Origin of the sequence: Weissella hellenica, assembly GCF_005405545.1 — a bacterium.
Classification (GTDB): domain Bacteria; phylum Bacillota; class Bacilli; order Lactobacillales; family Lactobacillaceae; genus Weissella; species Weissella hellenica.
Window position 1 is genome coordinate 1 of record NZ_BJEG01000002.1, and the last position, 57,671, is coordinate 57,671.

The following is a 57,671-nucleotide window of genomic DNA, read 5'->3' on the forward strand; positions in this document are numbered from 1 at the left end:
TTTGTCAGATTCGCAAGCTATATTTCACAAACTCTTTAAGTCAATTTCACGATTTTCACGCTGTTTGACATAGAGCCGTTTATTTTATCTTAATTCATTAACAAAATATACAGAAAAGGCTATCACCATAAAGTGATAGCCTTTTTATGCAAATTAGTCTTCTGCAACGAATGGCAAAAGTCCCATGATACGAGCACGCTTGATAGCAGTCGTAACTTTGCGTTGGTTCTTTGATGAAGTACCAGTCACACGACGAGGCAAAATCTTACCACGTTCTGAGATGAAACGCTCCAACAATTCAGTATCTTTGTAGTCCACATATTCAATGTGGTTGGCTGCGATGAAGTCAACCTTACGACGGCGACGAGGTCCGCCACCACGACGTTGTTGTGCCATGATTAAATTCCTCCTGATAGAATGTCTAAGACAATGTTGTCTTTAATAAATTAGAATGGTAATTGGTCATCTGATATTTCAATCTCTTGACCACCACCGAAAGGATCATTAGCTGATTGCGAACTAGCCGAGTTGTTACCATTGAACACATTACCATTTGAAGCCGGTGCTCCAAATGGGTTTTGTGATGCCGAAGCACTATAGTTCCCTTGACTAGCTTGTTGGCCGCCACCAAAATTATTCGTATTACTTGAACCATTCTGGCTACGCCGCGCTTCACTTTCAGCACGACTTTCCAATAATGAAAAGTTTTCTACAACGACTTCCGTGACATAGACACGTTGTCCTTGTTGATTTTCATAATTACGTGTTTGAATCCGGCCTTCAATACCAACTAATGAGCCTTTTGAAGTAAAGTTAGCAAAATTTTCTGCTGCTTTACGCCAAATAACCGCATTAATAAAATCAGTATCGCGTTCACCATTGGCATTTGTAAACTGCCGATTAACAGCAAGCGAAAACGAAGCAACGGCAGAACCGTTAGTCGTATAGCGCAACTCAACATCACGCGTTAGACGACCAATCAAAACAACACGATTTATCATATGGAAAGCCTCCTTCCAAGGTTTTTACACCTAAACACCAAACTTATTAAATTAATAGGTAATTTTAAAAATTACTTAGCTGATGCTACTTCGCGCTTAACAATCATGTGACGCAAGATATCTTCTGAAATCTTTGCCAAACGATCGAATTCGTTAATAGCTGCGTCATCTTCTGCAGTGAAGTTAACGATGTGGTATAGACCCTCACGGTAACCCGCAATTTCATATGCAAAGCGACGTGATGACCAGTCTTTTGACTCAGCCACCGTAGCACCATTATCTGACAAAATTTTGTCAAAACGCTCAACCAATGCCTTCTTATCGTCAGCATTCATGTCAGGGCGAATAATGTAAGTTAATTCGTATGCCATTATATATATTCCTCCTTTTGGTCTGTGGCCGACTACCTGCCGGCAAGGAGAGTTATCATTTATTTGATAACTCACAAACATTCATGATACACGACAATACAGCATTTTGCAAGTAATAGCGCCTTCTTATTAACCCAAAATAGCTAACGTATAGTTCATAAAGCGTTCTAAATAGAACGGTTCATCAACCGCAACTGCTGCAAAATTATTTTTGTGTGCATCGCGCAAGCGAGTTGGATCACCGATTGTGCGACCATCATTAGCATCAACCATCATGTTTAATGGTAACAATGTCACTAATTTAGGATCAACCGCAACACCAACAGCTAGTGGATCATGCAAAGCTGCACCAGCTTTATTAATGTTCAAACTATCATAAGCGTCAATATAAAAATCAAAAATATCCGCAAACACGCGCCCTTTTTCAGTCCCTAAATCACGCCATTGTTGGGTTTCTTTTTTAGTCAATAAAGTTTGCAACGTGACATCTAAGCCAACCATCACCAGATGCTTAGCATGCTTAAAGACATAGTCAGCCGCCTCTGGATCTTGATTAATATTCGCTTCTGTGTATGGGGTAACATTACCAGGAACTGTTAATGCCCCACCCATTAATGTGACATTACCAATTAAGTCAGCAACCTTTGTATCTTTTTGATAGGCTGCTGCTAGATTAGTTAATGGCCCCGTGGGTACAACAATCAAATCAGCTGCATATTTATGTGCTGATTGAATTAAGAAATCTACAGCTGTTTGCGCTGCCACGTTTTGCTTTGGTTCAGGCAAAACCACATCCCCAATTGCGTTATCTCCATGAATATCCTTTGACACTTGCATCGTCTCAAAATCCGTTGTCGTCGACGAATGACTAGCCCCCAAGTATACTGGCACGTTATCTTCACCTAATAATTCTAACAATTTCAATGTGTTTTGAGCAGCAGTTTCCATTTGTGTATTTCCAAACGATGAAACAACACCAATCAAATCAGCATCCGGCGTTGCCAATGCATAAGCCAGTGCTAATGCATCATCAACACCTGTATCTAGATCCAAAATCATCTTCTTTTTTGCCATAATACTCCCCTTATGATAAAAAATCGTTGCTCTAAATTATTAGAACAACGATATGCTTTTTCTTAATCCGTCGTACGGTGGAAACGACTCTTAAATAATGGTGATACAGGCTTATTTTCATTAATACGCTTAATTGTTTCACCGATTAATTCAGCCGTTGACACTTGTACTAACTTACCAAAGTGCTTTTCTTCAGGCAAGTTGATTGAGTCCGTTACAATAACTTTCTCAAAGACGGAATTTTGCAAATTCTCAACAGCTTTACCTGAAAATACTGCGTGTGTTGCCACAACGTATACTTCTGAAGCCCCTTCGTCTTTCAACTTTTGGGCACCTTGTGTAATAGTACCACCAGTATCAATCATGTCATCAATCATGATGGCACGCTTGCCCTTAACATCACCAATAACATTCATAATGCGGGCGACATTAGCCTTAGGACGACGCTTATCAATAATAGCAATTGGTTCATGCGAACCCAATAGTTCTGCTAAAGCACGTGCACGCGTAACGCCACCATGATCTGGTGAGACAACAACAGTATTATCATCCGCAATACCTGTTGTAATCAAGTAATCGGCTAACAAAGGTGCCCCCATCATATGATCAACAGGAATGTCAAAGAATCCTTGAATTTGTGATGCGTGTAAGTCAAGCGCCAACACACGCGTTGCACCGACCATTTGTAGCATATTAGCAACTAATTTTGCTGAAATTGGTTCGCGAGAACGTGCCTTACGATCTTGACGTGCATAACCGTAGTAAGGCATAACAACATTAATTGAACGCGCACTTGCACGGCGCAATGCATCAATCATAATAAGTAGTTCCATCAAACTATCATTAACTGGTGCTGAAGTCGGTTGGATAACATATACATTATCACCACGGACAGATTCTTCAATGTTAATTTGAATTTCTCCGTCACTAAACCGAGAGATATTTATTTCCGATAGTTCCACACCAATAGAAGAGGCAATTTTTTCCGCCAATGGGCGATTGCTACTCAATGAAAAAATTTTCAAATGTGGATCCGAATAAGTTGACATGCTTTCCTCCATAGACACATTCAAATATGTGCTCAAGTCTTTAATAATTTTATTGTACAGTTTTTTACCTTAATCTTCAATCCATTATTATCGACCAAAGTAGCTAATAAGCCCCCGAAGTACTTATGATTAGTTAAACTTTTTAAACAAAGGTGTGCGTTGCCAAAAATCTTTTTTTATGGTTTGGCGTGCGCGACCGATGCCCATTGCATGCATTGGGATATCATCCGTAATAATTGATCCGGCTGCCACAAACGCTTCAGCTGCAATTTCAACTGGACTAATAACTTTTGAACCAGAGCCAATAAATGAACGATCGCCAACATTTGAATGCCACTTATTTTTACCGTCATAATTAACAAAAACCGTGCCAGCACCAATGTTAACATCTTCACCTACTATCGCATCCCCAAGATATGACAAGTGTCCCATCTTTGAGCGCTCACCCAAAACAGCCTTCTTCACTTCAACGAAGTTACCAGCATGTGCTTGCCGAGCCAAATAGGCAGCTGGACGCAAATGTGCATACGGACCGACCGTTGCGTCTTCACGAACTTCAGCCCCTTCCAAATGACTGCTATCAATCTGAGCACCATCAGCAACAATCGAATCAATAATTTTAGTACCCGATGTCAATACAACGCCCTGACCAATTCTTGTTGTCCCTTTTAAATAAACATTTGGTTCAATTAACGTATCACTACCAATTTCCACATCAACGTCAATATATGTATTCATTGGATCAATTAGTGTAACACCTGCACGCATATGCGCCTCATTAATCCGCTGACGCATAATTTCATTTGCCTTTGCCAACGCAACACGGTCATTAACACCCATTGACTCACCAAAATCACTAATTTGGAAAGCACCAACAGTATGACCTGATTCACGCAAAATCTCTAACGTATCTGGTAGATAATACTCACCTTGCACATTATCATTATTGACATGTTGTAAACTTTCAAAAAGTAGTTGATTATCAAATACGTAAACACCTGTATTAACTTCATCAACTCGCTTTTCATCATCATCGGCATCTTTTTGCTCAACAATTCGTAAAACATTGCCTTGTTCATCACGAATAATGCGGCCATACCCTGTTGGGTCGGGTGCCTTAGCAGTCAAAACAGTCACAGCATTATTAGACTGTTCATGATAACGATACAATTCTTCATAAGTATTCGTTGTAAACATTGGTGCATCACCAGATGCAATCAATGTCATCCCTTTTTTATCGGCCAATAATGGGGCTGCCATTCTAATGGCATGTCCTGTTCCGAGTTGTTCTGCTTGCACCGCAAATTCAGATGTTTCATTTAGAACCTCTTCTACTTGTTGTGCACCATTACCAACCACTGTGACAATTTTGCCAACATTAGCACGTTTTACTGTATCAACTACCAGCTGTACCATCGGTTTACCACCGACTTCATGTAAAACTTTTGGTAAGGTCGACTTCATGCGCGTACCTTTTCCAGCTGCCAAAACAATGACAAATCTTTCCATGATTTCCACCCTTTTATTTAACTTTATTTTCTAAATTCTCTTCAAAGTTAGCATAAATTTCATCTGCATAATTACCTGCAGCGACATGAATAATGCCATCATCTTTATTTGTATCAACGTGAATTAATGATGTGTAGTCATCAATCACACGATGAGCCACACGACCCTCTGCAACAACAGCGGCACCAACAACTTGGCCTTCAAATTCCTTGACCAATGAAGTCATACCACGGATAGTACCCCCGGCCTTCATAAAATCATCCACAATTAAAACACGTGAGCCCATCGGTAATGAGCGCCGTGATAATTCTAACTTTTCTAAGCGTTGTGATTGACCAGTCACATAGTTAACAGACATGGTTGGCCCTTCAGTGACTTTTGTGTCATTACGGACAATAACGAAGGGAACATTTAGCTGTGCTGCCACTGCTTGTGCAACAGGTACACCCTTTGTAGCAGCAGTCATAACTGCATCAATAGGTTCACGTAAGTATTGCGTGGCAATTAAGCGACCAATTCGCTGCAAAAACCATGGTTGACCTAAAATGTCTGATAGATAGACATAGCCACCTGGTAACACGCGGGTTTCATCGTCAATCGCATTCACTAATGAAGCCACAAACTCTTTAGCATCGTCTTGTGTCATATAAGGTGTAAAACGTGCCCCACCAGCTGCTCCCGGAATTGTTTCTAATAGACCAATGCCGCGCTCTTGGAAGGTGCACTTTAAAATTGTCAGGTCTTCTGAAATAGAAGACTTGGCACTTTCATATTCTTCTGAAAAATGTGTTAGTGATACTAATGTACGTGGTCGCTCTAATAAATAACGTGTCATATCTACTAGACGATCGCTTCGGCGTGTTTTCATAATTTTATAACCTCGAACGTTCGGTAATTTTTGATTTAATACTGGCATTATAACACATTTGTTCATATTAAGTTTTAAAAACACTCGGAAAACCGAATTCAGCCCCTCGATCCTAATGCCAACAAACTATTTATCGGACGTTCGCTTTTTTGTTGTTATTGCCAATTAATGTGGTATTCAACCCCATCAACCATAGCATGAAGTGCCAATTCATTAATATTAGCATCGTCAAATACTGGTAACATTTCTGCAAACGTATTTGGCAACTGATACTGACCACTTAATAATTTTTCACGGGTTGTCCAAAAGATTTCGCCTTCACGGCTAGTATGAATTTTTCCAGTATACGCTGTCGTTTTATATAAAAACACAATATAACGCGCACCATCTGCTAATGGCCACTCTTTAATGCCCATTAATTTAGGTGCAGCAATCGTTAGTCCTGTTTCTTCAAAGGCTTCGCGATAAACAGATTGTGTCACAGTTTCGCCTGTTTCAACATGTCCACCTGGAAATGTAACGCCCGCCCAATTGGGGTTTTGGCGATTTTCAACCAATATTTCATGCGTATCTGGATTTTCAATCATGATCATATTTGTTAATTCAATTGCTGTATATCTAGCCATATAACTCTCCTTTAACACAAATAAACCTTCGCAACTGACCAGCAAGCTGGCAATTTATGCGAAGGTTTATGTTATTTATTCATTTTATCGAACAAAATATTAACCTTTAAAGATCCATTCATTATCATCTTTAGCTAATAATTCATCAGATGCTGCTGGTCCCATTGACCCTGAAACATAATTAGGGAATTGTTCTTTTGTTGCATCCCAAGCCGTTTGGATAGCATCAACGAAACGCCATGCAGTACCAACACCATTCCAGTCAGCAAAGTTTGACCCATCACCGTTCATAGCATCATGAATCATACGTTCATATGGTTCTGGCGTAACAGCTTTGTCTTCATCAGATACTTGCCAAGCCAAATCGATAGTTCGTGTATCAAAGGCTGATTTAATATCCTTAGCATTAATCTTAAACTCAATACCACCCTTAGGATCAATCAAAATTGATAGGACCGGGTTAGCCAATGAAACATCGCCACCAAAGATATTCAAGCCCTTCTTAAAGACAACATCAACTCGAGTTGACTTGGCAGCTAGACGCTTTCCTGAACGAATGTAGAATGGCACGCCTTCCCAACGTGGCATATCGAATTGCAATTTTCCTGCCACAAACGTATTATTTTGTGAATCAGCAGGAACATCCATTTCATCCAAGTACTTCTTTTGTGAACCATCAGCTGATTCACCGTATTGTCCACGAACAAAGTTTTCAGCGACTTCTTCAGCTGAATTATAAATCTTCAAAGAGTTGAACGCTGCGTTCTTGGCAGCACGGATTTCCTTGTCATTAAATGATGCTGGCTTTTCCATGGCCAACCAACCAATAACTTGCATCGTGTGATTTTGAATCATATCGCGCAAAGCACCGGCTGTATCATAATATCCAGCACGTTCTTCTACACCCAATACTTCTGACAACGTCACTTGAATATTTTCAATGTAGTCTTTATTCCAAGCTGCATCAAATAATGGATTACCAAAACGAACAGCCGCAATATTTTGAACCATTTCCTTACCTAAGTAATGGTCAATACGATAAATTTGATTTTCATCAAAAGCTTCTGATAATTCATTCTGCAATTTTTCAGCAGTTTCGTATGATGAACCAAATGGCTTTTCGATCATCAAGCGGTTGAATTCACCATTTTTAGTAATTAAACCTTCTGAATTCAAACACTGAGCTACGGTACCAAAGAAACGGGGGGCAACAGACATATAAAAAATACGGTTACCCTTCAAGTCGTATTGTGCGTCTAACTTATTATTCAAAGCAAGCATATCAGCATAACCAGCTTGGTCAGTGATATCTTGTTGAATGTAGTAAAAGTGTTCAATAAATGCTTCGGCGTTTGCCTTATCTTCCGTAAAATCAGCAATAGATGTGCGAACAACTTCACGGAATTCATCATTCGTCATATCTTGACGAGCAGTTCCAACAATTGCAAAATGCTCTTGCAAAAATCCCTTTTTAAAAAGGTTGTAAGTAGATGGGTATAGCTTACGCTTAGCTAAATCTCCAGTTCCACCAAAAAACGTTAACAATGTTGTAATTTCTTCAGGCACGATGGATGCTCCTTTGCTAGTTAGTTCATTAAAATGGTTGTTTAATAACTTCGTTACTATATTCACTACTTAATTATAAACTTTTTATCATCTTTTTTCTATCATAATGTGAAACGCTTACTTATTTAAATTTCCCCAAAATATTGCGTGGCTTTAATCGCTGATTGCCAGCCGCTATGTAAACGTTGGCGTTGTTCTTTTGGCAATTGCGGCTCAAAATGACGTCCTGCTTGTACATACTGTTCCAAATCTAATAAATCACGCCAATAACCAACTGCTAATCCTGCTAGAAAGGCTGCACCCATCGGCGTTGCATCTTCGTCTAATGAACGTTCAATTGCCACATGCGCAATATCTGCTTGAAACTGCATTAAGTAGGGATTACGTGATACAGACCCATCAGCCTTCATTGTTGCTAACTTATAACCTGAATCTTTTTTCATAACCTCTAAGATATCTGCTGTTTGGTAAGCAATTGATTGCAATGTTGCTTTAACAAAATCAGCCTTATTAGTCCCTCTAGTCATACCAAAGACTGTTCCTTGTACGTGTGGATCCCAATATGGTGCGCCCAAACCATTAAAGGCCGGTACAACATAAACTTCATTATGATTTTTTGAATCTTCTGCTAACATCCAAGCATCTAATTGGGTATCAATCATGTCTAATCGCTCATGTAACCACTGAATAGCAGTTCCTGCTGAAAAAATAGACCCTTCTAATGCATAAACCGGTTGGTCTTCAACTTGATAAGCAATGGTTGTTACCAGGCGATTATTTGAAACAACTGGTTGCTTACCAGTGTTCATAATCATAAATGCCCCTGCACCATAAGTATTTTTAACCATGCCTTTTTCTAAGGCCAGCTGACCCACCATTGAGGCATTTTGATCACCAATCACACTCGCAATCGGCACACGACCGCCAAAAAATGTCATTGGGCTAGTATGGCCAATAACTTCACTACTTTTATGTACTTGTGGCAACATCGTGGCTGGAATATTAAACAATGCTAACAATTCTTCATCCCATTCTTGGGTATGAATATTGTACAACATTGTGCGAGCTGCATTAGTTGCATCTGTCGCATGCACTGCACCATCTGTTAATTGCCATGTTAACCAAGTATCGACTGTACCAAATAACAAATCGCCACGTTGCGCTGCAGTTTGTGCATCAGGTACATTATCTAGAATCCAACGAATTTTAGTAGCTGAAAAATAGGCACTAATTGGTAAGCCTGTTTTTTGGCGGATTAATTCCGTTTTTTGTTCATCGTCTGCAATTTTTTGTGCAATCTCTTGCGATTGTGTTGACGACCAACTAATGGCATTATAAATTGGTTGACCAGTATGACGGTTCCATACAATTGCCGTTTCACGCTGATTTGCAATCCCTAATGCTTTAATTTCATCACCTCGAATACCTGCATTAATCAACGCATCCGCTATCGCAGTTTGTGTTGCATGCCAAATATCCAGTGGCTGTTGTTCTAGCCAACCTGGTTGTGGTGCTATTAACGCCATTGGAATTGATGCTGATGTCACACGACGAGCATTGTGATTAAAAACGATGGCTCGCGTGCCTGTCGTCCCTTGATCAATCGCTAAAATGTATTCTGGTTTCTTAATCGCCATCTTCTATTCCCCAATAATTTTATATAAATTTGAAACTTATCTTTTTTAAGTATACCAACTCCTTTGATTTATGCTAAACTTTTCTCGTTAATAAAAACGGACAAACACATAAAATGTGTTCGATGACATATTTCATTATTAATTTTATCTGTCATCAAATTTTAGTTTAAATAAAACTACACCATCCTGGAGGATTTATGATAAGTCAGTCGTCACAAGACGGCGGCGTACGCAAATTACAGCACGTCGAAATCAACGCAATTGTTCTTTACATCACAACTTTTTTCCAATCAACCGGCGCATCTTTGATTTGGCCAATCACAACTTTATACATGCATAATGTCTTACATAAAAGTATGACAATATCAGGAATTGTTGTCATGGGGCTTTCGGCTGCAATGATGATTGGTAATTGGTTTGGTGGCAAACTTTTTGATCATTGGAATCCTTTTAGGGTTCTCGCTATTTCAGTTGGTTTAGCTTTAATCACACTATTATGCTTAACTTTTTGGAACAGCTGGCCAGTATTTGCGATTTTTTTGTTACTATTAGGTTTTGCGGATGGGTTAATTTATACATTACTAAATTCTTACGCCACGACAATTCAAAAAATTGATACACGTAAAGTTTTTAATTTACAGTATTTATTTATGAATGTTGGTGTTGTTGCTGGTACTGCTATTGTTGGTTTTCTCTTCGATCATGGTGTTCAATGGGTCTTTGGTAGTGCTTCACTCATGTATGGTATCTTTTTCATTCTTGTTTGCTATTATTTCAATGTCAAAGGCCTTGCTAAACAAAGTGCTCGTGCTGCGGCTAGGGCTTCAAAAAGCAATTTTAAAACACCCGTTGTTATTTACGCCATCTTAGGACTAGCCTTTTCATTTTATATGGCGTATATCCTTTGGGAAACTGTGATTGCGACCCACATGACCGATTTAGGCATGACAACCAAAGACTATTCATTCTTGTGGACTTTAAACGGTGTCGTTATTATATTTGGTCAAGGCTTATTGGATCGTTTTATCGAACGGTTACCTGTCCGTTGGACCGTATTAGTTGGCTCAACCTTATTTGCCGGTTCATTTTTAGTCTTGATTCAAGCAACAACTTACCCGATGTTTATTGTAAGTTTCTTAATTCTGACAATTGGTGAAATTTTAGCTAGTCCACAAATTCCTGCTTGGGTAGACGATGTTAGTGATCCCAATGCTAAAGGTCACGCCCAAGGATTATTGACCATGTTTGTATCCTTAGGACGTGCAATCGGACCTTTGTATGGTGGCTTGTTAATCGACAGTGGTTCATATAAATTACTATTCACGTCAGTCTTTATTATTATGTTGTTCTTCATCATCTTAACTTGGTTGCTCAACAACTTACATAAAAGAGCATAAATCATCAGGTTGGTAACGATAAGTTTGGGCTGATATTAAAAAATAACATACTAAAAATCCTGATAGCTGTTGATTTTATAGATCAATAGCTATCAGGATTTCTTTTTATATTAATTCGTTAGTTCAATTAAAGTTTCTGCATTTAATGCATAAATAAATTTTCTGGGTGCTGCTAGACCCATCGCAATTAAAGCTTGTGAATAGATGTTTATTTGCCCATTATACCGTTGTTTTAAAGTTTGACTTGCCTGTGCTGGCTTAACGTGATCCGTTTTATAATCGAATAACCACACTTCATCACCGACCTGGAAATAACCGTCAATAATTCCGTGAACCAACACTTTATCATCCCCATCAAAATTACGATATAAACGATTGGCATCTAATAACAATGAAAAAGGCACTTCTCGTTTCAGTGTCGCTGCATGTTGTATCATTTGTTGTCCTAAAACAGATTCAGTAAAGAAATGATGAATTTTTGTAACACTAATTAATGGCGCAACTTTTTCATCAATCATTTTGTCCATGACTAATCGTTGAATAAGCGTTTGAATGGCTGCTATATCAACCTTACCAGCGACTAAATCAATTCGTTGCATCACCAGATGCGTTGCTGTTCCAACAGCTGCTGGTGAAACTTGGGGTGTGCTAATCTGCATAAACGATGGTTCTGGCAATGTTTCATCTAGCGCACGCAAACCGGCAAAGTCATCAGTCACCAGCCGTCGGTCAACTGGCCCACGACCTTCTTGCAAATCCGGATCTTCAAATAATCGTTTGATTTCTGAAACAGATTGATATGAAGTGGCGCGCGTGGCATTTTCGTAAGAATATTTAAATTCTAAAATTTGACGCCAATCTTGGACATTCTCACGAGAAGACGTTGCTGCTACTGGTGTTATCGTCTCCGTCATAATTGGCTGATAATGAGTCATTGCGTCAGCTAATTCTTGCGCATTCAAAGCAACCACATTAAATTCAAACGACTGTTTAGGCGTTTTTATCCGAATATCATCAAATTGTACGCTATCATCCGTATCATACTTTGCCAACGTTGCTAATTTTTCTGGTGCTTGAGGATGCCGTACCAGTGCCATGCCGACTAAATCCATAAATGATTTCCCAGCTAAGCGAACCGTTTCTGGCAGCATCCATTCTGTTTCACCTACACTTTGTTGCCACGTTGACCAAAGTTTTTGAACATTGTCATACGCACCCACAATAAACAATTGTTGTTCTGCACGTGTTAAGGCAACATATAATACACGTAGCGCCTCTGCATAGGCATTCTTCCGTTTTACCTGTGCGATGTATTCATGCTGTGGTGTCAATAAATTCAAATGATGCGCAATGTCGATATAGTTTAATCCCCCACCAGCATACGCATCTAATAAAATACTACCTTGCGTTTCACGCGTACTAATCATGGTACGCGTGGCATTTAGCAAAAAGACCACCGGAAATTCAAGACCTTTGGAATGATGAATCGTCATCAAAGAAACTGTATCTTGTGCAACATTCGCATCAGCTTCACCAAGATCCTTTGTTTGACTTTGTAATTGCGTGACATAATTAATAAATTGATATAAACCAATAAAACTACTCTTTTGGTATGCTGAAGCACGTTCATATAGTGCATGTAGATTGGCCTGTCGTTGGGCACCAGATGGTAAACCACCAACATAATCAAGCCAACCAGTTTGATTATAAATTGACCATAATAACGTTACGATTTGATTTTGAACTGCTAAGTCTCTAAAAATAGCCAAATCATGTAAAAATTGTTGGACTTGTTGCTGCGTTTGGCTAACTAATCGCGTATCATCCGTTATCATTTGACTAGATGCATCAAGACTGGCCATACGTTGAACAGCGGTATAAAAATCAGCATCCGTTGCTTGTAACCTAATTAATGCCAAGCCATTTTCAGTAATATTATACAAAGGTGAACGTAAAACTGCTGCTAAAGGAATATCTTGATGCGGATTATCAATCACTTTCAAAAAGCTCATCATGACAGAAATTTCAGTCGTTTGAAAATAATTTTCTGTACCATCAATCACAATTGGAATATTCATTTCACGAAAAACGTCTAATACTTCCAAATTTTGTCCTTTGGTTGGCACTAAAATGGTGATGTCACTGTACTTGATGGGCCGTGACATACCTGCTTTACGGTCAAATATGACAAATTTTGATTGCATTAACTCTTGAATTTTCAATGCCGTCATGCAAATTTGACCAGTCGCCTTTGTATAACTATTCGACGTCAGCAATGACGCTTCTGCTTCATCTGATGATTCATCCTTCTCGTCATTCAAATACACTAACAAATCAGCTTTTTTCACTAATTCATCTGGATAATAATCAGCCCCGGCTACTAATTCAGCATCCCCTTCATAATCAATATCACCCAATGATTGACTCATCGATTGTGCAAATATGTAATTAATAAAATTAGTGACGTTGGGTAACGAACGAAAATTCTCTTGCAATATAATCACCGTATTATCGGTGCTTTGTGGATACATTGCTAATTTATGAGCAAACAACGTTGGATCAGCTTGACGAAACTTATAAATTGATTGTTTGATATCACCTACTTGGAATAAATTATCACCCGAGGTCATTTCATGTAAAATGGCTTCTTGCAATTGATTTGTATCCTGATACTCATCCACCATAATTTCACTATAGTGTGCTTGCAACTCTTGTTTCACTTTTTCCTGATTTACAATCCGCAACGCAAAATGCTCTAAATCATTGAAATCTAAGACCTTTCGCTGTAATTTTTCAGTTAGAAAATCATCACTAAATGCTGTGGTCAAAGCGACAAGCTGTTGCATGACTTTTTTTGCTCCTTGAATAGCAAAACGCAAACCATCCTGGTCTAAGGTAAAATATTGTGCTTGTAATTTATCAAATCGATCTTTCAAGGCTACTCGTTCAACTTTGACTTGTTCCCACGCTGCCTTTAATTCTGGATCATGCTTTTTAGTGAAATTTTTTCCCTTGCCCTGATCATCCTTTCCCCATCCCATCAAATCGGCTTGCTGAACGACTTGGCGAATCGTATGCCAATCATTGCCTTCATTTTGTACAACATTTAAAACTTTTTGATATGTTGTTTCATCAGCTTGTAAGTTTAATAAACGATTGACTGCCGGCGCAGCATCCATGGTATCTGGGGCTTGTTGGCTTAATTGATATGCTTTATCATAAATTGCCTGTAGTTCTGCTAAGATAACTGGTCTTAAATAACGACTGTAAAAATTACTTTTAGTAAAATCATCAGTCCCAATATCATACAAATCGGATAAATGGGCTAACCATTCCTTAGTATCTGGGCGGGCTGTCGCAAAATTATATAATGAAAATACTGCATCTTGCAGACTTTGATCATCAGTCGTGCTACTTGTAAATTGCGTTGCAAAAGTCGCAAATTCATCTTCTACATCTTGTGTATATTGTGTTTCTAATAATGTGTTATAGACTTCTAACATTACTAAGGTACGTTCTGCATCATCCATCAACCGAAACTGGGGATCTAAATCAATCGTATAATGATATTGTTCGATTAAACGTAAGGCAAATGCATGCAAGGTTGAAATATTGGCAACATTTAGTAAACGTAATTGTTTTAACAAGTGTTGGCGTTCTTGTCCGTCGGCATTTGCCAATGCTTTACGAATTTCGGTTTCTAAACGTTCCTTCATTTCGGCTGCTGCTGCTTCCGTAAACGTCACAATTAAAAACTGATTAACGTTTTCACCAGCCAATAAACGCCGTAATACGCGTTCTACCAAAACACGTGTTTTACCAGAACCAGCAGAGGCAGAAACTAAAATATTCCGCCCTTTTGTTGTAATTGCCGCCGTTTGTGCATCTGTAAAATTCATTATTTTCCTCCTTGCAATGATGTCTGATTATACTGTGCAATGAAGGCCTTCATTGCTGCCAAGACCTCATTGTCTTTAAGAGCACCACTAATATCGTTATACTTATTTCCCATCATGGCATCAAACATCATCACTGGTGTATATGGGGAATACATTAAGCCTGTACTCGTGGCACCATCCTTAAAAGGGGCCAATGGGAAAGTACCCGCCAATATATTTTCAGCAATTTCTTTAATTTTAAATTCATTAAATGACAATAGCGTGTCCATATCATCATCAGTCACAACGTCACTAGCTGCTTTAAATGACCCATCTTTTTTACGATCAATTGCATATGGTGCAACAATTTCATCAGCACTCTCTAGACGACTAATATACTCTTCATTATTTTTCAAAACCCCGCGATAACGACCTTGATCAACCATTAACTGTCCAGCATTGTCTTGCATTTGCGAAAGCGTATCGCCTGTGACGTTTTTCATTTCAATCCATGGATTTTTCAATGACCAAAATAAAGCCCCCCCCATCTGGCTTACTGGTAACAATTGCTTGTTCATCAAAATAGCTGTCCAATATGTCATTAATTGTAATTCAAGTCCGACGTATGCTTTTTTGTAATCAAATTTACGAGTTCCTGATTTGTAATCAATAATGGTCAAAAAATCTCCTGCTGCTGTTGTGACCAAATCATACCGATCAATTTTTCCTCGAACGGTTACTTTACCAAATGGCATTTCATACATAACTGGTTTTAATTGACTTTGAGGTAATCCAAAGCCAGCTTCAACGCCAATTGTTTTAATGCCACCTTGATCGAGCTGTCCCCGACGCATACTCATAATTGTTTCATGAATTTGATCCGCCAAACGTTTCGTTAAAAAGCCCATACGATATGAACTATTAAAAATATCATAGGTTGGATCATCACTCTTTAGAATACCTTGTAACATATCTTGTTCTAACTGCCGTAATGCCTGTTCTGTTAGTTCACCTAAAGCTTTTTGTTGCGTAATCAATGCTTGAAATACTTGTTCTAGTAAAGCGTGCATTAATGTTCCTTTTTCGGCTGGTGTGAGCTGTAAAACTTGGCGTTCTTGTAATTTTAAGCCATACTGCAAGAAAAACTCGAATGGATTTCGTGAATAACTTTCTAGTCGTGAAATTGATACTCTTAACTCCTGACCAAATAATGATGTCACTAATGCTGGTTGTAAGGGCTCAGGTTCATTGATGTAATATAGGCCACCCAATAATTGTTTTAGCTTATTTGGTGCAATTTGTTGTAACTGTTGCGTCAAATTCTGCCAAGCTGAACTCAATAGCCTTTGATCTTTTTGTTGTAACTTTGCTTGCCGGTTTACAACTACTAACTGCGCAATTGTACTTGTTGGTGTACCAATATATGGCGTTAAATCATCACTATCAGGATCTGGTAAAGCATCAAATTGCTTTACTACTAAATTAAATTGTTTTTGAATTCGTGTGACATATGTTGACGGTTGCTGCCCACTATCACCATCACTAGTTGCATACGTCCAAATCAAACGTTGATTAGCAATCATCATTGCTTTATACATCAATAATGATTCTTGCGCCATTTGCTGTTCGGAGGTTTCCTTTAAAAAGACATGTTCCGGTAAAATTGTTTGTAATATATCGCGATCACCATCATGTAAAATAGCTTTCGTACGAGTAACAGCTGGTAAATTATGATTTGTTGCCCCAAACACAATAACTGTTTCATATCCTGTTCGTTGCACAATACCACTTTCTGAAATCCGCACTTGATCCATCGTTGCCGGAATACCTGCATACTTAGCATTGTCAAAAGCTGCTTTAAAAATTTCTTGCATTTGCACGACGTTCATCGTCTCTTGATCAAAAATTGTGGCAAAATCATCTAAAATATCAATAAAGACCCGCCAAACTTGTTCAGGTTGCTGGGCCGCCCACAAATCACCACGATCAATTGCCGTATCTCGCCAATCGATCAAACGCTTTTGAATACCAATCTGCGTCATAAATCCATACAACTTCACTGCCATCTCACGGGCCGTCGTTGCATGTTGTAAATCTTTTATAAATGGTGCTACCACTTGGCTAATCTGATCATGAATTAACGACAATTGCGCATCTTTACTAGCTACGCGTTCACGAGTTACTTCATCATCACTAACTTGTGCTTGGCGATCATAACGCCAGGTATTTGTATTTGTCCATTGCCAACCACCGATATTCTTAGCTAGCACAAAATTTTCAGTTTCTGTCAGTGCTTCCCGATAATCTGCTATCGATACATCAGCTGGTATGAATAATTCTGTTTTTAAAAAACTCATCACATCAGTAATTGTGTATGCTGGTGCCAAACGCAATAATTTATCCAAAAAAGCCACTAACGGGTGGGCCGCCATCGGCCGATCTAAATCCATGAACATGGGAATATTATAACGTTCAAAAACTGCTGGTATGATATTTTCATATTGGCCTAAATCACGAGTCATTAACAAATAATCTCGGTAACGTCGTTTACCACTCGCAACTTCTTGGCGAATCAAACGCGCCATTTGTTCAACTTCCTGATAACGCGTGTGCAACTGCCACACGGTCACATCATCAGCTTGATAACCGGTCTGCGTGATACCCGTTTGTTCGTACTGAATCCAAAATGATTCAATCGCCTGCATACTTGCACTAATTTTTCTTTGTGGTTCAATCGTCTTAGTGACAACCTGAATATCATGTTTAATCGAAAAATCACGTAGTTGTCGGCCTAATTTTTTTGGACGATAAAATAAATCATTTTCACTAATTGCTGCTTGCGTCAAACTTGCAGCACCATCATCAGCTGGTAACGCTAAAATAACCCCTGCACTGTAGGTAATCAAAGCTTCAACTAACCCTTGTTCCACTGATGTCATTTGCGAATAATCATTGATTAAAAAATAATGATGCGAGATATCTGTTTGTCCAGTTGCTAAATAAACGCGTAACGCTAATAACAAGTCACTACTCAAATATTGTTCCCGCTGCATCAATTCATTATCTAAATCTATTCCAATAGTCGCTAGATCGTGTAATTTCATCTGCAGAGTTTCTTGATTCGTTAATTGATCAGCCATTTTATTAACTTCTGACCAACGTACACCAGATTGTTTTAATTCTAATAATTGGGTTGTAAATTGACCGATAAATCCTTGCTTTGACAACAAGTTACCATAAAGTTCCAACTCTTTTTTATTTTTTTCAAGTAACGTTTGTACCAACATGGTTAAACCATTTTGTGACATCGTTGCTTGTTGATACAACGGATCATTTTGCATGTAATACCATGCTAAACGACTCAAGGAAAAAACAGATACTCGTGGCACTGAAATAGCAGCACCATAATGCCCCGACAAATTAGCTAATCGATTTAAAACTTTAATTTCCGTTTCAAATTTAATGTGATTAGGCACCAAATAAAATATTTCTGCTTGATCATCATTAGCTAAAATATGTTGTGCCCGCTCTAATAAAGCTAGCTCATGATCAGCACTTGCGCGACCAAACAATAATTCTAATGCCATTTTTCGCCCCCATTAATTGTCTTATTTGTTATTATTTTACCAGTTTTATCCATTGGATTAAATTTGGTTACATCATGATTTAGGTTACAAAAATCAGAACAGTTTAAATATCTCTCACTTGCTGTTAATTTAGTCATAAAAATACCCCGAAAGTTAACCTTTTACTTTCGGGGTACACATTTATAAGCCATTAATGACTCTTTATTTTTGCTTAAAAATCAGGGAATCTATTTATTGACATAATCGCCATAACGATTCAGCAAAAATGGCCATCGTTTTAGTCAAATTAACGACGGGTATATTTTCATTTGCCTGATGACTGGTCACTTTTAAATCTGGAAACTGGCCACCAAAGGCAACGCCTCGTTTCAATAAACGCGCATATGAACCACCATTTGATGTTCTTGGTGGTAAGTACTGACCAGTTTGTTTAGCATAAACATCTGATAAAACTTGTACCAATTCATCTTCAACTGACACTAGATGTGGTGGCATCCCTGCTTGAACCTGATTTACCTCTGCTTTTAGCCCATTTAAATGGCGTTGAACTTGCGTAATAATTGCTTGTAAATTAACACCCTGCGGATAACGAAAATTCAATAAAATCGTCCCCTGACCACGATTACTATAGCGCATCACACCAACATTCAACGTTAAATCACCCATTTGGGCATCCTGATATGCTAACCCTAAACCATGCGCATATACATCTTGGTGAATGGTAAAACCAACAAAGTCAAGAAAAGCTCGGGCATCCCCACCAAAATCATAATGACTCAAAAAATGAGCAAGGTAGGTGCCTGCATTTTTCCCATCAGCTGGATAGGCTCCATGTGCCTGTATACCCAACAGTGACAGTTTGAGCGTTTGACCAGTCTGTTTTGCATTACCATTTAAAAAAGGGTGTTGTTGTAAGAAATCATCAAAATCTCGCACCAAATCAACCCCATCAGGCACCATAATACGAGCCTTAGCTTCGCCTGGCACAACATTCGGTCGATTTCCGGATATAAAACGTTCTAAAATATAAATACCATTTGAACTGCTAGGAAATCTTAATTGTACCGTTTGAAAAGCTTTTTCCCCATTAATAACTGGGAATGCCCCATCAGGTGAAAAGCCCAATGTTGGTTCACCTTCTTGCTCAATATAACGTGGTATATCACGCCAACCATTTTCTTCATCAGTACCAATAATCAGTCTAATTTTACGCTTTAAAGGTCGCTTTTGATCAGCTAGCATTTTAATTGCATAATAAGCTGACATTAAATCTGCTTTCATATCAGCAGCACCCCGTCCAAAATATAGACCATCTAATATTTCTGGATTAAATGCTGGTCGTAACCAACCATCCCCTGCTGGAACAACATCGATATGCGTTAAAATACCAACCGTTTCAACAGCATCTTGTGGTCCAAATTCAATCCATGTCACCATGTTATCAACACGACTGTACTTAAACCCATCACGACTGGCAAATGCCTCCATTTGACTCAAAGCACGAATCATGTCAATCCCAAACGGTGTCTGTGGCGTTTGCGTTTTTACATCCAACACAGAAGGAATCCGAATAATTTGATTTAAATCATTAATCAATGCTTGTTCGTACTGTTTTGCTTGTATCGCCCACGTCATTATCCCTACCTCTAATTAAATTCTAATAGAGTTAGTGTACCGCGTTTTAACATTACTGACAATCATTCACAATTAGTGCTGACGCCGATGATTATAGTAATAAAATACTGGTAAGCCAACAGCAACTAATAACAAAGAAATAACGGCACCAGTGAAATCATTAATAATTGTTGAAAAAATAACAAAGAGGGCGCCGAAAATAGCAACTAATGGCGTAATTGGAAACAAAGGTGTCTTAAACAAAGTCTTTTCATCTAATGTTGCATCAGTCTTTTTATGACGCAAGATGAAAACACCAATAAACGCAGCGGTATAAAAAATCCAAATTGTAAAAATAGCAATATCTGACAAACGATCGACACCATTTGTATAAATAATCGCTAGGGCAATCGTCATACCAGCAACCGTCAAAATGGCGTTAGTTGGCTCTTGTGTTTTACGAGTTAATTTTGATAAATATTTTGGAAACAAGCCATCCAAAGACATTGCGTAGGCCATCCGAGGAAATGACATCATTTTCCCATTCAATGTCCCTAACATTGAAATAATAATGGCTATACTCAAAGCACGTCCGCCTAAATCACCAAAAGCAGCACGTACAACGGCGAACGTTGCATTATTTTGTAACGCAACAATTTTATCTGATGGTAATGCATGGTACACACCAAATGAAACACCGACATAGGCAACCACAATGATACTAACACCACCGACAAGCGACCGTGGTAAGTCGCGCCGTGGGTTCTTTAATTCACCAGCAATATTAGCCAATAAAATCCAGCCATCGTAGGCAAATAACGTGGCCAAGATCGCCATTCCAAATCCACCACCGTGGGTCACAGTATGTGTCACAGTTTGTCCAAGGGCATCAACCTTCCCGAAAAATAGTCCATAAATAATTAAAATTGCAATGGGAATTAATTTAATTGATGTTGTTAATACTTGGAAACCTGCTGCAACGCGATTTTCAAACAAGTTGACTGCGGCAATGAAGACAACATACAAAACAGAAATCCAAGTAGCATATTTCGTTGATACACCCAAAAAGTTAGCAGTTAAAAAGGCAGCATATCCTGCAATTGATGCTATAACTGCCGGTGCGTAGATAACAACTTGCATCCACCCTGTTAAAAAGCCGGCAACGGGACCATATAAAGATTCAATATAGCTATAAAGTCCGCCAGTCTTAGGTAAACGTGCGCCAATTTCAGCAATTGTTAAACCCGCTGCCAGCGTAATAATTCCTCCCGCTAGCCAAGCTAATAACCCTAATGTTGATGAACCAGCGGTTTGTAAAACACCTGCTTGCTTAAAAAATATTCCAGAACCAATTACCGTCCCCACTACCAACGATAATCCTGACCAAATTCCCATCGATCGCTTTAACTCAACATCCTGCGCCATATAATCACTCTCCTAATGTAAAAATAAACAAAAAAGCAGTCATCCAATTTAGTAATTGGGTGACTGCTTGATAAGTACTCACAGTTTAAGCGTTACACAAAACGCCCAATCACTAATTGTGTTGAGTTCAAGCGATTATTATTATTATTGTTCATAAATACAACCATTTGTTTAACTCTCCTTAATCAATGTACGGGTTTTGCTTAACCAAATAAATATTAGCATACTTTATACCACATAACAACATAAATAAATTTATATTGTTATTTTATGCTTCGTCATACCATGAATAATGGTACATTTCACCAGTGGGCTTATCAACACGTTCATACGTGTGGGCCCCAAAATAATCGCGCTGGGCTTGAATTAAATTAGCTGGTAACACTGCTGAACGATATGAATCATAATAAGCTACTGCTGCTGACAGTGATGGAACTGGGACACCCGCAGTAGTTGCTAATGCAATCACGCGACGAGCAGCATCCTGGTAAGACTCAGCAATTTGCTTAAAGTATGGTGATAGTAACAAATTGTGCAAATCAGGCGTTTCATCATACGCATCAGTAATGCGTTGCAAGAATTGTGCACGAATAATTGCACCAGCACGCCACAATTGGGCTAATTCACCAAACGGCAATGACCACTCATAGTGGTTTGAAGCCATCCGTAATTGATCAAACCCTTGTGCATATGACATCACTTTACCAAAATACAAAGCTTTACGAATATCTTCAATCGTTGCATTTTCGTCACCCTGGAATTCATAATTTGGTCCTGCTAATACTTCAGAAGCCGCAACACGATCTGTTTTTAATGCTGAAATATATCGTGCATAAACAGATTCTGTGATTAAGGATTGTGGCGCCCCAACTTCTAATGCTGATTGTGATGACCACTTACCAGTTCCCTTATTACCGGCACGGTCCAGAATCATATCAACCATTGGCTTGCCTGAACCTAAATCATCATCCCGCGTTAGAATATCTGCTGTAATTTCAATCAAATACGAGTCTAACTCACCTGTATTCCATTGCGCAAAAGTATCAGCTAAATGCTGCTTATCTAATTTAAGGATGCGTTTTAACATATCATATGATTCAGCAATAAGTTGCATATCGCCATATTCAATCCCATTGTGCACCATCTTCACATAGTGACCAGCACCATCAGGTCCAATATACGTAACCGTTGGCTTACCATCTTCAGGTGCCTTAGCTGCAATTTCTTGCAAAATTGGTTCTACTAAATCATAAGCAGCCCGCTGACCACCTGGCATCATCGAAGGCCCTTGCAAGGCTCCTAATTCACCACCAGATACCCCCATGCCAATAAAGTTAACTCCTGATTTTTCTAACTTTTCTGAACGACGAATCGTATCTTCAAAGAAAGTATTACCACCATCTAATAAAATATCACCTTCATCTAGATAAGGTAATAATTCTTCAATAACGGTATCAGTTCCGGCACCTGCCTTAACCATCAATAAAATACGTCGTGGCTTTTGAATTGATGTGACAAAATCCTCAATTGAATAACTAGGTACAAATCCTGAATCAGGATGCTTGGCTACCAAGTCTTCCGTACGCCCGGATGTACGATTATAAAGTGCTACTTTATAGCCACGTGATGCGACATTTAAGGCTAAGTTACGCCCCATAACAGCTAATCCTACAACCCCAAATTCTGCTGTTGCCATATTTAAATCCCCCTATTGCTCAAATAAAAAATAGTCTGTATGCATTATTTTAACCTGAGATTTATAAAATAACAGCACAATATTTGATAATAAAAATTAACTGGTATAGTTTGTTAATAATTGCTTTTTCAATGATTCTGGTCCCATCGTTGTTAAAAAGCGCGAAATTGGATTGAAGTCATGCCGATTTTTAAACGCTAATGGTCTAATTGCAATCAACATCACAAATAAATTATTTTCTGTTAAAAATAATTGGCCTGGTTCTAGTAGCTTGCCTTTAGTGTGTTTACCAATACGCCAACTATGAAATGTTACTTGGTCTATTTTATTTTCTTTTAGCGCATACTGACCATCATTGGCTTGCTGCACCACCACGCCAATTAATTCTGCTGTTGGATATTTACTTGCCATCGTTTAATGCTCCTCGTTAGTCTTTGCTATTTCATCGCTAATTCATTTTTTATTTTTACCTATATTTTATAATCACTGCGTTTATTTATCATCCGATATCCAATAATTTTTATTTTTAAATAACAAAAAAACCGTACCAATGTATATCTACATCAGTACGGTTTTTGTTTAATCACTAATTAAAATCAAATTACTTTGATTCCAATTCAGTTTTACCCTTGGCCCATTGTTGGATGTTAACAATTTCAGCATGACGTGCCTTCTTTGCTTGGTCATGTGAAACTGGACGACGGCTGGCCCATGAGTTATATGGTGACTTTACTGCCATAGTTTAATTCCTCCATTTTTGTTATCGATAACTTTTAAAGTATACCGATATTCAACAAATTAGTCAACTCCTCATTACCGTTAGATGACAGAATTTCTAAATAAGCAGTAATCATTTGCTTTCCGGTTGCTCATTTCTTATAATTAGTAAGTGATATAGTCTTTATTTTATGAGGGAGGTCATCTATTATGGCTAAATTAACTGATGATATGAAAAAAATGATACAAGAGCAATTTCCATTTTTAGCTACCGCCGATGAAAACGGCATGCCAAAAGTCGGCCCAAAAGGATCATTACACGTGTTAGATGACTCACACTTAGTATATTTCGAACACACTTTCCATCACGCGTACCATAATTTACAACAAAACGGTCGCGCTGCTGTGGCTGTTGCTGACCGCGAGGCACAAAAAGGTTTCCGTTTCGAAGGTCAAGCTCACATACATGAGAATGATGATTTAGCTAACGAACTCTTGCCTGAAAGTATTTTTGACCGTTTCCCAAGGGCTGCGCTTGTTATTATCGATGTAGAGCACATTTTTAAATTAGACAATACACTAGAAGCCGGCACACAAATTGCTTAACTGACGATTTCATTATCTTTATAATCGAACCCGAGACCGACAAGCTAACCATTTAATATGGCTGACTTGTCGGTCTTTATATATACCAGACATTGTTATACTATGATAGGATACCTTAAAAATATATGGATGAATTAATAAAGAAAAGAGCACTATCATGATTAACAAACAACCACTATCTGCCAACGCTACTTGGTATCAAATTGATGAATTAACCCCTGAGGACCGCGAATGGCTGGTCCATTCCAAAAACATTCCAAACGAAATCATAAACTATGCTATCGACCCTTATGAAAGTGCACGTATGGAATTTGATGATGAACACCATTATAATCTAATGATTTTTGACGTTGTTACCCCGACATCAAATCGGGCAACAACTGAACCAATTAGCTTTTTATATAACATCGACCAACCTGATTTGTACATATTTACACGTAAAGAAACTGACTATGTCATTAATTACATAACAAAATTCACCAACGAAACAGCTGAGAATTCACAAATACAACCAATTGATTTCATCCTCAACGTTGCCGAAAAACTGTCCGGTGAATTTATGAAGTCAATTTTAAATATCAATCGGAAACGTCTATCTATTCAAAGCTCAATCAAGTCAACTAAACCTACTCAACCCGCCATCAATCAACTAATGTCTTTACAAACAGACTTAATTTATTTAATTAATTCATTACAAACAGACCATACGTTACTAACAACACTTAAAAAACATGATCACAATACTCTAAATTCTCGTCAAATTGAACGAATTGAAGATGTTGAAGTTGAATTAAAACAAGCTTTAGATACTAGTAAACTTTCTCAAGAGGTTACCAGCAGCGTTGCCAATGCTTTTGATAATGTTGCCAATGCCAATCTAAATTGGACCATGAAATTATTAACCGTTTCATCAATCGTTTTAACTGTTCCCACGATTATTTCTGGATTTTTCGGTCAAAATGTCATCTTACCATTAACACGCGTTAACGATGGTTGGATATACACTATCTTGATTACCGTTATTTTTATGATTATTATCACGCTCATTCTATGGCATTATGGTTTCTTTAAAAAATAAATAAGATTAAAAAATGTAATGACAGTAGTTTAGAACTAACATCATTACATTTTTTATTTATTCACACTATCCGCGCGCCAAAATTTTCTTTAAGAAGCGATAAACTGCATATTTGGTACTGTTAATTGGCTTGATAAATGAACCAACCTTTTCCTCTGCATAACCAGCGAAACCTTGTTTAAATCCTAGTACACCATCAGAACCATCAAATACACCAGAAATGCCGTAGAAATTATAATTTGGAATCTTACGTGCTACTGCTTGTTTAAATGCATATTCTTGCACAGCATATGGCCCGTAAAAATTCTTATATTCATCATACGTACCTGAATAAAGGTAAATCATTTCATTAGCTGTCGCTAAGAATAAAGCACCTGCGATGACAACAACATCCTTGCCAGCCTCTTGGCGTGCAGTCTGTGCTTGCGCAATTCGTTTTTCGTGTTGCTTATGTTGATCAGCATATTCAGCGCGTTGTCGCTTTAACTTTTTATAATTTGGCTTTTCAGCAATTCGTGCATCTAGGTTAGCCACCACTTCGGCTAGATGGTCACGTGCTTGTTGTTGTCCTTTAATATAGGCCGGAAAATCCATTTCAGCAAATACAAAGTACGCATCATCACCGTACTCTTCAAAGACGGTTTCATAAAAATCTAAGTCTTTATCGTGATAGTCTAATCGATTAGCCGTATCTTGCGTTAAAGCTTTAAATGCGGGCAATTCATCTTTGGCTAATCGATGAACTTTAATCCCAAATTGGTCCGTTTTCTTCAAATAATATTTACCATCTTTAGCAAATGATGCCCGTAATGCCTTAGAATCACCATCAACATCTAATACTGGCTTTAGTGATTTCACGTATTGCCTAGATGGTGATGAATTAGTTGTCCATCCTTGTGTTGCAGGCGCATGTGTAAAGCCAATTGCCATTAGCGCATCAATCACCGTATTATCATCTGTACCAATTTGTGTACCGTCATCATTAAATTTACGATAAATTGCATTGGGCATAATTCGTAAAAAAAGACCCTGATGTTCCTTAGCAAATGCCATAACACCCGCAACAAATTCTGTCACTAACTCTTGATTACTAAAATCAATCAACATACCACCGTCAATTTGAAAAAGATTTCCCATTTTTACCGGAATCCATCCCAAAACTGCCGCTGCTTGAACTTTATGATCTTCAACTAAACCAACTAAGCTTGTTTGCCAGCCACGACGAGCTAACAAACGAGCTTGTGAAGCTGTTTGTAAATAACTACCGTCAGCATGCGTTTGGGCGAATGCTTCAAATTCTGCCGTTGTTAATTCTTCAAATGAACGTGTCATGTTTAACTCTCATCCTTATCTTCATATATATTATTTTAAATTATACGCTATCTGCCTTAAATTTTGGCAAACAACTCATAAATATAGGTTTTCCACAGTAAATAGTGTTAAAAAATTTAATAAAAAGTATCCAAACAAGCAACTTAGATTGGTTTTCCAATATTTTTTTATGACTTAAAATTTAAATTAAAAAGTAGTCGGTGGAAATCTAACACTCTTTTCCACCTTTTTACATGAGTTTTCCACAAACAGGCGGTCTTTTACACAGGTTTTTCCACAATTTAGTTTAAAAAAAGTTGGGCTCAATATTTGAGTCCAACCATATCTTAATATTCGTCATTTTATTTTTTTAAATGCAACTTATGCGCCAATTTAACGGCCCGGGCACCTAAAATTTCCTCACCAACATGTGTCTTTAAAATAGTTATACCATAAATGCTAGTCCCAATCGCACCAGCAATTACTAACAACAATAATTGTGCTGATTTAGTATCTGGCACAAACAGACCTAACGTATAAGTAATTGGTGTGACAACTGCATACATAATTAAACTCCAAAACAGAATAACCATGAACGTAGCATTAAAGGATGACCAATCAATATGATATAAAGTCGATAGATGATAAATCGCAATAATCATTCCCACCATAAACGCAATAGTTGTTGCAAGCAACGGTCCCATTCCTTGTAACCAGATCGTTAATGGTATTTGCAAAACAAACTTAAGGATGAAAATTAACACCAACAGTCTAACTGTATACCCCAATCGTCCTAATCCTTGATAAATCGCTAACACGACCATATACAAACTCAAGAAAATAGCTGAATAACTAGCAAATTGTAAAATCAGCGTACCATTTGTGACATCATTTGTTTGATAGAACAAAATGTATAGTGGACGCGCAACAGCAACCATCCCCAAAACAGCTGGAACCATCACAAATGCTAGTAACTTAAAAGCAAATTGAATTTGATGGCCAATATTTTCACGATCACCAATCTCACGGGCTCTTGAAATCATCGGTAAAGCTGTCTCAGACATTCCTACAGCTAATGACACCACCAACATGACCAACTTGTTTGAGTTAAAAGCAAACTGGGCATACATCGCTTGCATGACACCACTTGAAACATCCGTAAATGCACGAATAATTCTAAAGAACGTGTACTGATCAAACACTTGGATCAATGAAATGGCCGAACCTGCAAAGATGACCGGCACTGACTGACGTGCCATCCGTATTAAGATAGCCCGTGCATCGAATTTTTTAACCGATACACCCTGTCTACGTTTTTCGTTAAAGAAACGACGCCGACGCAAAATACCAAATAGTAAAATGACGATTCCAGCTAACGCACCCCAGAAAGCGGCGAAGGTTGATTGAACTGTTGCATCAATCCAGTCGCCATGATGACCAACCATAATCCAGTACGTCATGGCTAACATGTATACGACACGTACCAGTTGTTCAATAAACTGGGACCAAGCCGACAAACCCATAAATTCAAAACCTTGCACATAACCACGCAACATTGAAAGTATTGGGATAATGACAACCGCTGCTGATAATGCTCTAATGACCCGAACAACATTCGGGTCACCTTGTGATAGCAACCCTGCTGACAAGTATAGTATAGCACCAGCAACAATTCCCAAAATAGCACCAAGATTTAGTGCCTGCCTGAAGATGTACCGAATCGCTTCATACTGTCGCGAAGCACTATACTCAGCAACCAATCGAGCTAACACATTTGGCAACCCAGCAGTTGCAATCAGCAAAGCCACACTATAAATCTGATAACCTTGTGAAAATAACGAGTTGGCAAGATTGTAGTACACATTTCCAATCATCGCAATCCACGGAATGATATACAACGCACCTAGCAGACGTGACGCTAAGCTACCAATCGTCATCCAAGCTGAACCACGCAGCATTCGGGACTTGGCATCTTTTTCCGATTCTACTGGTGGCGTAATTTTTTCTTCATATGTTACTGCTGATTGTACCGGTGCCACTTCAGCACTTTTTTCAACTGCTTTTTCAGTTACTTGTTGTTTAGTCAGGGGCGTTGCTAGGTTGCTAGTGACTGTGTCTGGTACTTCATGTACTTTAAACGTTGCAACACCATTTTTATGCATTTTAACGTTAGGATTATTTGCTACTATTGGTTTCGTACTCTCTGACGTTGTACTTTCCGGAGAAAGTGCATCATTATGCCGTTCATCAAAAACTTCATCAACTTTTTTACCATTAATAATTTGATTTAATTCTTCAAACGTAATATCTCGTCGAAATGGCGAATTTGATTGGGGTGTTTTATCGTCCTTCATGCTTAGTCCCCTTCCTAATATTTGATGACGCTACACAGACTCGAACTGTGATCTAAGACTTAGGAGGTCCTTGTTCTATCCTGTTGAACTATAGCGCCGATAACAACCTAATATATTATTATACACAAGAAATCTAATTGTTTGTAGATGTAATTCGCCACATTCAATAATAATAACGTATCTGACCATAAATAACGCATAAAAAAATCACTGAATTCAGATGAATACAGTGATTTCATTTAATTATTATAACGACTAAATAACAAAGTTAACTAGCTTACCAGGTACAGCAATAACTTTCTTAGGTTCAGCACCATCAAGTTGCTTTTGAATAGCTTCTTCATTACTTGCAATCTTAATCATAGCTTCACGATCAGCATCAGCTGGTACAGTAACACGACCACGTAGCTTACCATTAACCTGTAGAATAACTTCAATTTCATCAGCTACCAAGGCAGCTTCATCATACGTTGGCCATTTAGCATACGCAATTGATTCATCAGCATGTAAGTAACTCCACAATTCTTCAGTCATGTGTGGGGCAATTGGATTCAACATTTTAATAAATCCTTCAACATATTCAACTGCCAAGTTTTCTTGCTTGTAAGCTTCATTGATGAAAATCATCATCTGTGACACTGCCGTATTAAAACGTAAGTTCTCGTAATCATCAGTCACTTTTTTAACGGTTTCATTGTAGATTTTATCAAGTTTGTGATCATTAACTGTTGTAATGTGATCACGTAACTTATCTTCATCATCAATGATCAAGCGCCAAACACGATCTAGCCAACGACGTGACCCAGCCAATCCTTCTTCTGACCAAGCAATTGATTGTTCCAAAGGTCCCATGAACATTTCATACAAACGCAATGTATCTGCACCATATTCAGCAACAACATCATCAGGATTAACAACGTTGCCCTTTGACTTTGACATCTTTTCATGGTTTTCACCAAGAATCATTCCTTGATTAGCCAACTTTTGGAATGGTTCCTTCGTATGTACAACACCTAAATCGTACAATACCTTGTGCCAAAAACGTGCGTATAGCAAATGCAATACCGCATGTTCTGCACCACCAATATACAAATCAACATTTTTCCAGTAAGCTTCTGCCTCTGGTGACACAATTTCTTGATCGTTGTGTGGATCCATGTAACGCAAGTAATACCATGATGATCCAGCCCACTGTGGCATCGTATTTGTTTCACGCTTACCTTTACGACCGTTCTCATCAACAACATTAACCCAATCATCAACATTAACCAATGGTGACTCACCCGTACCTGAAGGCATAATATTATCAACCTCTGGCAAACGTAGTGGTAATTCTGATTCAGGTACTAATGTTTGTTCACCATCTTCCCAGTGAATAACAGGAATTGGCTCACCCCAGTAACGTTGACGTGAAAAAATCCAATCACGTAAACGGAAGTTAACCTTCTTGTGACCAGCATGATTTTCCTCTAACCAATCAATCATCTTGGTAATGGCTTCTTCTTTATCCAAACCATTTAAGAAATCAGAATTGATATGTTCCCCATTGCCAGTATAAGCTTCCTTTTCAATGTCACCACCAGCAATAACGGGACGAATTGGCAAGTCGTACTTCTTAGCAAAATCATAGTCGCGACTATCATGGGCAGAAACTGCCATAATAGCACCCGTTCCGTATGATGCTAAAACATAATCACCAATCCAGATTGGCAATACTTCACCATTAACTGGGTTAATAGCGTAAGCACCGGTGAAAACACCGGTCTTATCTTTATTCAAGTCCGTACGCTCTAAATCTGACTTAGAAGCAATTTCAGCCTTCAAAGCTTCAACAGCATCACGTTGTGCATCTGTGACAATTTTTTCAACAAGCTGGTGCTCCGGTGATAAGACCAAATATGTTGCACCAAACAACGTATCAGCACGTGTCGTAAATACTTCAATTTCATCATCAGTATTTTGCACTTTAAAATTAACTGATGCCCCAATCGAGCGACCAATCCAGTGACGTTGTTGTTCCTTAATGGCTTCTGGCCAATCCAAATCTTCCAAATCATCAATCAAACGATCTGCGTATGCTGTGATTTTCAAAGCCCATTGGCGCATTGGTACGCGATAAACTGGATAGCCACCACGCTCCGTTTTACCATCAATGATTTCCTCGTTGGCAACGACTGTTCCACCATTATAATCTGGGGCCCAGTTAACCATGATTTCATCTTCGTAAGCTAACCCTTTTTTATATAATTGTTCAAAAATCCATTGGGTCCACTTATAATACTTAGGATCCGTTGTGTTAACTTCGCGTGCCCAATCGTAAGACAAACCCAATGATTTCATTTGGTGACGGAAAGTTTTGACGTTTTTAGCCGTTACCGTCTTTGGATCTTCACCAGTTTTAATGGCGTATTCTTCAGTTGGTAACCCAAAAGCATCAAAGCCCATTGGATGTAAGACATTATAACCTTGCATCCGCTTCATACGTGACACAATGTCTGTCGCCGTATATCCCTCTGGGTGACCAACATGTAATCCTTGTCCAGATGGAAATGGAAACATGTCCATTGCAAAAAACTTTTCTTTATCAGTTGCATTTGTTGTTTTAAATGTCTGATTTTCATCCCAAAAATGTTGCCATTTTTTCTCTACTAATTTGTGTTGATATGCCATGATTGATAACCTCACTTTAATAGTCTTACTTTATCAAAAAAAGACCGAGCTTTCAATATTCATAAAGGATTAGCCAAATTAATTCTCATTAATATTTTTAAGACATTTTGTGCTAAACTAATAAAATGAGAAATAAATAAAAAGGAGGTCGCAACAAGTGCACTTACGTAAATTTGATTATTTCCAATTAGCCATTGCTTTAGGTGGTTTAACAATATTTATTATTATGGCATTGGGTTATGTCTACAATCTTGGTTACATTGGTATAATCGATCATTTTGGTTTTCGTTATATTCGTGAACCACTAACCCCTGAAAGATCATGGTTTTTCCGCAACATTACGCGTGCTGGTAACACAAAATGGACTGCTCTAGTCATGGCTATCACCGCAATCATTGCGTTACTAATTCGTAAATGGGATGTCGCCGTGTTTATGATTGTCAACGTTGGTGTCTTTGGCGGTGGTGTGATGAGTGTGTTTAAGCATATTTTCAAACGACCACGCCCCGACATTTATCATGTTATTGAGCAATCAGGTTATTCATTTCCTTCAGGGCATGCGTTAAACGCTATTTTACTTTACGGTTCATTAATTGTTTTAGTCCATTATTATTTAAAATCTGAAGATAATATCCGCTATGCATTTATGACCTTGTTTGCGGCTTTAATTATCGCCATTCCTGTTAGTCGTGTCTATTTAGGCGTACACTACTTGTCAGATATTTTGGCCGGTTTTGGCTTAGGAACCTTCCTATTAATTATGTCTAAAGAAGTTATTTTTAAATATCGTACACGAGAGGTTTTCGAAAATGCGCAAAATTCAAAATCTAGTTCAAATATCACTAAATGAATACTTAAATCCTGGTGACCTAGCGATTGATGCTACTATTCATCATGGGGACATCACTCGTTTCTTAGCTAGTCGCGTTGGTGATACTGGCAAACTTTTGGCCTTTTCAGAAAAAAAAGATGAAATCGATGATGTTGCTGCCTCACTATTCTTAAGCGGTCTAAATGAGCGAGTTGATTTGATTAATAAAGATTTTACAAATATCATCAACTACCTAGAACCAACCCAACCAATTGGTGCTGCCATGTTTCAATTAGATGCTCAAATAGATTTAGCGGCCGTTCAAAATGCTACTAAAGCCATTTTAATGTTTTTAAAAACAGATGGCCTCTTATGCTTGCTAAGCGAAGATGCGCAATTGTTAAACACCATCAAGGGGTACTTTGCTAAACTGCCAGCTAATTCTTACAGCGTATCTTATTATGAAAATATGTTAACATCAGAAAGTGCGTTGGTAATACAACGACATTAAAAAATCATTGCTTATCTAACAAATGTCATAATGATCTTGTTAGTAAGCAATGATTTTTAATTTATTTAGTTAATAATGATTTAGCTAGATAGAAGCACCCTAAAATACCAGCATTATCACCATGTTCAACATGCATAATATAATGTTCTAAATCATCAACTGGTAAATAATCAGCTAACTGGCGTGCAAATGATTCACGAACCATAGGTAATAAAATACTACGATGTGGTACACCACCACCAAATACAATTCTATCTGGCCTTAAAATAGTTGTATATGTTACTAATGCCTGTGCCAAATAATCAGCTTCAATTTCCCAAGCCAAGTGAACATCAGGTAGAGATTTTGCTGACTCTTGCCAACGTTCTTCAATTGCTGGTCCTGAAGCTAACCCTTCTAAACATGTATCCCCATGGAATGGACAATGTCCCGCATATTGATCTTTAGGATGTTTACGCATCATAATATGGCCCGCCTCAGGATGTGAATTACCACTCAATAATTGGCCATGTTGAATGATTCCAGCTCCAACACCTGTACCAACCGTTAAATAAACAACATTTTCAACATCTTTTGCTGCACCCGAAACATATTCTGACCATCCAGCACCATTTACATCTGTTGTCCAATAGTAGGGAATGTCACGCCATGCTTTCATAGCACCCAAAAAATATTATAGCCTGACCATCCCCGCTTAGGTGTATCTAAAACATATCCATACGTTCGACTTTGTGGATTAATGTCAATCGGCCCAAAGGCGGCAATTCCAATTGCAGCAATGTCTTGGAATTGATCAAAAAATGTTATTACTTGCTTAATTGTGGCTGCGCCATCTAACGTTGGAAAACTTTCACGTGCAATAACTTTATCCGGATTGTTCACATCAACTACTGCAACAACAAACTTTGTTCCACCTGCTTCAATTGCTCCTAAAAACGACATTATATTTCTCCTATTTTAGTTTTTTTAATATTTAACTGCATTTTTTCCTAAATCATACGTAGTAGCTTGCACATCGGCAAAGTTTACTCTATCTAAGAGAACATCAGGATGCATCTCACTATAATAACGTTCTGTAAACACCGTCTCACCATCATTAATAAAAATTTCTACCGAACTACGATCAATCAGCAATTGTAACTTTATGACCGCTGATTGGTTAACATAACCGATTCGTTTATCTGAACGATCTGATCTTGAAATTGTTACCTTATTTTCTGTATGTTCAAATTGTAAAGCCAATACAACATCATCTGCTGCCATAAACTTTAACGTAAAATCTTCATCTGCATTTAATTGCAATTGAATTTCATGACTATCAACATTTTCTAATAATAATTTTTCTGTTAAATTCGATGAAAATGATACTTTATTCTCTGTTTGTTTAATCCTTAATTTTTCTAATTCTGTAACTGGTTCCATATAAATATGGTTATCTTTTAGTTTTAATTCACGTGGGAATGTTAAGGCTCCTGCCCAACCATCTTCTTTCTCAGGCATCTCACTTTCCCACATAGCCATCCAACCAAACATAATCCGTCGTCCATCAGGCGCTAACGTTGTTTGGCTAGCATAAAAATCATGCCCATGGTCAACTTCAACAAAATTATTTCTTTCAAATTTTGCTGTCGCAACATCTAATTTACCGATCATATATCCTGTCTGGTGTAAATTTAAATACTTTTCATGACTAGGTTTAATCCCTTGTGGCGACATCAACAAAACATCATGATCTGCAAGTGAAAAAATATCTGGACATTCCCACATATATCCTTCTGTATCTAGTGTTCTTGCCTGCGCTATTGCACCTTCATAATGCCAATTTAACAGGTCTTTTGATGAATACAGTAGTACCCGTCCTACTTTCGAATCTTGTGTTTGTCCACCAAGAATCACATAGTATGTGTCACCTGCTTGCCAAACCTTTGGATCACGAAAATTAGTTGTATTATCAATTGGTGGCACTGAGATTACGGGATTACTTGCATATTTTTCAAAATTAATACCATCTTCACTAATGGCGATATTTTGATCCTCATAAAAATCATCATCATGCCCGCTATCACCAAAGTGATGACCTGTATACATCAAATATAATTTATCATCTTTGACAATTGCACTTCCTGAAAAAATACCGTTTTTAGAAATTGGTTTTTCTGGCGATAAAGCAATTGGTAATGATTCCCAGTGAACAAGATCTTGACTACGGGCATGACCCCAATGCATTGGTCCCCAATCTGCACTATACGGATGGTACTGATAAAAAATATGGTAATACCCTTTAAAATAAACGAACCCATTTGGATCATTAATCCAGCCTGCTGGTGCCGTTACGTGAAAATTAGGACGATAGCGTGTATTTGTTACTTGGATAAATGTTTCATTCATAATCTAAAATTCCTTTCTTGACTAAGCTGATTGCTTGATTAATGGTTCACCATTGACATCTTGATTGTCTTTTTTAATCATAAAAAATGCATAAATACCAGCTATCACCACAATAATTGTAATAATATGGAAAGTTGTTGCATAGCCTGATTTATCTCGTAACATTCCTAAAGGTGTTGAAAGAACAACCTGTCCTAATTGTGCTGCAACTTGAAATCCAATCATATACAAAGTAGCTGATAATTTTGTTTCAAAGTGTAAAGTGAAATATCTAAAAATTGATAAAATAAAGAGCGGTGTTTCAAAGGAGTGCAACATTTTAACAAATGAAATTGCAATTGGGTTATCAATAAGCCCGCATAATCCGATACGAATTGCCATAATAGTTATTCCCATCAATAACGTATTACGTACACCAATTTTATTCATAATAATTGGCACGATTCCCATCATAATAGCTTCTACGAACACTTGAATTGAATTTAAATTACCATACATTTGTTGTCCTTGGGCTACTGATCCAAACAAACCAGCATAAAAACTTGGGAACATTTGTTGATCAAATACAGTATAAAATGTCCATGTAAAAAAGATAAGAATAATAATTATCCAAAGGTCACGTAACTTCAATAATGAAAACATTTCCTTAACACTAGGTACCGAGGCTTGTGTCGTTTGGCTATCACGCTTTTTTTCCCGTCGCTCTGCCTTAGGTACCCAAAGGCAAAGGTTAAGCAATAGTATTACACCAAAAATTGACCCAATCCAAAAATTCAAATCTGGGTTAATAACGAACAAGTGACCTGCTAAAAGCGCCACTACTGCGTATCCAAATGAGCCCCAGGCACGTGCTTGGCCATATTCAAATTTAAATACACGACTAAATCTTTCAACCAGTGCTTCATAAATACCCGTAGTTGCTAAAAATCCGGCTGATAAAAAAATTGAACCGACTACCAAGCCAATTGTAAAATTGCTATGTAACATTGGTTCATACGCATAAATAAAAAATGGTCCGACCAAAGCCGCACAGACACCACTAAATATTAGTAAATGTCTTTTAATTCCTAATTTATCTTGCAATGCGCCATAAAAAAACATCAAAATTAATGTCACTAATGAATCGGCAGAATAAATTGTCCCCACAGCACTACCATTTAAGTCCAAACCACTTTTGGATGTTAACCATAATTGAAAAAATGACCACCAAATTCCCCAAGACGCAAAGTATAAAAACATCGTAACGGAACTTTGAAGATAGGATTCATTTTTAAAAGCTTTCATATATTTTGACACAGGATAATCCCCCCTTGAATAAATAAGCAACAGCGCCATTTAACTAAAACAAAAAATGTAATCGCTTTCACAAGTGATATTATATACTGTTATTCAAAAACACGTCAACCGGTTGATATATTTTTATAAAAAAAAGACCAGTCACCTGGTCAAAAACTATCTACTACTGGTTTTACCTTCCCACAAATTTACTGGCAATATATATTCAGATTCTGTTTTTATTCCTTCAATTCGTTTTACTAAGACATCAACCGCTATTTTAGCCATGTTTTCAATAGGCTGAATAATCGTTGTTAATTCGGGAATCACGTTACGCATTAGATCTGTCCCATCATAACCAACAAGCAATAAATCTTCAGGAATTTTTCGGCCACGTTCATTTGCAATTGTCATAATAATGCTTGCATCAACATCATTTGATACAAACAACGCTTCCATATCAGGATATATACTAAACAATTCATTATAACGTTGCTTTTTTTCCGCAAATGATAAACTAAAATCTATTGTAAACGTATGAGGTTCTAACCCATATTCATTCATTACCGCTTCATAAGCTTCACGCCGTCGCTGTGTCGGTGTTTCTAGAGCGCTTGGTCCATTTGTGTGAATAATACGTGTAACACCAGCATTAATTAGACGTTGTGTTGCTAAAACACCACCTTTATAATTATCAGACTCGATAATTGGAATATCACTATTTACAACACGATCAATTGCCACAACTGGCAAGTGACTATATTTGTACTCCTCAATTCCTTGATTATGTGTCCCAACAATTAATCCATCGACTTGTCCAGCTAATAATTGGTTTAAATAGTCGGTCTCTTTATTAATATCATGTAATGAATTACCAATAATCACTTTAAAATCTCGTTGATATAATTCATACTCTAAATAATTTACTAGTTCACCAAAAAATGGATTGGATACAGTTGGAAAAATCAATCCAATTAGGCCCGTCTTTCGTTTGAATAATTGACGAGCTGCTGCATTGGGTTGATAATTTAGTGTTTCCATGGCATCGTGTACTTTTTTTAGTGTCTCATCACTTAAATAACCACGATTATTAAGCACACGAGATGCTGTGGTTTTTGATACGCCAGCTAATTTTGCAACATCTTCTAACTTCGGTTTCATTCTACTAACCGTAACTACCTTTCAAAAATTATTTAAGTAGTTTTATTATATCAAAGCTATTAATAATACGCTTTCTTTTATAAATCTTCGTTAAAATAAGAACCAACAAGCAAAAGCTATAAGCTCTTGCTTGTTGGTTCTTAACATAGTAAAAATTATTTTTTATTATAACACTGTTTGCTGTTTAATTATTAGGTTCAAACACCGTAACCACTTCAACATGTGCTGTTTGTGGAAATTGATCTAGCGGTTGTACATCCCCTTTGATGTGGAAGTCCTTTTCAATTAAATACTTAGCATCACGTGCCATCGTTTCTGGATTACATGACACGTAAACAAACCGTTTAGGCCTAATTTCTGCCACTGCATCCAACAATTCATTTGTTAGTCCACGACGAGGTGGATCGACAAAAATAACATCTGCTTTAATCCCAGCTTGTTGCCATTTGCGCATTTGTTCAGGCGCATCTGCTGTAACAAAGCTAGCATTTTTCACATTGTTATTAGCAACATTCTTTTGTGCATCAATGACAGCACGCGCAATTACCTCGACACCTAATACTTGTTTAACTTGGTTAGCCACCGTTAACCCAATTGTCCCAATACCAGAATAGGCATCAATTATTGTATCTGTTAATTTTAATTCTGCCTTTTTGGCCGCCAATGCATACAGTACTTCTGTTGTTTGTGGATTAACCTGATAAAACGAATTAGGTCCGATTTCAAATTCAATACCTAACAACGTATCATGAATGACATCCTCACCCCATAAAGTTCGATTATTACCTGACATTAACAAGTGCAATGACCGGGGGTTATGATTTAAGACAACGCTATGAATCCCCGGCACAACATCAACAATTTCTTGTGCAATATCTGTTTCATCTTTAATGTTTGCCGTTTGAGAAACCAAAACAACCATTAATTCATGGCTATAATAACCACGACGCACCATAATGTATCGCAGCTCACCTTGCTGCGTTTCATCATTAAATACTGTTACGTGGTGCTGATTTAAAATATCACGCACCGTGGCAATGGTTTGGTCGATAACTGGATCATTCACATAATAATCTGTTAACGGCAAAATCTCACCTGGTGTCCGTCGCTTAATAAAACCGGTCACCAATTTCTCGCCATCATTTTTAATCGGCACCACCGTTTTATTGCGATATTGAATCGGATTTTTCATACCAATTGTTGGTGCAATGTTTGCTGCAATTCCTGCTGCTGTGTATATTTTTTTAACCTGTGCCTGCTTTAATTTTAGTTGGGCCTCATAACGTAAGTTTACATATGGTGCTATCCCTACGTCTAACAAGTAGTCTTTACCCATTTCAACACGATCTGACGACGGGTCAACAATACCCACAACCTCAGCACGTGCGAATTTACGATTTACTTGGGTTATTTCAAATTTAACAGTTTCATCTGTAAATGCGTTGGCCATATGAATCGGGTAATCATTCAGCATGACGACACCGAATCCGTTATAGCGTACTGCAACGACTTTTCCTGTTAGTATTTGCCCTAATCGTACAGGCATGATTGTATGACTCATATTTTCTCTCTCATTATCTTTAGTATTACTGTCTTTCATTATACTAGTTTATCAATATCAGGCAATCATTCTACTAAACAATGCGCTAATCAATTGGACAGCCAATCAGACGACATAGTTGCTGCATCATCCAAATAATACTTGGTAAAGCAACACTCATACCAATCAACCATTTAAAAAAGCGCATTTCAGATACAATATTTTTCAAGCCGACTTTCACTTCAGCCATATCCAACTTTAATCCTTGGACATCTTGTTTAAGTTCTGTGACATCTTGCTTTAAATAGCGTACATCAATTTGTAGCTCAATGACGCTAACTTTTAATACTTGGACATCGCTTTTTAAGTCAGCTATTTCATGATTATAATGTGTGCTTTCATGCTTTAAGTCAGCAACATCCTGTTGTAGATGTTTAAAATCATCATCCTTAAAAGCGATAAAGTCATTAACTGTCATCAAATCATGCACTTCGACACTTGTTACCGACATATAAGCTCCTCTTTTCTATTAGTGCCAATTATTTTATCAAAACTCATCAACCATCAAAGACGAAGTTTTAAGTAAATAAAAAAAGTTCCGTTAATCTAAATTAACAGAACCAGCCAAATTTATTCAAAAATTGTTTTATCGCTCTCAGAAAACCACATCAAAGCAATAAAGATAACAATTGCAATCGCCATCACAACGGTTTGCAAAATCCAATTATTCAGTTGTGCATATAAAACACCATACGCCCATGGCGCACCAGCTGCAATTAGATAACCACCCGTTTGTGCCATTCCTGATAACGCTGAACTTTCACTGGCAGTACGTGTCCGAATCGCATAAGACGTTACCATGTAGACAAACACGGCCGTTCCGCCAATACCGATAAAGGCTGTCACAATCAACCACCAAACAAGACCGGCATGTTGATTAAACATCATAAGTATTGCAAGTAACCATAGCACCGTAGCACCTGTCATCAACGCCCGACGTCCTTTGTACGATGAACGTTCCAAAAAACTTGGTACCCACATTGAAACCGGAATACCAATCAATGATAAGACACCAATAACCCAGCCTGATTGCGTGGCTGTTACACCTGTTCGTTGTGCAATTGTTGGAACCCAAGCAATTGACGTATAAAAGACTGCTGATTGAATACCTGCCATAACCAGCAAAGACCAAGCATATTTGTTACGCCATGGATTAATCTTTTTCATTGCCGTGGGCGTTGTCTTGGTTACTGACTTATCTAATGCCTGGTCAGTATTAATCAACATATGCGCAATCCAAGTCACCATCACTAGTAAAACAATGACTGTGATAAATACAATCAACATTTGCCAACTAAATGTTTTGGTAATGGGTACTGCAATAATTTGGAACACCGCTGTCATCAACGTCATCGTTGTACTGTATAGTGACGTATAAACACCAATTTTATTTGGCGTGAATTTAACCAACGTTGCTGGTAATAACACATTAATAAAAGCAATTCCGATACCAACCAAAATCGTTCCAATAAACAACATTGGTGCACTGACAACACGTGCAATTGATCCAACTACAACAAATAAGAGCGCCACTAATAACGTTTTCTCAATTCCAGAACGTTTTGTGAAAAATGTTGTTGTTGGTGAAATGACTGCAAATGTTAACAATGGTAATGTCGTTAAAATACCCAATTGTGATACTGGCAAGCCAAATGTATTAGCCACATTATCAATGACTACGGGAATTGTTGTAAACGTTGACCGCATTACCACACCGAGCAAAACAATGCTTAAGATAAATAACCATCTTTTCTTCATATAATACCTCTGATTTCTATCAAATAAAATTTTAAAAGTCCGTTAGAAACTATACCGCCTTATTTTATAGCTGTCAAAAATAATTTTTACATGAGAATTTAATGCGTTTATTATATAAAAAAACAATTACTTAACTAACGAAATAAAAAAATAGCAAACCACCAGTATATTGATGGTTTGCTATTTAGATAATTAAGCTAATTGCTGTTGACCTAAATTTATTAGTTCTTTGCAAATTCTGCAAATTGACCAGCTACGTTAGCCAAAAATTCTTTTGTGCCTTCGTTAGTGATCTTACCATTTTCATCAGCTAGTTCAGCAGTATTACCAATGAACAATTCTGGTTGGTGCATAATCTTCATGTCTAAGAAGTCCAATGAGTTACGCAAAACATGGTGTGCTACAACACCAGCAATACCAGAAATTGATTGTGAAGCTGGCAATACTGGCTTACCTGCCCAAACGCTTTGTCCCCAAGGACGTGAAGCAACATCCAAAGCGTTCTTCAAAGCAGCTGGCACACTACGATTGTGCTCTGGCGTTACCATAATAAATGCATCTTGTGCTTTAACAGCATCACGGAATTCAGTATATTCTACTGGTGAAGCCTCATCATAATCTTGGTTATACAAAGGAAGCTTTGCAATATCCAAATAAGTAACTTCTGCATCTGCTGGTAAACCAGCAACCAATGCTTCTGCCACACCCAATGAGTATGAGTTCTTACGAGTTGATCCAACAATTACACCATATTTTGCCATGATATTTCTCCTTAAAATTAATCATTATATCCAACGTTTTCGTCGTTGAGATTATTTTAACTTACTTTTACAAAGTTGTAAACACTTATTTTAAATAAGTAAAATAAAAACACACATATTATATAAATACATGTGTCTTAAATATTATATTTCGTTTAATCTTCTTTAGTTAGATCAATCAAGATTTTAGCTTGTGACTTATCAGTTGATAGGCGATCAAATCCCTTCTCAACAACATCATCCAAACCAATCATATCTGTAATAACAGGTTCGACATTGATTTGTCCTGAACTTACCAAGTCAACAGTTTGTTGGAAAGTTTCGCGTGAGTAAGCGATTGTTGAGGTCAACTTAACCCCTGCATTCATCAATTGCATTGGATCAAATGTAATTGGGTGCGCAAAGATTGAAACAATAACTGCTGTTCCACGGGCCTTAGTTACTGAAATAGCTTGCTCAAATGTTGGTTGTACACCAGCTACCTCAAATGATACATCAGCACCACCGCCTAAGATCTCACGTACCTTAGCGACAGGATCCGCAACATCACTAGGGTTAACAACATCAGTCGCACCCATTGTTAGTGCCTTTTCCAAACGAACTGCCGACAAATCAACCGCCACAATCTTAGTTGCCCCAGCTGCCTTAGCTGCAGCAGCTACTAACACACCAATTGGACCAGCACCGAAAATGGCAACCTTTTGTCCAAACTTCAAGCCACCTTCTTTAACAGCTTGCACTGCCACAGCCGTTGGCTCGATAGTCGCAGCTAATTGTAATGAGAAGTCTTCTGGCAAAGCATACAAGTTAGATTCTGGCACATTTACGTGGGCAGCAAAACCACCATCACAGCTCAAACCAATAAAGCTATAACCATCATAAACATCTACATCATCTGGAGATTCTCCATGTGTGACAGTTGGGTTGACTGATACATGATCCCCAACCTTGTAATTTTCAACATCCTTACCAACAGATTCGATGACACCTGAGAACTCGTGTCCCATTGTTAATGGTGCTTCACCACCAGTTAATTCATCTACTCTGTCAACCGGAATGAAGACAGGGCCTTCCAAGTACTCATGTAAGTCACTTCCACAGATTCCTGCGTAAGCAACGCGAACAACTACTTCGTTGTCTTGTGCTGGCTTTAAGTCTACATCTTCTACTCGAATATCTTTTACACCATGCCAAACTGCTGCCTTCATGTCAATACCCCCAAATAGTATGCTTGTTATAACAATATATACAAAAACAATCAATAAATGTTTTGCTAACTTCTTACCAACAAGTATATTTTATCGCTCATATTATAAGTAATCAACCACAACACTATTCGTATGCGAAACAATAAAATTCCTGTATACAGGAATTTTATTGAGTGACTGTATTTATGTGATTTTTTTAACATAAAAGCAGTTACATTGATTTAAAAATTTGTAACTGCTTTTATAATTTGTTCTATTTTACACAAAATGATAATGTTCGCTAATCATTCAAGGCTGCTAGTACATCATCTACCATTTTTTCAGGCTTAGTAATTGGTGCGTAACGACGAATTAATTTGCCATCACGACCAACCAAAAACTTCGTGTAATTCCACTTAATCGCACCGTTTCCTGATTGCTCTTTTAAATACGTAAACAATTCATCTTCATCTTTTCCATTAACCATCACACGACGAGTCATTGGAAATGTTACACCATAATGCACTTGGCAGAATTCATTCGCTGCTTCGTCGCTATCAAGTTCCTGCTTAAATTGGTTAGATGGTAGCCCCAATACAACCAAGCCATCATCTTTATGCTCTTTATATAAAGTTTCTAATCCTTCAAGCTGTGGCGCTAAACCACACTTACTTGCAGTATTTACAATAATAACAACTTTACCTTCATAATCTTTCAAATTAATTGTTTTACCATTCATCTCAGTTTCTGTAAAATCATAAATCGTTGCCATTGTTCTATCCCTCTTTCTAAAAGAACATCACTTATTAAAAGTAATTATAAATTATAAGCTAATTTCTTTATGCACAGATTACCATAATTATCAGTAAATTGTCTAATAAGCTGTATCTAATCGTTAAAACCCAAATAACTTGCACGATAATTAATCATGCGTAATTGATAATATCGTCCCCATTGGATCTATTATTTTAATTTGTTGCGCATTAATCAACATAACATCATCTAACGCTTCTGCTCGTTGTGTGAGTAAAGCAAAATAATTTTTATCGACAAACACGGACCAGTCAATCAAGCCAGCTTCATCTAAACGTCTCAACTCACTATTTTCACTTTGCCACAAATTCACCGCATGGTGATGGTGATAATGATTATTTGAATAAAAATGAGCTGACGTTGATATTTTAGAAACAAGATCCATTTGCAAAAAATCCATAAAAAATTGGTCAGCAGTCACTAAATGATTACCCATAAAATGCAAATGACCAATCTTCATCCCCACTGGGGAATCCTGCCCAATCATGTTGCTTTTTAGCCAACAACTGCTCACCATCAACCTCATCCGTCCCCATTGTGACTAATCCATCTTGCGAATCCCAGCCAGCCGCATCACGGTCGTGGTATAACTCAATACCATTACCTTCAAAATCATTAATGTATAATGCTTCACTTACTGAATGGTCACCAGCACCTACCGGAATCTGTAAAGTTAATAAACGATGCAAAAGCGATGCTAACTCTGTTGCATCAGGAAAAAGCAAAGCCATATGATACAAACCAGTCTGTGCAACAGTTTGGGCTTTACCACCTAACAGCATTGTTAAAAATGGTTGCTCGCCTTCACGGAAAGCATAATTAATCTCTTTCTCATCAGATTGTACATCAACAAGGCCCAACACTTTTTCATAAAATACACGTGTCCGTTGTTCATCAACAACACACATTGTTAAATGTTTTATCTCGTACTTTACTTTTTGCATTTTTATCAACCATCTTTCCGTTACTTTTAGTTTACTAAAAGTAAGTATATGCTTTTTAGTACATTTCGTAAAGAATCCACCCATCTACCATTTTATAGAAAATACCTCAAAAGCTTAGGCTTTCACCTTAACTTTTGAGGTATATCTAATTTTTAATATTCTGTAACCGTAGCATCGTCACTGATTGTGACATCTTCTTGTGGTTCTTCATCTGTTGCAGAAGCATCCGTACTCTGTGCTTCTGCAACAATATTAGCAAAATTATTTTTTAAATCTGCATTTTGCGTTTCAGTCAGTGTTAGATCTTTACCACTAGCTGTTTCTGTTGCGTACACATAACCCTTACCTTCATGTATCACAAAGAAATAAGAAGTTGGTGAATCAACCCCCTGTCGTGAACCCGTCGTAACGGCCACTACTTGATAATCAGCCTTTTTATCTGCTTTGGGTGACCACGTAAAGTCTACCTTTTTATCGTCAAGTTTTAAATGATCCTTTAATTGCCCGTCTTTAAGAGCTTCCGGGAATTTATATTCTAAATGCTTTGGTGTATCACCATTGTAAGTACCAACAAAATCTTGTCCAACAGCAGTCTGCCAAATTTTCATATAATCTGCTAATTCACTGTTTTGTGCATCTGACCATTGTGCTGGTACAGTTTCCTTTTCACTGCTTGATTTCTTTTCTGATTTATCACTAGCAGCCTGCTTTACAGAAGAAGATGATGAGGAAGCCTTTTTACTAGTTTCCTTTTTCACACTTTCCGTACCAATCTGGGCATTCTTTTGATTATGGTGAGTCACAATAACCCCACCACCAATCAAAACTACCAACACAACAACCACCGCAATCAATAAATCGTGGTTTTTCTGCAGTGCTTTATTCGTTTCTTTATCAGCATTGACAGTCGTCCGTTCAGACCGTGACAGAGCAGCTTGCGTGGCACTTTTTTCTGCCTGTCTAGGCATCAAAACAATCGCCTGCTTATGCTCATCAACAACTGCATTATTTCCCCCATCAGACGCGGGTTCTTCTGCAACAGCTGTGTCGTCGTCCTCTTCAGGACTAGCATCCTCATCAACTGACTTAACATCTACTAATGCTGGTGTTTCTTCTACCGATACAGCCTTCTCATCAAGCTCTGGCTTTTCTTCTAGCCTTGCTCGCAAGTACTTTGTCATATCGTCATATTCATCTTGCGTAATAGCGCCTGTATGCAATAAATCTTGATACTGACGCAATCTCTCTTCATCGGTCATCGCTCACTCCTCTAATAACCTATTCCTTACTATATCTATTATCACATATAAGTACATCTATATGTTAATTATTACTACATCGTCAATTTACCATTATACGCTAATAAAGTGTGCAACGTAAAACAAACTATACCAATTTATCGTATATCATCAATAATACAATAGCTGTAATATAACTAGTTGTCTGTTAGTCGCTATCGTTAAAGTTATCACAAAGCCCCTAAAAACGACCATCAGCCCCCTAATAAAAACTATACCATTTTCATTTTAATCTTGATAAGCCACCTTTTTAGCGGTATACTATTCCTGAATAATGTTATGACGTAAAGCATAGAAAAGAGGGGCATTATCAAAAAATTATTTATCGATATGGACAATACATTAGTTAACACGCTTCCCATCCTAAATGCGGAGAGTGAAAACATTAAAAAATATCACGTTAATAAACCAGATCAAATTCCTGGTATTTTCCGTGATTTAAAGCCACTGCCAGGTGCCGTCGACGGCATTTTTAAATTAGCTAATTATTATGATCTTTATATTTTATCAACAGCTCCTTGGGAAAACCCCAGTTCTTGGCAAGATAAAATTAACTGGCTAACCGAATATTTTGGCAATGATGAAAATAGTCCATTTTATAAAAAAGTTATTTTAACGCATAAAAAAGATCTCGTTAAAATGCCATCTAGTATGTTACTTGATGATCGCCCTTACCATGGCGCAAGCGATTGGGATGATAAAAAACTTGATAGCTTTTGGCTACAATATGGCTATGATCCTCGCTTAGTTTGGACTGAAGATTTAGTACCTTTTTTAATTAGCATCGCGCAATCAAACGAAGATTCATTACGCACGGACATTATTCATGCTAATGAAAAAGCGCAGCACAAACTTCGTCACGCTACAGATGAATTTAAAAAAGAAAGTTGGGAACAATAATGACTATCGTTTCAGGAAAAAGCATGATTAACAATGCTCGTCAGAATGGCTATGCCATTGGTGCATTTAACACAAACAATCTAGAATGGACGGAAGCCATCTTAAGAGTGGCCCAAGAACAGCAAGCACCAACGATGGTCGCTGCTTCGATGGGAGCCATTAAATATATGGGTGGCTTTAAAACTGTCGTGGACCTCGTTCACGATTTGCATGATGAACTAAACATTACTGTGCCAATTGCCATTCACCTTGATCACGGTAACTATGAAGCTGCCAAATCAGCTATCGCAGCCGGTTTTACCTCAATTATGTTTGATGGTTCAGATTTACCAATCGACGAAAACCTTGCCAAAACACAAGAAATCGTGAAACTTGCGCATGCTAAGGGCATTTCTGTTGAAGCTGAAGTTGGTACTATCGGTGGTGAAGAGGACGGCATTATTGGGGATGGTGAAATTGCACCCATTAAAGATGCTGTTGCCATGGTTAATACCGGCATCGACTTTTTAGCTGCTGGTATTGGTAACATTCATGGTCCTTATCCCGACGATTGGACCGGTCTGCATCTAGACCATCTTCAAAACGTCACAACTGCTGTTGATGAGGCTGCTGGACACAAAGTGCCAATCGTTTTGCATGGTGGTTCTGGTATTCCAGATAATCAAATTAAAACCGCCATCTCAATGGGAGTTTCAAAGGTAAACGTTAACTCAGAAGCACAACTCGCCTTCCACGAAGCACTGCGTGAATTCATTTTAGCGGATCACGACTTAGAAGGAAAGAATTATGACCCACGTAAGTTACTTGCAACGGGCGTCCAAGGTATCGAATCTGCATTAACTGACCGCATTAGCGTTTTTGGAAATGCTCACAAAGCTTAAAATTGATTGCATTTATATACTAAAAGAGTCGTTGGGACAAAAGAAGATGTCCCAACGACCTTTTTAGTTAAAAATCCGTTTTTGCAAATAACATGCTATGCCAAATTACCAACGCATAATTTGGGCGTTGTATAATTCTTTTTAGATATGCCCGTGTTTCTTTAGGTTCATTTGTAATAAATCCATCTACACCATACGCATACATAGTCATAATATCGGTATGGCCATCCACCGTCCAAGCATATAATTTTTTATCCACTTGATGTGCTTGTTGGCTTGTTTTAGGTTCAACACTAGAATACTCTAGCGCATAAAATTGATTTGTTTTATCCCGATTTATTGTATTATTTAACGGTGAAAGCAAGCCACTCGTAATATCAGTATAGCCTGCCAACCGCTTTAAAGCATTTTGATTTAATGACTGTAGCTGTGCGCCATTTTTTTGCATAGCCGATCCATATTGATGCATAAAATCTTTTAATTCTTGGTTACTAATCGATGAATTAATTTTCAATTCAACTAATAATCGTTGATTCAATCGATTAGCCTCATTCAAATAGTCGCCAAAATTAGATACTTTAATCTTCTTACCATTTGATTGATATGTCACTTTTTGTAATTGTTCCCAATTCGTCTGGCTGATTTTATATTTTTTGCCATTTGTTGCTTTAATTGTCGCATCATGACTCAAAACATAAACCCCATCCTTGGTGTGTTGAATATCAATTTCAACATAATCCGGTTTGGTGGCACTAACTTTACGCAGATTTTCGATAGCATTCTGGACGTCACGATCAGAGGTAACCCCCATGTGAGCCATTACAAGTTGTGATGTGGCCGGTTTTTGCATAAACCGATTTGCTAGGCTCAACGACAATCCTCCTGTCGCTATCATAGCGACAACTGCTAACAATTGCATACTTACGCTGGGTTTTTGATCAATACGTATCGTTAACGACGTCGTAAACATTAATAACCACTGCGCAGTAACAAAATATAATATCCCCGTTAAACAGGCAATGAATATATTAGCTGCCGCAATACTAATATCTAAATTACCGACGTAATCAATACAATATTGCAAGACCATCAAAATCCCAACAGTTAGCAACAACTGACCAATCAACCATAATATCAACGTGGCATTGCCCAACAATTGGTGTTTATTTTTATACCAGCTTTTCTTAATAGCCTGCTTCAATTTTTCATCAGCAACAATTAGATAATACGTTGTGTCCTTTAGTCTAAACACAATTAACAACATACCAAGATAAACAACACCTGCAAACAGCTTTATCCACGTACCACTAATCATACTAATGAAAGTTGCCGGAATCGGTATGTGATTAATCACCGGCACCTTCATACCAAATTGATTTAGTGGTAATAATATTAGCAATAAAATAAATAGCCAAACATATACTTTACCACGATGAATATTACGCAGCCATGCTTTTATATGTAACTGATGATAATGATGTAAAACAACTGTAATCAACAAGATGACGAAAATTAAATACACCAAAAAATAACCAATCATCGACATGCCATATTGTAGCCCGTTTGATTTTAAATCATTCAGCAATGCCGATATACCCGATGTATCAAGTTGATAAGCTGGCGGCAAATATTTATTGATATATCCAATGCCGACCGAAGCGGTATAATTGTAAACCAGTAACAGCACCATCATAAATGTGGTTTGCTTTAAATAACGATTATTCATAAATTCTCCCTAAATACAACATTACGCCAAACCAATCTCACTATATAATACCGAAATATTGCATAATTAAAAGACCCGCAACCCATCAAATAACCATCAATAGATTTACAAGTCCTTCAATTATCATTATACATGACTGCTACGATTAAATATCAAAGGCAATTTGAATGGCACCGAGCGCACGATTGTACATTTGGTTATATGATACCTCATTAGCTTTCGCCAATTCATGAATTGATTCATATTCAGGTGTTACCTTTACAAGTTCACCTTCATAGTAACCCTTCTTAACTTTTAACATACCTTTATTTAATGGGATTTCTGTATACTCACGCGTTAAAATAGCGCGTTCCTTTAGCGTTGCACGCACTCCAAATGTCGTTGTTTCAAGCAATAAGCGCTTCTTAAAGTGATCAGCATCTTGCACTTTACACAATAAGGTAATTTGATAGGCCGGACGATTTTTCTTCATGACAACAGGTGTGTAGTACATATCTAGGGCACCATCATCCATAACACTTTGAATGAAATCGCCTAAGCTTTCGCCAGTTATATCATCTAATTCACAATTTAATTCGCAAATTTGGTTAACTGTTTTATCAACTTGTGTAGCTGATTCAACCAACACAGCACGTAACACGTTAGGATGATCAAATTGCTTGGTACCAGCCCCGTAACTGGTTTTAAGCACAGTACCCTGTAGATTATTCGCAAATGATGTTGCAAACGTCTTAATGATTGCTGCTCCTGTTGGCGTTGTTAACTCACTCGCAATATCAAAATCTTGTAGCGGTACACCCTGCAAAATTTCTAGCGTTGCAGGTGCGGGCACTGGATATAGGCCATGCGCTACCTTTACTTTACCAGCTCCTGTTGCAACCGGCGTAGCGATAATTTCAGTGACACCCAATTTATCTAACGCAACACACCCACCGATAATATCAACTAACGAATCAACGGCTCCAACTTCATGGAATGCAATATCAGATACCGGAATACCATGAATTTTACTTTCCGCTTGTGCAATCGTCTCAAACAATTGCAAACTTAGCTTCTTAACAGTATCAGATAAGCCACTTTTTTCAATATTCGCCTTAATGGCGGCATAGTGTGCATGACTGTGCGTATGACCCTGTGCATGCTCGTGTTCGTGTTCGTGTTCGTGTTCGTGTTCGTGTTCGTGTTCGTGTTCGTGAGTATGACTATGCGTGTGATAATGTACACCACTATCAATATTATTTAACGCCTCATCATGAAAATGTAATTTTAAATGATTCGCCGTAATACCATGCTGATTAACCTGTTCAATGGATAGATCAAATTCTTCTGGGATAACCTGACGCAATGCGTCATGTACGTCATCAATATCAACACCCAAACCACATAATGCAGATAGAAACATATCACCAGAGATGCCATAACCGCAATCTAGAAACAAACTTTTAGCCATGTTGTCCTCCCAATTTATTCATTCTACGGATCATTAAACTTGCCTGATATGCAGCGCCAAACCCGTTATCAATATTAGTTACGGTAATACCTGAACTGCATGACGTTAACATTGATAACATTGTCGTAATTCCCTGCAAATTAGCACCATAACCAATAGACGTTGGTACAGCAATAACCGGTGCATCAACCAACCCAGCCAATACTGTCGGCATTGAACCTTCCATACCAGCAACGGCAATAATCACATCCGCTTCACGCAACTCTTCAGTGTAATATAGCAAGCGATTCAACCCGGCAACACCAACATCCCACAGATACTTGACGTTAACGCCCATCCATTCAGCTACTTGCACCGCTTCTTTCGCAATTGGCAGATCTGAAGTTCCCGCACAAACAACGTAGACTAGCCCAAGTTCTAACTTTGGATTTGGCTTACCAACTGACAGAACCTGGCTTTCTTCATCATAACGAAGATCTGCAATGCGCGCCTGCAAATATGCATATTTTTCTTCATTAACTCGCGTAACTAATGCATTACCATTTTTATCCAATAGCACATTGACAATTTTTTCGATTTGTTCAGCTGTTTTACCACTACCATAGACAACTTCTGAAAAACCTTTTCGCTGTGCGCGATCAACATCAACCTTCGCTGAACCAATATCTACAAACTTCAACTTTCTAATCCCTTCTCTAAATCCATGATAAAAATAAAAGAGCTGTTTTTCTAGATAGTTTAATTATCATGAAAAGAACAGCTCTTTATAATCGTTTATTAGAATTATCCGTTACTTACTGCTAATTCTTCTGCTGTCAAAGTAGTGTTCATACGACCACTACGGAATCCCGCTAAATCAACAGAAACAAACTTGAAACCAAATGATGTTAGCTTTTCATCAATAACATCTTTGTTTTCAAAGACAAATTGAATTTCGTCCTTTGGTACTTCGATACGTGCGACATCCCCATGGAAACGAACACGTGCATTTGAGCAGCCCAATGAGCGCAAGAATTTTTCTGAATTCATAACTTCAGCAATGCTATCAAGATCAATCTTCGTGTTGTATGGGAAACGTGATGAAACTGAGCAGCTAGCAACCTTGTTCCAGTTACTCAAGCCAACCTTCTTAGCAAGCAAACGTACATCTGTCTTGTATAAATCAGCAGTTTGCAATGGGCTAACAACGCCAGCTTCTTTCTTAGCAACCAAACCTGGACGGTAATCATCATTATCATCCATGATAGTACCATCTAACACAACGTCAAAGCCTTTGTCGCGACGAATGTCTTCCAAGCGGTTAAAGAACATTTGCTTTTGGTAGTACCATGACTTTGATGTGTTGTTAGCAATTTCATCATTCGTTAAGTAAGCTAAGTCTGTTCCCATAACAGTTGCATCTAAGTCCTTAGCCAATGAAACTGCTTTGTCAAATTCTTCATCAGTAAACAATTCTGAATTAGCAACAACGGCTAAAACGTTTTCCTTACCTAAAACATTCAAAGCTTCCTTTAGAACTAAAGTACTATCGATACCACCAGAAAAGGCAACGATCACACGGTTATACCCACCCAAAGTGTCTTGCAAAACGGCTTCTTTTTTCTCTAAATCTTTTGTTGCAGTTGTTGTACTAATCATAATTATCCTCCTAAAATAACATATACATCCTACTAAGTAATATTATATACCTTTATGCTTTGATGATCGTTGAAACACCATCAGGCAAAACAGCAATCGATGAATCTGCGCCAACAATACCATCAGCAATTGTCAAGGCTTCTTCAATTGAGCTAGCAAAAGTCATCTTCATATCTTCAATGATTTGCTTATTCGACTCATCACTAATGATAATGACATGGTGCTTCATCATAACACGTGCTAAGATTTGTGCTTGCCATTGATCTTGTTCAGTATGTAATGCAGGCATTTTAACAGCATTTTCGTAGATATCAGAAATCTTTTCGCAATCCTTAAATTGACGATAGAACTTTTCACCACCGGTACCATCAGACAAACGACTAGCGATGATAATAACACCATCCTCTATATTCGTTGCTTCAGCTCCCGTCATACCTTTAACAGTTTGATAAATATTTTGATCTAATGGATACCCACCATTACTTGTAATTGTAATGTCTGTGTAAAGTGGCTTAGCTTCCATAATGCTGTCAACGAACTTTGTACCTGCAATATGCGCAGTCTCTGAATTTCCAGCAAATGAACCAACAATACGCTTATCATGATCCAAAACAACATTTACGATGAATTGTAATTTAGACAAACGGGCTGCTTCTAGCATATCCTTATGAATTGGGTTATGCATTAACATCCCCGTTCTTGAGTGCTTTGAATCAATGAATTGGCCGTTGTGATTACCCACAACTGACTTTCTTGATGCAATCCCAGGAAATACTGCTTTACGACCACCAGAATAACCGGCAAAGAAGTGCGGCTCAATAAATCCTTCAGCAACTAAAACATCAGCTTCAGCAGCAACACGATTAATTTCACAATCAGCACCAGATGGTAACGTTCCAACATTAATCATGTTTTCAGTATCATCACTGTCATGAACAACGATGTTAATATTGTTAACAATATCTTCACCGTACTTATCAACCAATTCATCATGTGTTGTCAATCGGTGAGTTCCTGTTGCAACTAGAATGGTAATCTCTGCATCAGGATTACCTTTCTTAATTTCCGCAATAATATTAGGCATAATACGCTTCGACGGTACTGGTCGTGTGTGATCAGAACTAATCACGACAATATTTTGCTTACCTACTACTAATTCAGACAAATGCTTTGAATCAATTGGATTTGCCAACGAATTGTCCACGATCTCCTTTTCTGAAAGTTCATAACTTTTTGCAAGAACTGCATCAGCATCGGCTGCAATTGTACCCTGTAGTCGACTTGAAGGAACTTCACCCGTTAACTTACCTTTTCCATACGGCAAAGAAATTTCCATAATATATTATCTCCTAGTCTTTTTGAAATGCGCTGCAATAAATGGTATTAACAATGCCGTTATAATCACCGACGTTGCTACTTGTGCAGTTGCCTGACTAACATATGGTGCCCAACTTTTATCTAATTGTGCAACGATTGCTGGTGTCGCAACAGCATTACCAGCCGTTGTACCAATAAATCAGCCCATCACATTATTAGGTAAATGTTTTTTAAACAACTGTCGACAAATCAAAAACGAAATACCACCTGTAATAAGAATGTTCAATAAACCAATAATTATACCGCCAACACCCCCTTTAAATAAATCGCCCAAATCCAATGCCGTTCCTAATGGGAAAGCAAAAAAAGGGACTAATAGTTGCTGTCCTTTAGCTAAGAAAGTTCTAAAATCAGCATCAAGATTACCTAAAATCAAACCAACTAAAATGGGTGTACAAATCGCCACAAACTGCATCATGGGTATACTAGCTAAACCACTAGCTCCAAGTGCTAAAAATACCATTAACGGTCCTTCGTTAATCGCCACAATTGATGTTGCATTAACTTCGTCTTGGGTCCCAAATTCTTCAGCTAAAGAAGCATATACGCCCACATTAGCATTACTCATTGCTGCCAGTAGCGCCAATGGTGAAATACCAAGTAAACCAGCATAACCCCAAAAATGGGCTACTAACAACCCAATCACTGACCCCAAAATAAATTTCAGAAGTAACAGCGTACCACCAATTTTAATGGTTTTCCCAATGGTTTTTATTTGAATTTGAGCACTCGTACATAAGATAAACAAACCCAAAAATACTAAAGCACCATCTTTAAATACAGCTGTCGTAAAAGAACCAATGGTTAAAAATTTTGGAAAAACGAATTCACTAACACTCCCAAGCACAATGGTATAACCATCATGCCACCCGGAATCTTTTGAATACCACTCAAAATCTTTCCGTTAAACATATCTATATTATCCCCCATAATATACAGTAATTACTCACATTTGCTTATCGCCTAGTGGGCACCCCTTTTATTAATAAAACGCCAACCACCATACGCAATCAACCAAACCATCACGAATAACACAATCAAACCATAACCTAGCCAATTGAAATCAAGGTTTTGGACCCATGATAAGAAACCACCTTGAACATTTAACCCACTGGTTGATACCTGTAACAATTCAACAACCCCAATCAAAAGGGCTGCAATAACTGAAACTAGCGTCACTGTAAGATTGTAATAAATCTTTCGCATCGGCGTTTCAAAAGCCCATGAATATGCCCCTGACATCATAACTGAATCTGTTGTATCCATCACATTCATACCAGAAGCAAATAAAATTGGTAATGCTAAAATACCCCAAATTGATGCGCTCTGCGTAGCCGTACCTGCAGACAGTGCAATTAGCGCAATTTCTGAAGCTGTATCAAAGCCTAACCCAAATAAAAAGCCAACCGGATACATCTGCCAAGAATGACTAATGAATTTAAAAATAGGGCCTAAAAATTTTGATAAAAATCCCCGTGACATTAATAACTTATCAAAACGTTCTTGATCAAAGGTTCCCGCCTTCATTTGACGATACTGTGACCAAATATTAATTAGAATCACGCCATTTATCAGTGCAATAATAATTAAAAATATACCAGAAACCGATGCCCCAATTTTGCCACCAATTTCTTGTAAAATCGGCAAATTCAATTTAGCAAAGCGCACTGCAAAGCCAACAATTAACGCCATAATAAACACAACTGTTGAATGCCCAAGCGAGAAGAAAAAACCTACACCTGCAGAGGTCTTGTTTTCTTGAACCAATTTACGAACAGTATTATCAATCGCAGTAATATGATCAGCATCAAATGCATGTCGCAAACCTAATGTATAAGCAATTAATCCAATTCCTAAAAATTTAGGTTCGTGTATCGTCGCAATAATTAACAACACTATTCCAATAACGTGCAATGCTAAACTTGCCACATAATACGGTAAAGCATCACGAAAAACTTTTTTATTCACCCTATATCTCCAATACTACTTTTTATCTAAACTAATCATCAAACGGGCGATATTTTCAGCTAATAACGACAAATCTTTAGCACTATCCATTATTGCTTCTTCTAGTGATTTCGCACTTGAAGGCGCCGCAAAAATAGCATCAATAACACCCGTCTCATATAATTCTTCAATCCGCTTACCAATTTTACCGACAAAACCAATCACTGGTGCATGGGGTGCAATTTTCTTCGCAGCTAATGCCACACCATACGGCGTTTTACCATATTTTGTCTGAAAATCCATACTACCTTCACCAGTTATGACAACATCCGCATTTTCAAGCCGACTTTCTAATTTACTGTATGCAACCACAATATCGATACCTTTTTGTATTTGAGCACCAGTAAAGGCTAGTAAACCAGCGCCAAGTCCACCAGCAGCACCACTTCCCGCTGCTTGTTCGATATCAATATCCAAATCACGGTTAATAATTTGTGCATAATGATGTAAACTTTCATCTAAACTAGCAACCATCTCTTCAGTCGCACCCTTTTGTGGACCAAAGACTGCACTAGCACCATTAGTACCAGTTAATGGATTCGTAACGTCTGAAGCAATTAAAAATGCCGTGTTTTTAATACGCTCATCAACATTGCTCATATCAATTTTGGCTAACTTTCCAAGTTCACCACCACCATATGCTAGTTCATTATTATTATCATCAAATAGTTTTACACCAATCGCTTGTGCCATACCAGCACCACCATCATTGGTAGCTGAACCACCGAGTCCCAGAATAATTTTATTAACACCATGATTAATTGCATCAATAATCAATTGACCAGTCCCATAAGTCGTTGCAATTAATGGGTTTTGCGTCTGCTCATCAATAAATTGAATACCACTTGCTGCTGACATTTCAATAACTGCTGTTTCACCATCACCTAGTAAGCCATAAGTTGCACTAACTTGCGTGTCTAGTGGCCCGATAACTTGCTTCGTTACCAATTGACCGTCTGTCGCATCAGTCAATGCTTGGACAGTCCCTTCACCACCATCAGCCATTGGCACTTTATCAATTTCAGCATCAGCAAAAACTCTTCTAACGCCAACTTCAATAGCATCGGCCGCTTCTTTTGCAGTAAGGCTTCCTTTAAATGAGTCTGGTGCGATTACAAATTTCATTTGACACAACCTTTCTTGAATATAAA

47 protein-coding genes, 1 tRNA gene and 2 pseudogenes are annotated in these 57,671 nt (G+C 37.8%); 7 read left to right on the plus strand and 43 right to left on the minus strand.

Annotated elements, in window-relative coordinates; all coding sequences use genetic code 11:
* Positions 1 to 153: 153 nt before the first annotated feature.
* The 10 genes from rpsR to glpK all read right to left on the minus strand — a co-directional run bounded on the left by rpsR (position 154) and on the right by glpK (position 9,701).
* Positions 154 to 396 carry a 30S ribosomal protein S18 gene (gene rpsR, locus FFM61_RS02180; RefSeq protein ID WP_042492992.1) on the minus strand — a complete coding sequence of 81 codons (243 nt, stop codon included), beginning with the start codon at positions 394 to 396 and terminating at the stop codon, positions 154 to 156.
* 50 nt (positions 397 to 446) lie between these two features.
* A complete protein-coding gene (ssb, locus tag FFM61_RS02185; protein WP_074427123.1) occupies positions 447 to 1,001 on the minus strand; it encodes a single-stranded DNA-binding protein in 555 nt (184 codons plus the stop codon).
* Positions 1,002 to 1,072: 71 nt separating this feature from the next.
* Positions 1,073 to 1,372, minus strand: a complete 300-nt coding sequence (gene rpsF, locus FFM61_RS02190) for a 30S ribosomal protein S6 (protein ID WP_074427122.1) — start codon at positions 1,370 to 1,372, stop codon at positions 1,073 to 1,075.
* 129 nt (positions 1,373 to 1,501) lie between these two features.
* A complete protein-coding gene (locus tag FFM61_RS02195) occupies positions 1,502 to 2,446 on the minus strand; it encodes a nucleoside hydrolase (protein WP_074427121.1) in 945 nt (314 codons plus the stop codon).
* Positions 2,447 to 2,508: 62 nt separating this feature from the next.
* The gene (locus FFM61_RS02200) at positions 2,509 to 3,495 is read right to left on the minus strand and encodes a ribose-phosphate diphosphokinase (RefSeq protein WP_074427120.1); all 987 of its coding nucleotides are present in this window, start codon (positions 3,493 to 3,495) and stop codon (positions 2,509 to 2,511) included.
* A gap of 129 nt (positions 3,496 to 3,624) precedes the next feature.
* Complete coding sequence (gene glmU / locus FFM61_RS02205; RefSeq protein ID WP_074427119.1) at positions 3,625 to 5,004, minus strand: bifunctional UDP-N-acetylglucosamine diphosphorylase/glucosamine-1-phosphate N-acetyltransferase GlmU; 1,380 nt, start codon at positions 5,002 to 5,004, stop codon at positions 3,625 to 3,627.
* Positions 5,005 to 5,017: 13 nt separating this feature from the next.
* Positions 5,018 to 5,872 (minus strand): pur operon repressor, encoded by an 855-nt coding sequence (gene purR, locus FFM61_RS02210; RefSeq protein ID WP_074427118.1) that lies wholly within the window; start codon positions 5,870 to 5,872, stop codon positions 5,018 to 5,020.
* 155 nt (positions 5,873 to 6,027) lie between these two features.
* Entirely contained in the window at positions 6,028 to 6,498 is a 471-nt protein-coding gene (locus FFM61_RS02215; protein WP_074427117.1) for an 8-oxo-dGTP diphosphatase, read from the minus strand.
* 99 nt (positions 6,499 to 6,597) lie between these two features.
* Positions 6,598 to 8,064, minus strand: a complete 1,467-nt coding sequence (zwf, locus tag FFM61_RS02220; protein ID WP_074427116.1) for a glucose-6-phosphate dehydrogenase — start codon at positions 8,062 to 8,064, stop codon at positions 6,598 to 6,600.
* A 125-nt stretch (positions 8,065 to 8,189) separates the two neighbouring features.
* Positions 8,190 to 9,701, minus strand: coding sequence for a glycerol kinase GlpK (gene glpK, locus FFM61_RS02225; RefSeq protein WP_074427115.1), 1,512 nt, complete (start codon positions 9,699 to 9,701; stop codon positions 8,190 to 8,192).
* Between the two features lie 197 nt (positions 9,702 to 9,898).
* Here glpK and FFM61_RS02230 point away from each other — a divergent pair, with 197 nt between their 5' ends.
* A complete protein-coding gene (locus FFM61_RS02230; RefSeq protein WP_074427114.1) occupies positions 9,899 to 11,098 on the plus strand; it encodes an MFS transporter in 1,200 nt (399 codons plus the stop codon).
* A 110-nt stretch (positions 11,099 to 11,208) separates the two neighbouring features.
* On the opposite strand, the gene addA is transcribed toward FFM61_RS02230, so the two are convergent.
* The 8 genes from addA to FFM61_RS08930 all read right to left on the minus strand — a co-directional run bounded on the left by addA (position 11,209) and on the right by FFM61_RS08930 (position 24,037).
* Complete coding sequence (gene addA, locus FFM61_RS02235) at positions 11,209 to 14,997, minus strand: helicase-exonuclease AddAB subunit AddA (protein ID WP_074427113.1); 3,789 nt, start codon at positions 14,995 to 14,997, stop codon at positions 11,209 to 11,211.
* Positions 14,997 to 18,563, minus strand: a complete 3,567-nt coding sequence (locus FFM61_RS02240; RefSeq protein ID WP_074427112.1) for a PD-(D/E)XK nuclease family protein — start codon at positions 18,561 to 18,563, stop codon at positions 14,997 to 14,999. The genes addA and FFM61_RS02240 overlap by 1 nt, the downstream gene beginning before the upstream one ends.
* Complete coding sequence (locus tag FFM61_RS08925) at positions 18,554 to 18,700, minus strand: hypothetical protein (protein WP_170176041.1); 147 nt, start codon at positions 18,698 to 18,700, stop codon at positions 18,554 to 18,556. Before FFM61_RS08925 ends, FFM61_RS02240 begins: the two co-directional genes overlap by 10 nt.
* A gap of 94 nt (positions 18,701 to 18,794) precedes the next feature.
* A complete protein-coding gene (gene pepV / locus FFM61_RS02245; protein WP_074427111.1) occupies positions 18,795 to 20,198 on the minus strand; it encodes a dipeptidase PepV in 1,404 nt (467 codons plus the stop codon).
* A gap of 72 nt (positions 20,199 to 20,270) precedes the next feature.
* Positions 20,271 to 21,602, minus strand: coding sequence for an APC family permease (locus FFM61_RS02250; RefSeq protein WP_074427110.1), 1,332 nt, complete (start codon positions 21,600 to 21,602; stop codon positions 20,271 to 20,273).
* A gap of 268 nt (positions 21,603 to 21,870) precedes the next feature.
* Positions 21,871 to 23,298, minus strand: coding sequence for an NADP-dependent phosphogluconate dehydrogenase (gene gnd, locus FFM61_RS02255; protein ID WP_074427109.1), 1,428 nt, complete (start codon positions 23,296 to 23,298; stop codon positions 21,871 to 21,873).
* A 96-nt stretch (positions 23,299 to 23,394) separates the two neighbouring features.
* A complete protein-coding gene (locus FFM61_RS02260; protein ID WP_074427108.1) occupies positions 23,395 to 23,709 on the minus strand; it encodes a DUF7671 family protein in 315 nt (104 codons plus the stop codon).
* Positions 23,710 to 23,899: 190 nt separating this feature from the next.
* Positions 23,900 to 24,037 (minus strand): hypothetical protein, encoded by a 138-nt coding sequence (locus FFM61_RS08930; protein WP_168388703.1) that lies wholly within the window; start codon positions 24,035 to 24,037, stop codon positions 23,900 to 23,902.
* A 188-nt stretch (positions 24,038 to 24,225) separates the two neighbouring features.
* On the opposite strand from FFM61_RS08930, the gene FFM61_RS02265 reads away from it, so the two are divergent.
* Positions 24,226 to 24,621: a pyridoxamine 5'-phosphate oxidase family protein gene (locus FFM61_RS02265; RefSeq protein ID WP_074427107.1), complete on the plus strand. Its 396-nt coding sequence runs from the start codon at positions 24,226 to 24,228 to the stop codon at positions 24,619 to 24,621.
* A gap of 157 nt (positions 24,622 to 24,778) precedes the next feature.
* Positions 24,779 to 25,699, plus strand: a complete 921-nt coding sequence (locus tag FFM61_RS02270) for a magnesium transporter CorA family protein (protein ID WP_074427106.1) — start codon at positions 24,779 to 24,781, stop codon at positions 25,697 to 25,699.
* Positions 25,700 to 25,765: 66 nt separating this feature from the next.
* Here FFM61_RS02270 and FFM61_RS02275 read toward each other — a convergent pair whose 3' ends face one another.
* From FFM61_RS02275 to leuS, 4 genes are all read right to left on the minus strand, one after another.
* Entirely contained in the window at positions 25,766 to 27,031 is a 1,266-nt protein-coding gene (locus FFM61_RS02275) for an aminoacyltransferase (protein ID WP_074427105.1), read from the minus strand.
* 341 nt (positions 27,032 to 27,372) lie between these two features.
* Complete coding sequence (locus FFM61_RS02280) at positions 27,373 to 29,364, minus strand: putative polysaccharide biosynthesis protein (RefSeq protein ID WP_074427104.1); 1,992 nt, start codon at positions 29,362 to 29,364, stop codon at positions 27,373 to 27,375.
* A gap of 25 nt (positions 29,365 to 29,389) precedes the next feature.
* Positions 29,390 to 29,462: transfer RNA gene (locus FFM61_RS02285), tRNA-Arg, on the minus strand.
* Between the two features lie 157 nt (positions 29,463 to 29,619).
* Positions 29,620 to 32,034 (minus strand): leucine--tRNA ligase, encoded by a 2,415-nt coding sequence (leuS, locus tag FFM61_RS02290; protein WP_074427103.1) that lies wholly within the window; start codon positions 32,032 to 32,034, stop codon positions 29,620 to 29,622.
* Between the two features lie 157 nt (positions 32,035 to 32,191).
* On the opposite strand from leuS, the gene FFM61_RS02295 reads away from it, so the two are divergent.
* Together FFM61_RS02295 and FFM61_RS02300 are read left to right on the plus strand one after the other, a co-directional pair.
* Positions 32,192 to 32,884 (plus strand): phosphatase PAP2 family protein, encoded by a 693-nt coding sequence (locus tag FFM61_RS02295; RefSeq protein ID WP_074427102.1) that lies wholly within the window; start codon positions 32,192 to 32,194, stop codon positions 32,882 to 32,884.
* The gene (locus FFM61_RS02300; protein WP_074427101.1) at positions 32,844 to 33,356 is read left to right on the plus strand and encodes an RsmH family class I SAM-dependent methyltransferase; all 513 of its coding nucleotides are present in this window, start codon (positions 32,844 to 32,846) and stop codon (positions 33,354 to 33,356) included. The genes FFM61_RS02295 and FFM61_RS02300 overlap by 41 nt, the downstream gene beginning before the upstream one ends.
* Positions 33,357 to 33,417: 61 nt before the next feature.
* On the opposite strand, the pseudogene FFM61_RS02305 reads toward FFM61_RS02300, so the two are convergent.
* From FFM61_RS02305 to FFM61_RS02365, 13 genes and pseudogenes are all read right to left on the minus strand, one after another.
* Positions 33,418 to 34,298 (minus strand): annotated as a pseudogene (locus FFM61_RS02305) (ROK family protein).
* 24 nt (positions 34,299 to 34,322) lie between these two features.
* The gene (locus tag FFM61_RS02310) at positions 34,323 to 35,744 is read right to left on the minus strand and encodes a glycoside hydrolase family 32 protein (RefSeq protein WP_074427100.1); all 1,422 of its coding nucleotides are present in this window, start codon (positions 35,742 to 35,744) and stop codon (positions 34,323 to 34,325) included.
* A 21-nt stretch (positions 35,745 to 35,765) separates the two neighbouring features.
* Positions 35,766 to 37,028 (minus strand): MFS transporter, encoded by a 1,263-nt coding sequence (locus tag FFM61_RS02315; RefSeq protein ID WP_240005962.1) that lies wholly within the window; start codon positions 37,026 to 37,028, stop codon positions 35,766 to 35,768.
* A gap of 168 nt (positions 37,029 to 37,196) precedes the next feature.
* Positions 37,197 to 38,180 carry a LacI family DNA-binding transcriptional regulator gene (locus tag FFM61_RS02320; protein ID WP_074427098.1) on the minus strand — a complete coding sequence of 328 codons (984 nt, stop codon included), beginning with the start codon at positions 38,178 to 38,180 and terminating at the stop codon, positions 37,197 to 37,199.
* Positions 38,181 to 38,364: 184 nt separating this feature from the next.
* On the minus strand, positions 38,365 to 39,741 hold the full coding sequence (rlmD, locus tag FFM61_RS02325) for a 23S rRNA (uracil(1939)-C(5))-methyltransferase RlmD (RefSeq protein WP_074427097.1): 1,377 nt from the start codon (positions 39,739 to 39,741) through the stop codon (positions 38,365 to 38,367).
* A gap of 85 nt (positions 39,742 to 39,826) precedes the next feature.
* Positions 39,827 to 40,231: a coiled-coil domain-containing protein gene (locus FFM61_RS02330; RefSeq protein ID WP_074427096.1), complete on the minus strand. Its 405-nt coding sequence runs from the start codon at positions 40,229 to 40,231 to the stop codon at positions 39,827 to 39,829.
* Between the two features lie 119 nt (positions 40,232 to 40,350).
* Positions 40,351 to 41,538, minus strand: a complete 1,188-nt coding sequence (locus FFM61_RS02335; protein ID WP_074427095.1) for an MFS transporter — start codon at positions 41,536 to 41,538, stop codon at positions 40,351 to 40,353.
* A 221-nt stretch (positions 41,539 to 41,759) separates the two neighbouring features.
* Entirely contained in the window at positions 41,760 to 42,299 is a 540-nt protein-coding gene (locus FFM61_RS02340; protein ID WP_074427094.1) for an NADPH-dependent FMN reductase, read from the minus strand.
* A gap of 155 nt (positions 42,300 to 42,454) precedes the next feature.
* Positions 42,455 to 43,507: a 2,3-butanediol dehydrogenase gene (locus tag FFM61_RS02345; RefSeq protein WP_074427093.1), complete on the minus strand. Its 1,053-nt coding sequence runs from the start codon at positions 43,505 to 43,507 to the stop codon at positions 42,455 to 42,457.
* A gap of 280 nt (positions 43,508 to 43,787) precedes the next feature.
* Positions 43,788 to 44,258: a glutathione peroxidase gene (locus tag FFM61_RS02350; protein ID WP_074427092.1), complete on the minus strand. Its 471-nt coding sequence runs from the start codon at positions 44,256 to 44,258 to the stop codon at positions 43,788 to 43,790.
* 150 nt (positions 44,259 to 44,408) lie between these two features.
* Complete coding sequence (locus FFM61_RS02355; RefSeq protein WP_083194445.1) at positions 44,409 to 44,759, minus strand: VOC family protein; 351 nt, start codon at positions 44,757 to 44,759, stop codon at positions 44,409 to 44,411.
* Positions 44,728 to 45,243 carry a VOC family protein gene (locus tag FFM61_RS02360; RefSeq protein WP_083194443.1) on the minus strand — a complete coding sequence of 172 codons (516 nt, stop codon included), beginning with the start codon at positions 45,241 to 45,243 and terminating at the stop codon, positions 44,728 to 44,730. Before FFM61_RS02360 ends, FFM61_RS02355 begins: the two co-directional genes overlap by 32 nt.
* Positions 45,244 to 45,395: 152 nt before the next feature.
* Positions 45,396 to 46,502: a DUF4767 domain-containing protein gene (locus FFM61_RS02365; RefSeq protein ID WP_074427091.1), complete on the minus strand. Its 1,107-nt coding sequence runs from the start codon at positions 46,500 to 46,502 to the stop codon at positions 45,396 to 45,398.
* 369 nt (positions 46,503 to 46,871) lie between these two features.
* Between FFM61_RS02365 and FFM61_RS02370 the strand changes: the two genes are divergently transcribed.
* Positions 46,872 to 47,441, plus strand: coding sequence for a 5' nucleotidase, NT5C type (locus tag FFM61_RS02370; RefSeq protein ID WP_074427090.1), 570 nt, complete (start codon positions 46,872 to 46,874; stop codon positions 47,439 to 47,441).
* Positions 47,441 to 48,322, plus strand: coding sequence for a class II fructose-1,6-bisphosphate aldolase (gene fba / locus FFM61_RS02375; protein WP_074427089.1), 882 nt, complete (start codon positions 47,441 to 47,443; stop codon positions 48,320 to 48,322). The genes FFM61_RS02370 and fba overlap by 1 nt, the downstream gene beginning before the upstream one ends.
* A 67-nt stretch (positions 48,323 to 48,389) precedes the next feature.
* Here fba and FFM61_RS02380 read toward each other — a convergent pair whose 3' ends face one another.
* From FFM61_RS02380 to FFM61_RS02425, 8 genes and pseudogenes are all read right to left on the minus strand, one after another.
* Positions 48,390 to 50,048 (minus strand): glycerophosphodiester phosphodiesterase family protein, encoded by a 1,659-nt coding sequence (locus FFM61_RS02380; RefSeq protein ID WP_074427088.1) that lies wholly within the window; start codon positions 50,046 to 50,048, stop codon positions 48,390 to 48,392.
* Between the two features lie 145 nt (positions 50,049 to 50,193).
* A complete protein-coding gene (larC, locus tag FFM61_RS02385) occupies positions 50,194 to 51,498 on the minus strand; it encodes a nickel pincer cofactor biosynthesis protein LarC (RefSeq protein WP_074427087.1) in 1,305 nt (434 codons plus the stop codon).
* Positions 51,491 to 52,177 carry a nickel pincer cofactor biosynthesis protein LarB gene (gene larB / locus FFM61_RS02390; RefSeq protein ID WP_074427086.1) on the minus strand — a complete coding sequence of 229 codons (687 nt, stop codon included), beginning with the start codon at positions 52,175 to 52,177 and terminating at the stop codon, positions 51,491 to 51,493. Before larB ends, larC begins: the two co-directional genes overlap by 8 nt.
* 104 nt (positions 52,178 to 52,281) lie before the next feature.
* Positions 52,282 to 53,136, minus strand: coding sequence for an ATP-dependent sacrificial sulfur transferase LarE (gene larE, locus FFM61_RS02395; protein WP_074427085.1), 855 nt, complete (start codon positions 53,134 to 53,136; stop codon positions 52,282 to 52,284).
* Between the two features lie 52 nt (positions 53,137 to 53,188).
* A complete protein-coding gene (gene larA, locus FFM61_RS02400; protein WP_074427084.1) occupies positions 53,189 to 54,475 on the minus strand; it encodes a nickel-dependent lactate racemase in 1,287 nt (428 codons plus the stop codon).
* Between the two features lie 3 nt (positions 54,476 to 54,478).
* Positions 54,479 to 55,443: pseudogene (locus tag FFM61_RS02410) on the minus strand (2-keto-3-deoxygluconate permease).
* 33 nt (positions 55,444 to 55,476) lie between these two features.
* Positions 55,477 to 56,481, minus strand: coding sequence for a HoxN/HupN/NixA family nickel/cobalt transporter (locus FFM61_RS02420; protein ID WP_074427083.1), 1,005 nt, complete (start codon positions 56,479 to 56,481; stop codon positions 55,477 to 55,479).
* 15 nt (positions 56,482 to 56,496) lie between these two features.
* Complete coding sequence (locus FFM61_RS02425) at positions 56,497 to 57,645, minus strand: glycerate kinase family protein (RefSeq protein ID WP_074427082.1); 1,149 nt, start codon at positions 57,643 to 57,645, stop codon at positions 56,497 to 56,499.
* Positions 57,646 to 57,671 lie beyond the last annotated feature (26 nt).

What these genes read in the sequence shown, in the direction of transcription:
- rpsR (WP_042492992.1), bottom strand. Translation starts at nt 396, where the DNA reads ATGGCACAACAACGTCGTGGTGGCGGACCTCGTCGCCGTCGTAAGGTT.
- ssb (WP_074427123.1), bottom strand. Translation starts at nt 1,001, where the DNA reads ATGATAAATCGTGTTGTTTTGATTGGTCGTCTAACGCGTGATGTTGAG.
- rpsF (WP_074427122.1), bottom strand. Translation starts at nt 1,372, where the DNA reads ATGGCATACGAATTAACTTACATTATTCGCCCTGACATGAATGCTGAC.
- FFM61_RS02195 (WP_074427121.1), bottom strand. Translation starts at nt 2,446, where the DNA reads ATGGCAAAAAAGAAGATGATTTTGGATCTAGATACAGGTGTTGATGAT.
- FFM61_RS02200 (WP_074427120.1), bottom strand. Translation starts at nt 3,495, where the DNA reads ATGTCAACTTATTCGGATCCACATTTGAAAATTTTTTCATTGAGTAGC.
- glmU (WP_074427119.1), bottom strand. Translation starts at nt 5,004, where the DNA reads ATGGAAAGATTTGTCATTGTTTTGGCAGCTGGAAAAGGTACGCGCATG.
- purR (WP_074427118.1), bottom strand. Translation starts at nt 5,872, where the DNA reads ATGAAAACACGCCGAAGCGATCGTCTAGTAGATATGACACGTTATTTA.
- FFM61_RS02215 (WP_074427117.1), bottom strand. Translation starts at nt 6,498, where the DNA reads ATGGCTAGATATACAGCAATTGAATTAACAAATATGATCATGATTGAA.
- glpK (WP_074427115.1), bottom strand. Translation starts at nt 9,701, where the DNA reads ATGGCGATTAAGAAACCAGAATACATTTTAGCGATTGATCAAGGGACG.
- FFM61_RS02230 (WP_074427114.1), top strand. Translation starts at nt 9,899, where the DNA reads ATGATAAGTCAGTCGTCACAAGACGGCGGCGTACGCAAATTACAGCAC.
- addA (WP_074427113.1), bottom strand. Translation starts at nt 14,997, where the DNA reads ATGAATTTTACAGATGCACAAACGGCGGCAATTACAACAAAAGGGCGG.
- FFM61_RS02240 (WP_074427112.1), bottom strand. Translation starts at nt 18,563, where the DNA reads ATGGCATTAGAATTATTGTTTGGTCGCGCAAGTGCTGATCATGAGCTA.
- FFM61_RS08925 (WP_170176041.1), bottom strand. Translation starts at nt 18,700, where the DNA reads ATGACTAAATTAACAGCAAGTGAGAGATATTTAAACTGTTCTGATTTT.
- pepV (WP_074427111.1), bottom strand. Translation starts at nt 20,198, where the DNA reads ATGACGTGGGCGATACAAGCAAAACAGTACGAACAAGCATTGATTAAT.
- FFM61_RS02250 (WP_074427110.1), bottom strand. Translation starts at nt 21,602, where the DNA reads ATGGCGCAGGATGTTGAGTTAAAGCGATCGATGGGAATTTGGTCAGGA.
- gnd (WP_074427109.1), bottom strand. Translation starts at nt 23,298, where the DNA reads ATGGCAACAGCAGAATTTGGGGTTGTAGGATTAGCTGTTATGGGGCGT.
- FFM61_RS02260 (WP_074427108.1), bottom strand. Translation starts at nt 23,709, where the DNA reads ATGGCAAGTAAATATCCAACAGCAGAATTAATTGGCGTGGTGGTGCAG.
- FFM61_RS08930 (WP_168388703.1), bottom strand. Translation starts at nt 24,037, where the DNA reads ATGGCAGTAAAGTCACCATATAACTCATGGGCCAGCCGTCGTCCAGTT.
- FFM61_RS02265 (WP_074427107.1), top strand. Translation starts at nt 24,226, where the DNA reads ATGGCTAAATTAACTGATGATATGAAAAAAATGATACAAGAGCAATTT.
- FFM61_RS02270 (WP_074427106.1), top strand. Translation starts at nt 24,779, where the DNA reads ATGATTAACAAACAACCACTATCTGCCAACGCTACTTGGTATCAAATT.
- FFM61_RS02275 (WP_074427105.1), bottom strand. Translation starts at nt 27,031, where the DNA reads ATGACACGTTCATTTGAAGAATTAACAACGGCAGAATTTGAAGCATTC.
- FFM61_RS02280 (WP_074427104.1), bottom strand. Translation starts at nt 29,364, where the DNA reads ATGAAGGACGATAAAACACCCCAATCAAATTCGCCATTTCGACGAGAT.
- leuS (WP_074427103.1), bottom strand. Translation starts at nt 32,034, where the DNA reads ATGGCATATCAACACAAATTAGTAGAGAAAAAATGGCAACATTTTTGG.
- FFM61_RS02300 (WP_074427101.1), top strand. Translation starts at nt 32,844, where the DNA reads ATGCGCAAAATTCAAAATCTAGTTCAAATATCACTAAATGAATACTTA.
- FFM61_RS02310 (WP_074427100.1), bottom strand. Translation starts at nt 35,744, where the DNA reads ATGAATGAAACATTTATCCAAGTAACAAATACACGCTATCGTCCTAAT.
- FFM61_RS02315 (WP_240005962.1), bottom strand. Translation starts at nt 37,028, where the DNA reads ATGAAAGCTTTTAAAAATGAATCCTATCTTCAAAGTTCCGTTACGATG.
- FFM61_RS02320 (WP_074427098.1), bottom strand. Translation starts at nt 38,180, where the DNA reads ATGAAACCGAAGTTAGAAGATGTTGCAAAATTAGCTGGCGTATCAAAA.
- rlmD (WP_074427097.1), bottom strand. Translation starts at nt 39,741, where the DNA reads ATGAGTCATACAATCATGCCTGTACGATTAGGGCAAATACTAACAGGA.
- FFM61_RS02330 (WP_074427096.1), bottom strand. Translation starts at nt 40,231, where the DNA reads ATGTCGGTAACAAGTGTCGAAGTGCATGATTTGATGACAGTTAATGAC.
- FFM61_RS02335 (WP_074427095.1), bottom strand. Translation starts at nt 41,538, where the DNA reads ATGAAGAAAAGATGGTTATTTATCTTAAGCATTGTTTTGCTCGGTGTG.
- FFM61_RS02340 (WP_074427094.1), bottom strand. Translation starts at nt 42,299, where the DNA reads ATGGCAAAATATGGTGTAATTGTTGGATCAACTCGTAAGAACTCATAC.
- FFM61_RS02345 (WP_074427093.1), bottom strand. Translation starts at nt 43,507, where the DNA reads ATGAAGGCAGCAGTTTGGCATGGTGTAAAAGATATTCGAGTAGAAGAT.
- FFM61_RS02350 (WP_074427092.1), bottom strand. Translation starts at nt 44,258, where the DNA reads ATGGCAACGATTTATGATTTTACAGAAACTGAGATGAATGGTAAAACA.
- FFM61_RS02355 (WP_083194445.1), bottom strand. Translation starts at nt 44,759, where the DNA reads ATGAAGATTGGTCATTTGCATTTTATGGGTAATCATTTAGTGACTGCT.
- FFM61_RS02360 (WP_083194443.1), bottom strand. Translation starts at nt 45,243, where the DNA reads ATGCAAAAAGTAAAGTACGAGATAAAACATTTAACAATGTGTGTTGTT.
- FFM61_RS02365 (WP_074427091.1), bottom strand. Translation starts at nt 46,502, where the DNA reads ATGACCGATGAAGAGAGATTGCGTCAGTATCAAGATTTATTGCATACA.
- FFM61_RS02370 (WP_074427090.1), top strand. Translation starts at nt 46,872, where the DNA reads ATGGACAATACATTAGTTAACACGCTTCCCATCCTAAATGCGGAGAGT.
- fba (WP_074427089.1), top strand. Translation starts at nt 47,441, where the DNA reads ATGACTATCGTTTCAGGAAAAAGCATGATTAACAATGCTCGTCAGAAT.
- FFM61_RS02380 (WP_074427088.1), bottom strand. Translation starts at nt 50,048, where the DNA reads ATGAATAATCGTTATTTAAAGCAAACCACATTTATGATGGTGCTGTTA.
- larC (WP_074427087.1), bottom strand. Translation starts at nt 51,498, where the DNA reads ATGGCTAAAAGTTTGTTTCTAGATTGCGGTTATGGCATCTCTGGTGAT.
- larE (WP_074427085.1), bottom strand. Translation starts at nt 53,136, where the DNA reads ATGATTAGTACAACAACTGCAACAAAAGATTTAGAGAAAAAAGAAGCC.
- FFM61_RS02425 (WP_074427082.1), bottom strand. Translation starts at nt 57,645, where the DNA reads ATGAAATTTGTAATCGCACCAGACTCATTTAAAGGAAGCCTTACTGCA.